This is a genomic window from Flavobacterium sp. MR2016-29 (genome assembly GCF_015350695.1).
Taxonomy (GTDB): Bacteria; Bacteroidota; Bacteroidia; order Flavobacteriales; family Flavobacteriaceae; genus Flavobacterium.
Window position 1 is genome coordinate 1 of sequence record NZ_JADKPU010000011.1, and the last position, 57671, is coordinate 57671.

The 57671-nt window shown below is 33.7% G+C and carries 53 protein-coding genes and 2 tRNA genes (1 of these 55 running past the window's edge); 23 read left to right on the forward strand and 32 right to left on the reverse strand.

Annotation, left to right across the window (positions count from 1 at the left end; all coding sequences use genetic code 11):
• Window positions 1-148 precede the first annotated feature (148 nt).
• Window positions 149-523 carry a hypothetical protein gene (locus tag IR010_RS18535; RefSeq protein ID WP_029273219.1) on the forward strand — a complete coding sequence of 125 codons (375 nt, stop codon included), beginning with the start codon at window positions 149-151 and terminating at the stop codon, window positions 521-523.
• A 179-nt stretch (window positions 524-702) separates the two neighbouring features.
• Here IR010_RS18535 and IR010_RS18540 read toward each other — a convergent pair whose 3' ends face one another.
• Window positions 703-915, reverse strand: a complete 213-nt coding sequence (locus tag IR010_RS18540) for a hypothetical protein (protein ID WP_029273221.1) — start codon at window positions 913-915, stop codon at window positions 703-705.
• Between the two features lie 340 nt (window positions 916-1255).
• On the reverse strand, window positions 1256-2497 hold the full coding sequence (locus IR010_RS18545; RefSeq protein ID WP_194570535.1) for a 3-deoxy-D-manno-octulosonic acid transferase: 1242 nt from the start codon (window positions 2495-2497) through the stop codon (window positions 1256-1258).
• Window positions 2498-2633: 136 nt separating this feature from the next.
• Here IR010_RS18545 and IR010_RS18550 point away from each other — a divergent pair, with 136 nt between their 5' ends.
• The 3 genes from IR010_RS18550 (at window position 2634) to IR010_RS18560 (ending at window position 5395) form a co-directional block, all read left to right on the forward strand.
• Window positions 2634-3764, forward strand: coding sequence for a DegT/DnrJ/EryC1/StrS family aminotransferase (locus IR010_RS18550; RefSeq protein WP_194570534.1), 1131 nt, complete (start codon window positions 2634-2636; stop codon window positions 3762-3764).
• Window positions 3765-3877: 113 nt separating this feature from the next.
• Entirely contained in the window at window positions 3878-4891 is a 1014-nt protein-coding gene (gene galE / locus IR010_RS18555) for a UDP-glucose 4-epimerase GalE (protein ID WP_194605876.1), read from the forward strand.
• A 306-nt stretch (window positions 4892-5197) separates the two neighbouring features.
• Complete coding sequence (locus tag IR010_RS18560) at window positions 5198-5395, forward strand: hypothetical protein (protein WP_194605877.1); 198 nt, start codon at window positions 5198-5200, stop codon at window positions 5393-5395.
• 137 nt (window positions 5396-5532) lie between these two features.
• Here the strand turns inward: IR010_RS18560 and IR010_RS18565 are convergent, their stop codons facing one another.
• From IR010_RS18565 to IR010_RS18575, 3 genes are all read right to left on the reverse strand, one after another.
• A complete protein-coding gene (locus tag IR010_RS18565; protein WP_194605880.1) occupies window positions 5533-5811 on the reverse strand; it encodes a hypothetical protein in 279 nt (92 codons plus the stop codon).
• 109 nt (window positions 5812-5920) lie between these two features.
• Window positions 5921-6796 (reverse strand): ACP S-malonyltransferase, encoded by an 876-nt coding sequence (gene fabD, locus IR010_RS18570; RefSeq protein WP_194605882.1) that lies wholly within the window; start codon window positions 6794-6796, stop codon window positions 5921-5923.
• Window positions 6797-6870: 74 nt separating this feature from the next.
• On the reverse strand, window positions 6871-7233 hold the full coding sequence (locus tag IR010_RS18575; protein WP_194605884.1) for a DUF983 domain-containing protein: 363 nt from the start codon (window positions 7231-7233) through the stop codon (window positions 6871-6873).
• 142 nt (window positions 7234-7375) lie between these two features.
• Between IR010_RS18575 and IR010_RS18580 the strand changes: the two genes are divergently transcribed.
• Window positions 7376-8236 carry a helix-turn-helix domain-containing protein gene (locus tag IR010_RS18580; protein WP_194605886.1) on the forward strand — a complete coding sequence of 287 codons (861 nt, stop codon included), beginning with the start codon at window positions 7376-7378 and terminating at the stop codon, window positions 8234-8236.
• Window positions 8237-8319: 83 nt separating this feature from the next.
• On the opposite strand, the gene IR010_RS18585 is transcribed toward IR010_RS18580, so the two are convergent.
• The 4 genes from IR010_RS18585 to IR010_RS18600 all read right to left on the reverse strand — a co-directional run bounded on the left by IR010_RS18585 (window position 8320) and on the right by IR010_RS18600 (window position 11945).
• Window positions 8320-8853, reverse strand: coding sequence for a YceI family protein (locus tag IR010_RS18585; RefSeq protein ID WP_029273228.1), 534 nt, complete (start codon window positions 8851-8853; stop codon window positions 8320-8322).
• Between the two features lie 150 nt (window positions 8854-9003).
• Window positions 9004-9720: a pirin family protein gene (locus IR010_RS18590; protein ID WP_194605888.1), complete on the reverse strand. Its 717-nt coding sequence runs from the start codon at window positions 9718-9720 to the stop codon at window positions 9004-9006.
• Window positions 9721-10097: 377 nt separating this feature from the next.
• Complete coding sequence (locus IR010_RS18595) at window positions 10098-10457, reverse strand: hypothetical protein (protein WP_194605891.1); 360 nt, start codon at window positions 10455-10457, stop codon at window positions 10098-10100.
• 6 nt (window positions 10458-10463) lie between these two features.
• The gene (locus IR010_RS18600) at window positions 10464-11945 is read right to left on the reverse strand and encodes a helix-turn-helix domain-containing protein (protein WP_194605999.1); all 1482 of its coding nucleotides are present in this window, start codon (window positions 11943-11945) and stop codon (window positions 10464-10466) included.
• 208 nt (window positions 11946-12153) lie between these two features.
• On the opposite strand from IR010_RS18600, the gene aceB reads away from it, so the two are divergent.
• On the forward strand, window positions 12154-13755 hold the full coding sequence (aceB, locus tag IR010_RS18605; RefSeq protein WP_194605893.1) for a malate synthase A: 1602 nt from the start codon (window positions 12154-12156) through the stop codon (window positions 13753-13755).
• Between the two features lie 225 nt (window positions 13756-13980).
• A complete protein-coding gene (gene aceA, locus IR010_RS18610) occupies window positions 13981-15261 on the forward strand; it encodes an isocitrate lyase (protein WP_194605895.1) in 1281 nt (426 codons plus the stop codon).
• A gap of 142 nt (window positions 15262-15403) precedes the next feature.
• Here the strand turns inward: aceA and IR010_RS18615 are convergent, their stop codons facing one another.
• The 8 genes from IR010_RS18615 to IR010_RS18650 all read right to left on the reverse strand — a co-directional run bounded on the left by IR010_RS18615 (window position 15404) and on the right by IR010_RS18650 (window position 23771).
• Complete coding sequence (locus IR010_RS18615; RefSeq protein WP_194570525.1) at window positions 15404-15979, reverse strand: Crp/Fnr family transcriptional regulator; 576 nt, start codon at window positions 15977-15979, stop codon at window positions 15404-15406.
• Window positions 15979-16296 (reverse strand): DUF6370 family protein, encoded by a 318-nt coding sequence (locus tag IR010_RS18620; protein WP_194570524.1) that lies wholly within the window; start codon window positions 16294-16296, stop codon window positions 15979-15981. The genes IR010_RS18615 and IR010_RS18620 overlap by 1 nt, the downstream gene beginning before the upstream one ends.
• A gap of 2 nt (window positions 16297-16298) precedes the next feature.
• A complete protein-coding gene (purT, locus tag IR010_RS18625; protein ID WP_194605896.1) occupies window positions 16299-17459 on the reverse strand; it encodes a formate-dependent phosphoribosylglycinamide formyltransferase in 1161 nt (386 codons plus the stop codon).
• Window positions 17460-17875: 416 nt separating this feature from the next.
• Window positions 17876-19750, reverse strand: a complete 1875-nt coding sequence (locus tag IR010_RS18630) for a peptidase U32 family protein (protein ID WP_194605898.1) — start codon at window positions 19748-19750, stop codon at window positions 17876-17878.
• 161 nt (window positions 19751-19911) lie between these two features.
• Window positions 19912-20490 (reverse strand): hypothetical protein, encoded by a 579-nt coding sequence (locus IR010_RS18635; RefSeq protein ID WP_194605900.1) that lies wholly within the window; start codon window positions 20488-20490, stop codon window positions 19912-19914.
• A gap of 117 nt (window positions 20491-20607) precedes the next feature.
• Complete coding sequence (locus IR010_RS18640; RefSeq protein ID WP_029273239.1) at window positions 20608-21066, reverse strand: ferritin-like domain-containing protein; 459 nt, start codon at window positions 21064-21066, stop codon at window positions 20608-20610.
• A 348-nt stretch (window positions 21067-21414) separates the two neighbouring features.
• Entirely contained in the window at window positions 21415-22605 is a 1191-nt protein-coding gene (locus IR010_RS18645) for a pyridoxal phosphate-dependent aminotransferase (protein ID WP_029273240.1), read from the reverse strand.
• Window positions 22606-22676: 71 nt separating this feature from the next.
• A complete protein-coding gene (locus tag IR010_RS18650) occupies window positions 22677-23771 on the reverse strand; it encodes a fatty acid desaturase family protein (protein ID WP_194570519.1) in 1095 nt (364 codons plus the stop codon).
• 107 nt (window positions 23772-23878) lie between these two features.
• Here IR010_RS18650 and rsmG point away from each other — a divergent pair, with 107 nt between their 5' ends.
• A complete protein-coding gene (gene rsmG, locus IR010_RS18655; protein ID WP_194570518.1) occupies window positions 23879-24508 on the forward strand; it encodes a 16S rRNA (guanine(527)-N(7))-methyltransferase RsmG in 630 nt (209 codons plus the stop codon).
• A gap of 84 nt (window positions 24509-24592) precedes the next feature.
• Here rsmG and IR010_RS18660 read toward each other — a convergent pair whose 3' ends face one another.
• On the reverse strand, window positions 24593-25324 hold the full coding sequence (locus tag IR010_RS18660) for a hypothetical protein (protein ID WP_194605902.1): 732 nt from the start codon (window positions 25322-25324) through the stop codon (window positions 24593-24595).
• 282 nt (window positions 25325-25606) lie between these two features.
• Window positions 25607-27232, reverse strand: a complete 1626-nt coding sequence (gene pruA / locus IR010_RS18665; protein WP_029273244.1) for an L-glutamate gamma-semialdehyde dehydrogenase — start codon at window positions 27230-27232, stop codon at window positions 25607-25609.
• 200 nt (window positions 27233-27432) lie between these two features.
• On the opposite strand from pruA, the gene IR010_RS18670 reads away from it, so the two are divergent.
• The 4 genes from IR010_RS18670 to pdeM all read left to right on the forward strand — a co-directional run bounded on the left by IR010_RS18670 (window position 27433) and on the right by pdeM (window position 33314).
• On the forward strand, window positions 27433-28497 hold the full coding sequence (locus IR010_RS18670) for a ligase-associated DNA damage response exonuclease (protein WP_194570516.1): 1065 nt from the start codon (window positions 27433-27435) through the stop codon (window positions 28495-28497).
• Window positions 28497-30098 (forward strand): ATP-dependent DNA ligase, encoded by a 1602-nt coding sequence (locus tag IR010_RS18675; protein ID WP_029273246.1) that lies wholly within the window; start codon window positions 28497-28499, stop codon window positions 30096-30098. Before IR010_RS18670 ends, IR010_RS18675 begins: the two co-directional genes overlap by 1 nt.
• A gap of 87 nt (window positions 30099-30185) precedes the next feature.
• The gene (locus tag IR010_RS18680) at window positions 30186-32645 is read left to right on the forward strand and encodes a ligase-associated DNA damage response DEXH box helicase (RefSeq protein ID WP_194570515.1); all 2460 of its coding nucleotides are present in this window, start codon (window positions 30186-30188) and stop codon (window positions 32643-32645) included.
• 33 nt (window positions 32646-32678) lie between these two features.
• On the forward strand, window positions 32679-33314 hold the full coding sequence (gene pdeM, locus IR010_RS18685; RefSeq protein ID WP_194570514.1) for a ligase-associated DNA damage response endonuclease PdeM: 636 nt from the start codon (window positions 32679-32681) through the stop codon (window positions 33312-33314).
• Here the strand turns inward: pdeM and apaG are convergent.
• The 6 genes from apaG to map form a co-directional block, all read right to left on the reverse strand.
• A complete protein-coding gene (gene apaG / locus IR010_RS18690; protein WP_029273249.1) occupies window positions 33307-33693 on the reverse strand; it encodes a Co2+/Mg2+ efflux protein ApaG in 387 nt (128 codons plus the stop codon). The two genes, pdeM and apaG, sit on opposite strands and share 8 nt — an antisense overlap.
• A gap of 79 nt (window positions 33694-33772) precedes the next feature.
• Window positions 33773-35032 carry a DUF5103 domain-containing protein gene (locus tag IR010_RS18695; RefSeq protein WP_194570513.1) on the reverse strand — a complete coding sequence of 420 codons (1260 nt, stop codon included), beginning with the start codon at window positions 35030-35032 and terminating at the stop codon, window positions 33773-33775.
• A gap of 80 nt (window positions 35033-35112) precedes the next feature.
• The gene (locus tag IR010_RS18700) at window positions 35113-38016 is read right to left on the reverse strand and encodes a DEAD/DEAH box helicase (RefSeq protein WP_194605904.1); all 2904 of its coding nucleotides are present in this window, start codon (window positions 38014-38016) and stop codon (window positions 35113-35115) included.
• 115 nt (window positions 38017-38131) lie between these two features.
• Window positions 38132-38905, reverse strand: a complete 774-nt coding sequence (locus tag IR010_RS18705; protein ID WP_029273252.1) for a class I SAM-dependent methyltransferase — start codon at window positions 38903-38905, stop codon at window positions 38132-38134.
• A gap of 41 nt (window positions 38906-38946) precedes the next feature.
• Entirely contained in the window at window positions 38947-39351 is a 405-nt protein-coding gene (locus IR010_RS18710; protein ID WP_194605906.1) for a GxxExxY protein, read from the reverse strand.
• A gap of 69 nt (window positions 39352-39420) precedes the next feature.
• Window positions 39421-40239, reverse strand: a complete 819-nt coding sequence (gene map, locus IR010_RS18715) for a type I methionyl aminopeptidase (protein ID WP_194570511.1) — start codon at window positions 40237-40239, stop codon at window positions 39421-39423.
• Window positions 40240-40493: 254 nt separating this feature from the next.
• On the opposite strand from map, the gene IR010_RS18720 reads away from it, so the two are divergent.
• Window positions 40494-41747 carry a DUF445 domain-containing protein gene (locus IR010_RS18720; protein WP_194570510.1) on the forward strand — a complete coding sequence of 418 codons (1254 nt, stop codon included), beginning with the start codon at window positions 40494-40496 and terminating at the stop codon, window positions 41745-41747.
• 126 nt (window positions 41748-41873) lie between these two features.
• Here IR010_RS18720 and gpmI read toward each other — a convergent pair whose 3' ends face one another.
• Both gpmI and IR010_RS18730 read right to left on the reverse strand, forming a co-directional pair.
• Window positions 41874-43391 (reverse strand): 2,3-bisphosphoglycerate-independent phosphoglycerate mutase, encoded by a 1518-nt coding sequence (gene gpmI, locus IR010_RS18725; protein ID WP_194605908.1) that lies wholly within the window; start codon window positions 43389-43391, stop codon window positions 41874-41876.
• 141 nt (window positions 43392-43532) lie between these two features.
• The gene (locus tag IR010_RS18730) at window positions 43533-45962 is read right to left on the reverse strand and encodes a DUF5916 domain-containing protein (RefSeq protein ID WP_194605910.1); all 2430 of its coding nucleotides are present in this window, start codon (window positions 45960-45962) and stop codon (window positions 43533-43535) included.
• Between the two features lie 300 nt (window positions 45963-46262).
• On the opposite strand from IR010_RS18730, the gene IR010_RS18735 reads away from it, so the two are divergent.
• Window positions 46263-46985 carry a murein L,D-transpeptidase catalytic domain family protein gene (locus IR010_RS18735; protein WP_029273258.1) on the forward strand — a complete coding sequence of 241 codons (723 nt, stop codon included), beginning with the start codon at window positions 46263-46265 and terminating at the stop codon, window positions 46983-46985.
• On the opposite strand, the gene IR010_RS18740 is transcribed toward IR010_RS18735, so the two are convergent.
• Both IR010_RS18740 and IR010_RS18745 read right to left on the reverse strand, forming a co-directional pair.
• Window positions 46974-48557: a murein L,D-transpeptidase gene (locus IR010_RS18740; RefSeq protein WP_194605912.1), complete on the reverse strand. Its 1584-nt coding sequence runs from the start codon at window positions 48555-48557 to the stop codon at window positions 46974-46976. The genes IR010_RS18735 and IR010_RS18740 overlap by 12 nt on opposite strands.
• Before the next feature lies 1 nt (window position 48558).
• A complete protein-coding gene (locus tag IR010_RS18745; RefSeq protein WP_194570506.1) occupies window positions 48559-48996 on the reverse strand; it encodes a GNAT family N-acetyltransferase in 438 nt (145 codons plus the stop codon).
• A gap of 134 nt (window positions 48997-49130) precedes the next feature.
• Here IR010_RS18745 and IR010_RS18750 point away from each other — a divergent pair.
• A tRNA-Gly gene (locus IR010_RS18750) sits at window positions 49131-49203 on the forward strand.
• A 105-nt stretch (window positions 49204-49308) separates the two neighbouring features.
• Window positions 49309-49381: transfer RNA gene (locus tag IR010_RS18755), tRNA-Gly, on the forward strand.
• A gap of 140 nt (window positions 49382-49521) precedes the next feature.
• Here IR010_RS18755 and pepE read toward each other — a convergent pair.
• On the reverse strand, window positions 49522-50229 hold the full coding sequence (pepE, locus tag IR010_RS18760; RefSeq protein WP_194605914.1) for a dipeptidase PepE: 708 nt from the start codon (window positions 50227-50229) through the stop codon (window positions 49522-49524).
• A gap of 164 nt (window positions 50230-50393) precedes the next feature.
• Here pepE and IR010_RS18765 point away from each other — a divergent pair, with 164 nt between their 5' ends.
• The 7 genes from IR010_RS18765 to IR010_RS18795 all read left to right on the forward strand — a co-directional run bounded on the left by IR010_RS18765 (window position 50394) and on the right by IR010_RS18795 (window position 56479).
• Window positions 50394-51161 carry a carboxypeptidase-like regulatory domain-containing protein gene (locus tag IR010_RS18765; RefSeq protein WP_194605916.1) on the forward strand — a complete coding sequence of 256 codons (768 nt, stop codon included), beginning with the start codon at window positions 50394-50396 and terminating at the stop codon, window positions 51159-51161.
• On the forward strand, window positions 51148-51876 hold the full coding sequence (locus IR010_RS18770) for a carboxypeptidase-like regulatory domain-containing protein (RefSeq protein WP_029273264.1): 729 nt from the start codon (window positions 51148-51150) through the stop codon (window positions 51874-51876). Before IR010_RS18765 ends, IR010_RS18770 begins: the two co-directional genes overlap by 14 nt.
• Window positions 51866-52621 carry a hypothetical protein gene (locus IR010_RS18775; protein ID WP_194570503.1) on the forward strand — a complete coding sequence of 252 codons (756 nt, stop codon included), beginning with the start codon at window positions 51866-51868 and terminating at the stop codon, window positions 52619-52621. The genes IR010_RS18770 and IR010_RS18775 overlap by 11 nt, the downstream gene beginning before the upstream one ends.
• A complete protein-coding gene (locus tag IR010_RS18780; RefSeq protein WP_194570502.1) occupies window positions 52618-53124 on the forward strand; it encodes a DUF6702 family protein in 507 nt (168 codons plus the stop codon). The genes IR010_RS18775 and IR010_RS18780 overlap by 4 nt, the downstream gene beginning before the upstream one ends.
• Window positions 53125-53190: 66 nt before the next feature.
• Window positions 53191-55437 carry a M1 family metallopeptidase gene (locus IR010_RS18785; protein WP_194605918.1) on the forward strand — a complete coding sequence of 749 codons (2247 nt, stop codon included), beginning with the start codon at window positions 53191-53193 and terminating at the stop codon, window positions 55435-55437.
• 117 nt (window positions 55438-55554) lie between these two features.
• A complete protein-coding gene (locus IR010_RS18790; protein WP_194570500.1) occupies window positions 55555-55914 on the forward strand; it encodes a twin-arginine translocase TatA/TatE family subunit in 360 nt (119 codons plus the stop codon).
• Between the two features lies 1 nt (window position 55915).
• Window positions 55916-56479: a phosphatase PAP2 family protein gene (locus tag IR010_RS18795; protein ID WP_194570499.1), complete on the forward strand. Its 564-nt coding sequence runs from the start codon at window positions 55916-55918 to the stop codon at window positions 56477-56479.
• A 96-nt stretch (window positions 56480-56575) separates the two neighbouring features.
• Here IR010_RS18795 and IR010_RS18800 read toward each other — a convergent pair whose 3' ends face one another.
• A complete protein-coding gene (locus tag IR010_RS18800) occupies window positions 56576-57217 on the reverse strand; it encodes an O-methyltransferase (RefSeq protein WP_194605920.1) in 642 nt (213 codons plus the stop codon).
• A gap of 107 nt (window positions 57218-57324) precedes the next feature.
• Window positions 57325-57671, reverse strand: the 3' portion of a protein-coding gene (locus IR010_RS18805) for a hypothetical protein (protein WP_029273271.1). The gene runs 19 nt beyond the window's last position; only the last 347 of its 366 coding nucleotides appear in the window; its start codon lies beyond the right edge, outside the window; it ends in the stop codon at window positions 57325-57327.

Genomic DNA, 57671 nt, shown 5'->3' on the forward strand with positions numbered 1-57671 from the left:
AATCTAAGAATCTAAGAATCTAAGAATCTAAGAATCTAAGAATCTAAGAATCTAAGAATCCAAGAATCTAAGAATCCAAGAATCCAAGAATCCAAGAATCCAAGAATCCAAGAATCTGAAATCTCCAATCTAAAATCTAAAATTGTAAATGGGTGCCTTTGTAATTAGTAAGCGATTTAATGATGAATATAAATTTGTGTTTACTTCCAGAAAAGGGAAGGTGATATTTACGAGTTTGAGTTATGAATTGAAATTTGAGTGCGAGGAAGATATAGAGAAGTTTAAATTAAATGTCGAGCTTGCTAGGTTTTTAAAATTTAAAGGTTCTGGCGGAAAATACTTTTTTAAACTGATGCTTGGCGAGGTTCACTTCGCGACAAGTCGAAAATACACCACAGAATTGCTTTTACAGAAAGGAATTAAAGAAATAGTGACGTATTCTTCAAGAGCGGAAATTTTAGACTTCTCATCAAGTGATTCGATTTTTGAAGATGAGGAGGTTGTTGAGGATGAAATGGAGTGATTGGAAAAAAAATAAATTCAAACAAAAAGAAATCCCGAATTCCAATATTTTCAATATTGGAATTCGGGATTTCTTTTTGTTTTTCTTTTTGGCTTCAAATTCTTGGAATTTTCAAAAATATAAGCACAAAAAAAACCATCTCAAGGATGGTTTTAAAATCTTTAGAACTTAGGTTCTAATTATTTTTTTACTTCTTCTACTTTAGCAGCAGCAGAGTCAACTTTTGCAGCAGCAGAGTCAACAGTTGCAGCAGCAGAATCAACTACAGCAGCAGCAGAATCAACAGTTACAGCAGTAGAATCTACAGTAGTTTCAGCTGCAGCGTCAGCTTTTTTACAAGATACAACAGTTAAAACAGCAACAACAGCTAAACTTAAAAATACTTTTTTCATCTTACTTTATTATAAAAGGTTAATTATTAATTCGTGGCAAAGATATAAATTTTTTAATATGTAAAATATTTTTTCACTTTTTTTTTAAAATATTTTCCCTGCTCACGTTTATCTTATTCATCAAAGAATATGCCAAAATAGTAAAAAAATATTATATTATTGTATTTTTTGTGTAATTTATTTTTCGTTGAATATTCAATAAAAAAAATAGCAGTTTGTATTCTATAAGCTGCAGTTTATTTTGCTTTTAATTGAATATTCTGCATCGTTTAAAACGCAAAATAAGCTTGTTTAAGCGCTTTTTATTCAAAATACGATGCAGAAATAGGGTTTTCTGATTTTAAATCGTTTCTGAGACGATTTTCATTATCGTATTTGTAGCTCCTCTATTATCTTGAATATAATCTTTGCAGATTAGACTTTTTTCTTTCAAAAAGTTTGTATCAGAAAGTAAGTGATCAAATTTTTCTTTTAATTCTTCTTTATTAGAGATTACAGCGCATCCTCCAATTTTTACTAATTCTACTCCTTCTGCAAAATTTGAATAATTTGGACCAATTATAATGGGAATCCCAAAAGTTGCCGGTTCTAAAACATTGTGAATTCCAGGATTTCCAAAACCGCCACCAACGTAAGCAATTGTACCGTAGCTGTAAATTTTGGTCAGTAACCCAACTGTGTCAATAATAAAAACACTATAATTTGATAAATCGGAAACGGTATCTTTTTCTGAAAATAAAACAGTTGATTTTGTAATCTGTGATTTTAGAGCTGCAATCTGATCTTGTTTAATATTATGAGGAGCAATGATGAATTTTATGTTCTCAGGAGCTTGATTTATATAATCAGCTATCAAAGCTTCGTCTTTTGGCCAAGAACTTCCTATAACTATTGTCTGATTGTTGTTTTTGAATTTTTCAATAAAATCTACTGAATTGTCTCTTTCTAAAATTGCATTAACACGATCAAAACGAGTGTCTCCAGAAACAATAACATTATGATATCCAAGAGCTTCAATTTTTTCTTTAGATTTTTCATTCTGCACAAAAAAATAAGTAAAGGCATTTAGTGCTTTTCTGTAAAAACCTCCATACCATTTAAAAAACATTTGATTGTCTCTGAAGATTCCGGAAATCAAATAGGTTGGTGTTTTGCTGGTTTCTAATTCCTTTAAATAATTCAGCCAGAATTCATATTTAATAAAAAAAGCCAATTCAGGATGTGCTAGTTTTAAGAACTTCTCTGCATTTCTTTTTGTATCTAAAGGCAGGTACACAGTAACGTCAGCGACATTGTTGTTTTTTCTTACTTCGTAACCTGAAGGAGAGAAAAAAGTAACAATAATTTTGTGCGAAGGATATTTTTCTTTGATTTTTTCAATTACAGGCAAGCCTTGTTCGTATTCGCCAAGCGAAGCAGAATGAAACCAGATCGTTTTATCAGAAGGTTTGATTTTTTCTTCTAAAATGGAAAAAACATTTTTTCGGCCATTTACAAAAAGCTTAATTTTCGGACTAAAAAGCGCTATAATTTTCAGAAAAAACCCCGCAATAGAAACAACTAAATTATATAGAAAAAGCATCTGTTTATTTTTGTGGCTAAATTACATTTCTTTCGGTTATTTTCATTGGTTTGAAGGTATTAAATAACTATTTTTGTTCCTCCTTTTAGAGATTCTGGTTTACAAGCTGATCTCTGATTTTAAAAATATATTGAAAATGAAAAAAATTCAAATGGTTGACTTAAAAAGTCAATATGAAAAAATAAAAACTGCCGTTGATGCTTCAATTCAAGAGGTTTTAGATACAAATACTTATATAAACGGGCCATTAGTTCAGCAATTTCAAAAAAATCTAGAAGATTATTTGGGTGCAAAACATGTGATTCCGTGTGCAAATGGTACAGATGCTTTGCAGATTGCCATGATGGGATTAGATTTAAAACCAGGCGATGAGGTTATTACTGCTGATTTTACTTTTGCAGCGACTGTTGAAGTTATTGCATTATTGCAGTTAACTCCAGTTTTAGTTGATGTTGATGTTAATAATATGAATATTGATATCGAGGCGATTAAAAAAGCGATAACACCAAAAACAAAAGCCATTGTTCCGGTACATTTATTTGGCCGTGCTGCCAATATGGATGCTATCATGGAAATTGCAGCTGAACATAATTTATATGTAATCGAAGATAATGCTCAAGCAATTGGAGCTGATTATATTTCAAAATCTGGAACAAAAAGCAAAGTTGGGGTTATTGGTCATGTTGCGGCAACTTCATTTTTTCCATCTAAAAACTTAGGATGTTATGGAGATGGTGGAGCAATTTTTACAAATGATGATAAATTGGCACACATTATCCGTGGAATTGTAAATCACGGAATGTATGAGCGTTACCATCACGATGTTGTGGGCGTGAATTCACGTTTGGATAGTATTCAGGCTGGAGTTTTAAATGCAAAATTACCTTTTTTAAATGAATATAATACTGCTCGCCGTTTAGCAGCTGCAAAATATAATGTGGCTTTCGCTGGAAATGCGCACATCATTACACCAGAATTTGATGCAAATGAAAATGATCACGTTTTTCATCAATATGTATTGAGAATTATAGATGCAGACAGAAATGCCTTGATGCAGCATTTGTTGGATAAAGGAATTCCGTGTGCAATTTATTATCCAATTCCGTTACACTCACAAAAAGCGTATGTGGATACACGTTATAAAGAAGAGCAATTTCCAGTTACAAATCAGTTGGTAAAAGAAGTTATTGCTTTGCCAATGCATACTGAGCTTGATGACGAACAAATTAAATTTATTACAGATTCTGTTTTAGAATTTTTGAAATAAGAAATTAGAAGAAAGAGTATAGACTAAGAGAATAGAAATTAAAAAGATAATAGAAAAGATATTATAGAATTTAAATCTATATTCTTTACTCTATTTTTATAAGCTAAAAAAACATGAAAGTATTAGTAACAGGAGGATTAGGTTTTATTGGTTCTCACACCGTAGTCGAATTGCAAAATGAAGGCTTTGAAGTAGTGATAATTGATAATCTTTCGAATTCTTCAGAAGATGTTTTGAAAGGAATTGCTTCCATAACAGGAAAAACGCCTTTATTCGAAAAAATTGATTTAAGAGAAAAAAGTGCAGTTCATGATTTCTTTAAAAAACATAACGATGTTACTGGAGTTATTCATTTTGCAGCTTCTAAAGCAGTTGGAGAAAGTGTTGAAAATCCACTTTTATACTACGAAAACAACATTAGCAGCTTAGTATATCTTTTACAGGAATTAAAGGAAAAACCTGAAGCAAGTTTTATATTCAGTTCGTCTTGTACAGTTTACGGGCAAGCCGAAAAAATGCCAATTACAGAAGATGCTCCTGTGCAGGCAGCAATGTCTCCTTATGGAAACACGAAACAAATTGGAGAAGAGATTATTACAGATACTGCAAAAGTGACTAATATCAGCGCGATTTTATTGCGTTATTTTAATCCGATTGGAGCACATTCGAGTACTGAAATTGGAGAATTGCCTTTAGGAGTTCCTCAAAATCTAGTTCCGTTTATAACACAAACCGGAATGGGATTGCGTCAGGAATTATCAGTTTTTGGAAATGATTATCCAACTCCAGACGGAACTGCTGTTCGTGATTATATTCATGTTGTAGATTTAGCAAAGGCGCATGTAATCGCATTACAGCGTTTGTTCAATAAAAAGAATTTGCAAAAAGTTGAAACGTTTAATTTAGGAACAGGAAAAGGTAGTTCGGTTCTAGAAGTAATTCATAGCTTTGAAAAAGTTAGCGATAAAAAATTGCCGTACGTAATTAAACCGCGCCGCGAAGGTGATATTACCGAAGCTTACGCAAATACAGATAAAGCAAACAATATTTTAGGCTGGAAAGCAGAACTAAGCTTAGACGAAGCAATGGCTAGCGCTTGGAAATGGGAACAGAAAGTTCGTTCTTAGTTTTCGGTCTTAGTCTCAGTTTTCAGTTTAAAAACTAAATATAAAAAAATCCCAAATGATTATCATTTTGGGATTTTTTATTTAAATTGAATTTATTTTGTAATTTTCTAAGAGTAAAATGTAAAAATTATGGGTTCGGAAAAAGAAAATAAAAAAATATAAGGTTGAAGAACCCAGAGTTGAATACGAAGTTCACAAACCTACGTTTAAAGGAATAAATCGAGAAACTTTTGATTTTGATGCCGAATTTGCAAAAGGATTTACACCGGAAGAGACAAAAGCGGAATTAATTAGAAGAATCAGAGAATGGTGGGGAAAATAGAAGTTATTTATAATTCAAATGTCATTCATTATCTTGATGATTTAGTTGTCAGTCTGTATAAAAAAGAATATTTTGGTTTTATTCAATCTGCTGAAGAGTATGTTTCACACATTTATGATGCAATTCCTGAGCGAATAAAAAAATCTTCACATAAGAAAGCTCCAAATCACTTCAGTATTTAGGTTTGAATTATATTTTCTACAAAGCTAATACATGAACAACTTGATGTATGTTTTTTGAAAAAAGAAATCAAAATTATTTGGTAACAGGGGCTATAAATAATTAATGCGAAGAAGCATAGGGCGTTTAATTTTGGGTTTTAATTGCTGATATCAAGGAAAAAATATAAAAGAATTAAAATAATTATTTCTAAGATATTTACAATTTTAAGATTAATTTTTTCGACCAAAACTCTATCTATTGACATAAAAATAAGAGAAATTATTACAAGGCCAAATGAGAATAAGGCACCCAGCATTGCTCCCCCATTCAATGTCAAGGCGTAGAGGGTAAATGGAATTCCTGAAATTATTGCTAACATTCCTAAAATTGAAAAGACAGTAGGTCTTTGAATAATTTCGTTAAAAAAATATTTCATAAAATAATTTTGTTTGTAAATATATAAAATCCTCATAAACATTCTGTTCATGAGGATTTTCTTTATCTAGATAGTAACTGAAAAACTGCGATCGAAAACGGAATACTAATTAAGCATTCGCAGTAACCGCTTCTTTATCAATTTTATTAATCAAACCAGCTAATACTTTTCCTGGACCAACTTCAGTAAACAAAGTAGCGCCGTCAGCGATCATTTGTTGTACAGATTGAGTCCATTTTACAGGAGCAGTCAATTGAATAATTAAGTTCTTTTTAATTTCGTTTGCATCAGAAACAGCATTTGCAGTCACGTTTTGGTAAACTGGGCAAATAGGAGTAGAGAATGTAGTTGCTTCAATTGCAGCGGCTAATTCTTCTCTTGCTGGTTCCATCATTGGCGAGTGAAAAGCTCCTCCAACAGGTAAGATTAAAGCACGTTTTGCTCCCGCAGCTTTCATCGCTTCACAAGCTTTTTCTACTGCTGAAGTTTCACCAGAAATTACCAATTGCCCTGGGCAGTTATAATTTGCGGCAACAACAACTCCGTCGATAGAAGCGCAAACTTCTTCCACAATATTATCAGCTAATCCTAAAACAGCAGCCATTGTAGATGGAGTGATTTCGCAGGCTTTTTGCATAGCAAGCGCACGTTGAGAAACTAATTTCAAACCATCTTCAAAAGATAAAGTTCCGTTGGCAACCAAAGCTGAAAATTCTCCTAAAGAATGTCCTGCAACCATTTCAGGTTTAAAATCTTCGCCTAAAGTTTTAGCTAAAATAACAGAGTGTAAAAATACCGCTGGCTGTGTAACTTTAGTTTCTTTTAATTGTTCGGCAGTGCCTTCGAACATAATATCAGTAATTCTAAAACCTAAAATTTCGTTAGCTTTTTCGAATAATTCTTTGGCTAAAGCCGAGTTTTCATATAAGTCTTTGCCCATTCCTGTAAACTGTGCGCCTTGACCTGGAAATACGTATGCTTTCATTTGTCTAATTTAATTTTTACTTTTTTTTTAAAATTGAAAATTAGTTTCAATTGGAAGGCAAAAATAGTATTTTTTTAGCTCGTATAATCTTTAAACATATAAATCCACGCTAATCTTGAAAATCGAAGGTTGAAGGAAGTAAGCAAAGTAATAACAATTGCAATGATCGGAATGATTCTTAAATCGAAATTTCTCTCAAAGAAAAACTGTGCAACACAATAGGTTGCAATACCTTGAGCGACTGTTAATCCATAGTTTACATACATAGCGCCAAAGAAATACCCAGGTTCTTTTTGGAATTTATAATGGCAGTGACTGCAGTATTCATTCATTTTTGGAAGTCCAAAAGTCAAAAATATATTTTTGTCTGTAAACACTTTTCCTTTATGACAAACAGGACATTCGTTACTTAAAATATGAGTTAATGCATTTGACATGATCTTGTTGTTTTTTATTTATACAAAGGTAATATAGAGCAGGATAAAAGTCTTTTTTATATCTTCGCTACTTATAGCACAATAAAGACATTTTGTTTGAGTTTTCAAATTCCAAAATCTACAATCTAAAATTTAATATCGCATGAAAAAATATCCAATTTATAGTGTTCAGAATTTTAGCTGCAATGATGTTCACCGAGATTTTTATGTGAATACTTTTAAAGAGCATTTAAAAAGTCACAGTTTTGTCGAAGAACCGCACCGTCACGATTCCTATTTAATGGTGTTTTTTACGAAAGGTTCAGGATTGCACGAGATCGATTTTGATCAATTTGAAATCAAAAGAGGAAGTCTTTTTGTGTTGCAGCCAGGACAAATGCATCATTGGAGTTTATCTGAAGATATTGAAGGTTTTGTGATTATCTTTTCGCAGGAATTGTACAATTTATACTTCAGACAGAAAAATATAAACGAATATAATTTTTATCATTCTATTCATAATCGACCAGAAATGGTTTTTGAAGAAAATGAAATTCCGAAAATCCAGCCTTATTTTGATCTGCTGATACAGGAAAATAATGAGAATTTAAAGTATCAGCTCGACAAAATGTTGAATTTGTTGGATTCGATTCATATCGAAATTGCCCGTAAATACAATGAAACGTACTCGCACCAAACACATTCGTATAATATTAAAATCAATAAATTCGAATCGCTTTTAGAGAAATATTTCAGAACGGAAAAACTGCCATCTTTTTATGCAGAAAAACTAAATATCACCCTGAAACATTTAAATAGAATCTGTAATGAAATCCTTCAAAAAACCGCCACAGAAGTAATTACAGACCGCGTAATTTTGGAAATAAAAAGAATGCTGATCGATAAACAACTAGCCGTAAACGAAGTTGCCTTTAAAGTAGGTTACGAAGATTATTCATATTTCTCCAGATTCTTCAAAAAACAAACGGGAATGTCGCCAACGGAATTTAGAAATATAAAATGAAGTCGAAGTTCCTAAAAAAAATCCTGCACTTCCTAAAAAGTGCAGGATTTTTAACCAACCAAATTAAAACCTATTATAAAGTATTAAGCTTGTTTTACAAATTGTAATTCAATGTTTAAACGAACTTCTTCACCTACTAAAACGCCTCCAGTTTCAAGAGCTGAGTTCCAGTTTAAACCCCAATCTTTACGATTAATTTTTCCTTCTATGCTTAAACCTACTTTTGTATTTCCCCAAGGATCAGTCATGATACCGCTAAATTCAACAGGGAATTTTACTTCTTTAGAAACACCTTTGATTGTCAAATCTCCAACTATTTCGTAATCTCCATCATCGATTTTTTTGAATGATGAAGCTTTGAAAGTTAATTTTGGATTGCTTTCTGCATCAAAAAAGTCTGCACTTCTTAAGTGTCCGTCTCTGTCTGCATTTGCAGTGTCTACAGAAGCAATATCAGCAGAAAATTCGATTGCTGCGTTTTCAAAATCATTTCCTTCTGTAGTAATTGTAGCGTCATATGTTCCAAATTTTCCTGAAACATTTGTAAACATCATGTGTTTAACTTTAAATCCAATTTCTGAGTGAGTTGGGTCAATTGACCATTTTGTAGTTGCCATAATTTTTATTTTTAAATAATTAATTTCATTTTGATAGGACAAAGTTACTTCGACTGTCTTCATTTGGCACTTAACCTAGATTAAGAAATGAAATAACTTTTAATTGTCCGTTTTGTTTATTTTGTTTTTGTTTGAAAAATTGCTGTCGAATTAATAGTTCATTGGAATATCCATTAATAAAAATTCAGCATCTGTATTGGCTTGAATTTTTAAAATGTCAGTTCCAGAAATTCCAACAGCATCACGAGTGTTTAATTCCTGACCGTTGATGGTTAAGTTTCCTTTTAAAACAAAAGCGTAAACGCCGTTTCCTTCCTTTTTAATTGTATATTCTGTAGATACACCTGAGTCAAAATTACCCATATTGAACCAAGCGTCCTGGTGAATCCAAACTCCTTCATCATCTGCATTGGGAGATAAAATCTGAGAAAGTTTATTATGTCTGTCCGCAACGTCTAAAGTTATTTGTTGGTAACGCGGAGCAACGTTTCTTTTATTCGGAAACAACCAGATTTGCAACAATTTAGTCTGCTGATCTGCATTTGGATTAAACTCACTGTGCTGTACCCCAGTTCCGGCACTCATCACCTGAATATCACCATTTTTGATGATTTCAGTATTTCCCATGCTGTCTTTGTGTGCTAAATCTCCTTCTAGCGGAATCGTAATAATTTCCATATTATCGTGAGGATGTGTTCCAAAGCCCATGCCGCCTGCAATTGTATCATCGTTCAAAACGCGAAGTGCTCCAAACTGAATTCTATCCGGATTGTACCAGCTTGCAAAACTAAAACTATGATAAGCATTAAGCCATCCGTGATTTGCGTTTCCTCTTGTTTCTGCTTTATGTAATACTATATTTTCCATGACCTATGTGTTTTGTTATTTTTATAGTACAAAGATACCGCCAAGGTCAACGAAAAGCACTTAATCTAGATTAAGAAAGGTTTTTGGGGTTTTGAGGTTTTTAGATTTTAGGTGCAAAGGCTCAAAGTTGCAGAGGTTCAAAGGTTTTAAGGTAGAGACGCACAGTAGTGCGTCTAACACACAGTTTGTCATCTCGACGAAGGAGAGATCACACAAGTGGCTCGACAAAGATTTAAGATTACAGGATTGGAGTCTTGTGTGATCTCTCCTTCGTCGAGATGACAAGATTGTGAGAAGATATGTTAGTTAATTATATTCAAAGTGAAATAAAACTTTGCGACTTCGCGTCTTTGCGAGATTTTTTAAAAAAACTCCTATTACTTTATCCTAATCAATTTCCCTTTCCCAACCACTTCATCCAGATAATTCGCAGCTGAACTTTTCTTATCATGCATGAAAAATTCAATAGTATCTTTTTTAATTTGATCTTTTGGGATGCTTATAATTAAATCAGTATTGATAAAATTGTCTAATAATATTGTATTGCCATAAGAAATTTTCCCTTTTGGCATAAACTTGTTATCAAAGACAAAAACACTATCCTTAAAAGTAATTTTATCTTTTTGGATATAGACATTGTCGTTTTCAATTAAATAATTATAACGGCCAGTAAGTTTTTCTGTTTCCTGATTGAAGTTTATAAAAAACAGCATTATTAGTAAGGCAAAATATTTCATAACGTTTTAACTATATTGATTAATAAACTGCTGTACAACAAAATCTGTGTTGTCATGGCGTTTTTTCATTTCCAGGGCAATCGGCGGAGCAGCTCTTTCGAGACAGTTTTTGACATCACAAGTTTCACACGTAACGCCGACAATTCGCTTAATAAGTGGTTTTCCTTCAATGAATTTGAATTTCTTTTTCATTGTCGGATTAATTAAAATTCCAACCGAAATACTTCTAATATTATTTTCTACAAAAGGATCTTTTGTTGCCGATGAAAAAACTAAATATTCGTTCCCGCTATGTACATAACTCGAAATTTGAGCATCAAAAAAATGCGGTTTATTTTGTCTGATCGCTTCATTTATAGTTTTTACCGAAACCCATCTTCTGCAATAATGCTCATTGGTTTCGTTAGCGTGAGGTTCTTGCTGATTTGTAATATGTAATTCTTTTTTTATCTGATAAACATCTGAACCAATAGGATGTGACATTCTTAAAAAGAATAAATTTTTCAGCTGAAAATCTTTCGGTAATAAATTCGTTAAGCGCTGATAAAACGATTCCGGCGAAACTTCAAAGCTTTCAATTAACGAAACAAATTCTTCTGGATTTGGCTTTTCATTATTTAGGAAATTATTGATTTTGTCCACAACCAATTTTCTCGGCAATAATAAAGCGCCTGCAAAATAAGAAGCATAAAAATTGTTCAAAACCTGATCGAAATTTTCAAATTTAATCCAGCTGAAAGTCAGTAATCGATCTGAAATTTTTAGGTAATTATAAGCAATTTCTTTAGCTAAAATAAAAGCTTTCTGCGGAGCGTCGAGTTCTGTTGAAAGTAATAAAGTTTTGCTTTTCGGAACATAAATCGAACGCAAATCGCCCAAAGCTTCCTGATCGGTAAAAGCGATTTCTTTTATAGTATATTCGTATTCTTCTTTTAAAATCGCTTCTAATTCTTCAATAGTAATTTTAGAATCTAAATTAATCTGAAATGACTTCGAAAACCCAATTACCTTCTCTTCTAAATCTTCAAAATAATTACTGTGCGCTTCCTGATAAGATCGCAAAGCGGCTAAAAAGAAACTTTCACGGCTTAAATTATAATGCTGTGCAATTTCTATAATGGTACTAATAAACGCATTGACTTTGGCTGGAGCATTAGCAATAATATCTATTAAATCGGCTTCCTGAATTCCGAAAAGATCAAGGGGAATCTCTTTTAGAATTCCAGATTTTAGAATTTCGCCAATAGGAGCCAAGTTATTATCTAGTTTTAAAGACACCATTTGGTCGTAAGTCACGTCCAAATGTTTACATAAAAGCAAAATTTTGTCTGCTTTTGGATATTTTTTTCCCTTTTCAATTTCGTTTAAATACGATTTTGAAAGATTCGTCAATTTGGCTAAGCCAAAAAGAGAAAGATTTTTTTGAGTTCTGACTTGCTTGAGTTTGAGCCCAAATATCAGCTTTATATAGTCTTTTTCGATATCCATAATATCAAATGTAACTGATTTACAAATAATCGCCAAAAAAATATTTTTAAATTTTAGCGAACGTTCGCTATTTTTATAAAAAACTTTTTGTAACATTGTAGTGTAAAACTTATTAGCTATGACATCGCTAATTAAAATATTGTCTTTTGGAAGGCAAAATAGACTAAGCGATTGCATAGCTGACCAATTAAAATAAAAATCAGCAGCTATGAAAAACCAAATTGAAACTACCGAAACGGCAATGGAATTTTTAGCCGAAAAGAAGCTTCGTTATCCAAAGATCTGGACAGAAGAAGCGATTGCTTTTATAACTGAACTGCATAGAAAATTCGAATCACAGCGAAAACTATTGCTTTTGCAGCGCGATCAAAAACAAGTCACTTTTGATCAGGGAATCATGCCGGTTTTTATTCCAGAAACCAAAAGTATCAGAGAAGGTAATTGGACAGCAGGCGAAATTCCGAAAGATTTATTAGACCGAAGAGTAGAAATTACTGGACCCGTTGATCGCAAAATGATTATCAACGCTTTGAATTCGGGAGCAAAAACTTTTATGGCCGATTTTGAAGACAGCACTTCGCCAACCTGGCAAAATCTGATGGACGGACAGGTAAATTTAATTGACGCAGTAAATAAAACAATCACGTTTACTGATTTGGTGAAACAGAAATCGTATCATTTAAATGAAAAAACGGCAACACTAATTGTGCGTCCAAGAGGTTTGCATCTGCCAGAAAAACATCTTTTAATTGAAGGGAAAGAAGTTTCGGGTTCGTTGGTAGATTTTGGTTTGTATGTTTTTCATAATCATAAACGACTTTTAGAAAATCATTCTGGACCTTATTTCTACATTCCGAAATTAGAGCACTATCTGGAAGCGCGCTGGTGGAACAATGTAATTGATTTTACCGAGGATTACTTGAAGCTGAAAAGAGGAACGATAAAAGTAACAGTTCTAATTGAAACCATTACAGCAAGTTTTCAGCTCGATGAAATTATTTACGAATTAAAAGAACATATCGTGGGTTTAAACTGCGGACGCTGGGATTATATTTTTTCTTACATCAAAAAGTTTAGAAAAAATCCAAAATTCATCGTTCCGGACCGAGATCAGGTAAATATGACTTCACCTTTTATGAATGCGTATTCCAATTTGGTTATTCAAAGATGTCATAAAAGAGGCATTCACGCCATCGGCGGAATGGCCGCGCAGATTCCGATTCGAAATAATGAAGAAGCTAATTCCATCGCTTTCGCGAAAGTGAAAACCGATAAAGAACGCGAAGTTCGAAATGGTCACGACGGAACCTGGGTTGCACATCCGGATTTGGTTTCGCTGGCAAAAGAAATCTTTGATAAAGGAATGCCAACTCCAAACCAGATTCATATTAAAAGAGAACATCGCAAAATTACAGAAGCAGATTTGATTGAACCACCAATCGGAATAATCACTGAAAACGGCGTTCGAAAAAATATCAATGTTGGAGTTTTGTATTTAGCTTCATGGCTTAACGGTCAAGGCGCGGCAGCATTGCATAATTTAATGGAAGATGCTGCAACAGCAGAAATTTCGAGATCGCAATTGTGGCAATGGCTGCAGAATAAAGTGGTTTTAGATAATGGACGAAAATTAGATTTGGCTTATTATCACGAATTGGCTTTAGATGAATTCAGAAAAATAAAAGAGGAATTAGGCGAAGAAAATCACGAAAAACAACAATTTCCACTGGCTGAAAAAGTACTGGAAAGATTAGTCGTAAGTACAGATTTCGTTGATTTCTTAACGATTCCGTGTTACAAATATTTATAAAAAAATCTGCTAAATCTGCGAGATCTGCGGGCGAATAATTTTCTCACGCAGATTTGGCAGATCAGGCAGATCGAATGTGAATGAAAAGATCTGCGCAGATCTTCCGAATACTATTTATTTAAGTCAAGTTAAAACTGATTACTGATTACTGATTACTGATTACTGATTACTGATAACTGAGACTGAAAACTATAAACTTTACTAACCACTTTAACTAAACTATTTATGAAAACAACAGAAGACAGAATTCAGGAATTGATTAACGATTGGATTACGAACCCGAGATGGAAAGGTGTTGAACGTCCTTATACTGCTGCAGAAGTAGTTACGCTTCAAGGTTCGTATCAAATTGAGCATTCTATTGCCAAAATGGGAGCCCAAAAATTATGGAGAAAGTTAAAAAGTCAGGATTATGTTGCGGGGTTGGGAGCATTAACCGGGAATCAGGCGATTCAGGAAGTCGATGCGGGTTTAGAAGCGATTTATTTGAGCGGCTGGCAGGTTGCCGCTGATGCAAATCTGGCGGGAGAAATGTACCCAGACCAGTCGCTTTATCCCGTAAACAGCGTTCCGATGGTGGTTAAAAAGATCAATAATGCTTTACTGCGCGCTGACCAGATTCAGACTGTAAATAATATTGAAGATAAAAAAGACTATTTGGTTCCGATTGTGGCTGATGCCGAAGCAGGATTTGGAGGAAATCTTAATGCTTTCGAATTAATGAAATCGATGATTGAAGCTGGAGCTTCTGGAGTTCATTTTGAAGATCAGCTGAGTTCTGCTAAAAAGTGCGGGCACTTGGGCGGAAAAGTTTTAGTGCCAACGCAGGAAGCGATCAATAAATTAATTGCAGCACGTTTGGCTTCAGATGTTATGGGCGTTTCAACTTTAATCGTTGCCAGAACCGATGCTGATGCAGCCAATTTATTAACGAGCGATGCAGACCCAAGAGACAGAAAATTTTTAACAGGCGAAAAAACCGCTGAAGGTTTCTTCTATGTTAAAAACGGAATCGAGCAGGGAATTGCAAGAGGCTTGAGCTACGCACCTTACGCTGATTTAATTTGGATGGAAACCAGCAATCCAGATTTAGATTATGCGAGAAAGTTTGCAACGGCTATGAAAAAACAATTTCCAAATAAAATGCTGGCTTACAATTGTTCTCCGTCTTTCAATTGGGCAGCAAAATTAACGGTTGCCGAAATGGAAACGTTTAGAGAAGATTTGGCTGCAATGGGTTATAAATTCCAATTTATTACTTTGGCGGGATTTCATGCTTTGAACACCAGTATGTTTGAATTGTCAAAAGCTTATAAAGAACGAGGAATGGCAGGATATTCTGAGTTACAGGAACGTGAATTTGCTTTACAGAAAAACGGATTCCGAGCGGTAAAACACCAAGCGTTTGTGGGAACGTCTTATTTTGATGCGGTTCAAAATACCGTAATGATAGGAAAATCAACCATAACAGCGATGAAACATTCTACAGAGGTTGAGCAATTTTAATTCAAAAGAAAAACCAGTTCAACATTGAACTGGTTTTTTATTTTTCACTATTAAGATATTAAGGGAGTTAAGTGTTGGTGTTATGAAGAAGATTAAGCCTTTCTCTTAATGAAACTTAATGTCTTAATGGTGAAATTATTTTTTATTTCTTCAAAAGCCTCGCTTTCATTTTACTGAAAAATTCTGGCGTCACTCCAATAAAAGACGCAATTTGTTTTTGAGGAACTTTGTGAATTAAGGTTCCGTATTTTTTACTGAATTTTTCGAAACGTTCTTCCGCAGGTAAACTTAAATTGTCCATTAATCTTTGCTGATTCGCAACTAATGAATTTTCAATTAAAATTCTAAAAAAGCGTTCCAGTTTTGGAATCTCCAAATACAATTGTTCCTGATTTTCTTTAGATAAAGAAACCACTTCTGCGTCTTCTAAAACTTCAATAAAAAGCTGTCCAGGTTTTTGCGAAAAAAAACTGTACATGTCGCTCATCCACCAGCCTTCGCAGGCAAATGATAAAACATGCTCAACGATATTATCATTAATATTAAAACTTCTTAAAATTCCGGAGTTAACGAAATAAGAGTGTCTGCAAACTTCTCCCGCACTTAATAAAATAGTTTTGGTTTTGTATGTGTTAGTTTCGAGTTTAGATAAAAAAAGCGCCTGCTCTTCAGGGGTTAGCGAAACGTGTTTGGCTATATTTTCAAGAATTAACTCCATTATTTTTGTTTTATCAAAGTGAATGAAGTAGCCTTAAAACGATTGTTTTCTATTTTTCCAGTAACCGAAGCTTTGCGGATTGCATTGCAAAAACCATCTTTTGCATGTGCGTCGCCATGTTCATCAATTGTTGTTCCGTCAACGAAATAAGGTTTTCCGTCAATGCGAACCGCTAAATCACAGCCATTTCCTTTCATTCCAAATTGGCATTCGCCACAAGCGGTTTCTACAATTTGCGGTTTTTCGACTGTTTTTTTATCCTGAGCTTGGGTTGCGATTCCGATAAATAGGAATACTATAAATAGTGCTTTTTTCATTTTTAAGAATTTACGGTTATTAATTTGGAGGTTTCTTTGGCACGTTCTATCACTTCTTCAATTGGAGTAATTAATGAATCGTGACTTAAAACAACTCCCATTCTTCGATAGGGTCTTGAAGTTGGTTTTCCAAAAATCCTGAAATCAGTTTTTGGTAAAGCGGCGACTTTTTCGATTCCGGTAAAAGTTGGATTTGTTGAATCTTCTGATGCTAAAATCACCGCACTTGCTCCCGCTTTTTCTAAAGTAATCTCGAAAATTGGAAGACTTAAAATTGCACGTAAATGCAATTCAAATTCGTTAAAATTCTGCGTTCCGGCCAAAGTTACCATTCCCGTATCATGCGGACGCGGAGAAAGTTCAGAGAAATAAACACCTTCATTAGTCAGGAAAAATTCAACTCCAAAAAGTCCCGCACCGCCAAGCGCTTCGGTAATTTTTTCGGCCATATCCTGTGCTTCGTACAAATCAGCTTCAGAAACTTGTGCCGGTTGCCAGCTTTCCTGATAATCGCCGCGTTCTTGTCGGTGTCCAATTGGTGCGCAAAATAAAGTTGGATTTCCATTTTGAGTAATCGTCAAAAGTGTAATTTCTGAATGGAAATCTACAAAAGCTTCAACAATTACTTCAATAACATCGCCACGCGAACCTGCAACAGCATATTGCCATGCTTTCTCGATATCGCTTTCTGTTTTTATAGTCGATTGTCCTTTTCCTGATGAAGACATCAAAGGTTTTACCACACACGGAATTCCAACTTCCTGAACTGCTTTTTGTAATTCTACTGCAGATGTTGCGTATTGATATTTGGCTGTTTTTAAACCTAATTCTTTTGCAGCTAAATCACGGATTGCTTTACGGTTCATGGTAAAGTTTGCCGCTTTCGCTGAAGGAACAACAGTAATTCCCTGTTTTTCGTAATCGTAAAAACGTTCTGTGCGAATGGCTTCTATTTCTGGAACTATAAAATCGGGTTTATGTTTGGCTACGATTCGGTCTAAAGCTTCGCCGTCAAGCATATTGATGACTTCAAAACCGTGTGCAACTTGCATCGCCGGAGCATTTTCGTAACTGTCAACAGCTATTATGGTTTGTCCGATTCGTTGTGCGGCAATGACAAATTCTTTGCCTAATTCGCCTGAACCTAGGAGTAGTATTTTCATTTTGGAGTGTTGTATTGTTTGAGTAGTAAAAGTACAGAAAAATGCTTTTAACCGCAAAGTTCGCAAAGAATTACGCGAAGAACGCAAAGTTTTTGTTTTTAAGTGAAAGAAAGATTGCAAAAAGTTTCTCGCAGATTTTGCAGATTCGGCAGATTTTATTTTAGGGTTAATTTTTCCATCACCTAACCACACAGTTTGTCATTTCGAGGAACGAGAAATCGCACTAGAAACTCGACAAAAATTGGTGCTTTACTTTACGGAATCTCGTGTGCGATTTCTCCTTGCGTCGAAATGACAAGATTGGCGTAAATAGCAACATAAAAAAAAGATTCGCAAAGATTAAATATAAAATCTTTGCGAACCTTTGCGTAATCCTCTGCGCTCTTTGCGGTAAAAACCGTTGCGGTTAAATAATATTAATGAAAATGATCTTCTTCAATTTCAAATTCAGCATCTTTTTCCCAGATTTCCATTTCACAAGGTTTGCAGTTGAATTTTAGTTTGTATTCTAACTCACCTTGCTTTAATACCAATGGTTCTTTTACTTTAACGCCCACGATATCTTTTTGATGTATCGGACATTTTTTTAATTCGTATTTGATGCAATATTTGGTTGTCATTACACGAGATTTTCCTGGATCCCATTGTAATTCAAATGCTTTTTCAATTTCGGTAACACCGTGACGTTCATAGAATTTACGAGCGGTTTTGTTTGAAACATTGTACATGAAATCTAATTTGGTTTCAGGATACGGATGTGACGTTTTTACCAATTGGTGTTCTTCACGTTTGTAGTTCGCTAAACGAATTTCGGTTAACTGATCGTAAACGGTTCTTCGCATTTCGTTGATTTTTGAAATAGGAAGGAACCAGTTTTGAGAAAACATAATATTGATTTCATCAGCAGTGTAAGGCGTAAAACCTGTTTTGGCCAATTGTGTCTTGATATTTTCTTCAATTGATTCGCCTGTTTTGGTCTGCTCTTTTACGTGTTCTAAATTTACGACGCTCACATTTCCGTCTTCATCGGTTGCGATTAACTCGAAGCCAGTTTCTGTTTCTGTAAGTAATAAAGTGGTACTTAATTTACGAACGGCACTGTCTTCTCTTTCTACAATTTTGATAAAAGCGGCGTCATTATTTCTATAGATGAAAGTTCCGTCTTTTACTTCTTTTAAAACGTTTGGATATATTTTACCGTTTTCGGCTTTGTTTACATAGATTCCGTCGGCTTCATTGTTTTCGTTGATAAAACAAAGTCCGTCACCATTGTTGAGTAATTCGCCGTTTTCGATTTCGTATGCATTTCCAACAGTTCTGATCAATTTACCAATATACTGCCCTTTTGATTTTGGACTTTCCCAAGAACCAATCGAGCTGTGTCTGTCGTTTACGAAATAATCAGTATACCCACGGTTGAAAGTTCTGCTTAGAGAAGAATCAAAAGTATAGGTACAAGTTCCAGAAGAAGCTTTCATGTATTTTTCGCTTCCTGCTCCTTCTAAATAACTGTCTAGTTTTTGACGTAAATAAGAAACGTTATTTTTAACATAAACAACATCTTTTAATCGTCCTTCAATTTTAAAAGAAACAATTCCGGCTTCAATCAAATTCGGAATTTGTTCTGAAATATCTAAATCTTTTATCGAAAGTAAGTGACTGTTTCTGATTAAAGTTTCTCCGTTTCCGTCGATTAAGTTATACGGTAAACGACAGTTTTGCGCGCAAGAACCACGGTTGGCGCTGCGTTCTCCATTAGCCACACTCATATAGCAATTTCCGCTAAAAGAAACACATAAAGCTCCGGTTACGAAAAATTCTAACTCAACATCAGCTTCGTCGTAAATTGTTTTAATTTGATGAAGGTTTAATTCACGCGCTAAAACCACACGTTTGATTCCGGCATCTTTAAGGAATTTAATTTTATCGGCATCCCGATTATTGGCTTGTGTGCTGGCGTGAAGTACGATAGGAGGTAAGTCCATTTCCATAATCGCCATATCCTGAATAATCAGGGCATCAACACCAATATCATATAATTCCCAAATCATTGAGCGACACGTTTCCAGTTCGTTATCGTACAAAATGGTATTCATTACCACAAAAACCTGAGCATTAAATAAATGCGCATATTGTACTAAAGCGGCAACATCTTCAATAGAATTGTTGGCGTTAGAACGCGCACCAAACTGCGGTGCACCAATATAAACTGCATCGGCGCCACTGTTTATGGCGGCCATTCCTCCAATTAAATCTTTAGCAGGAGCTAATATTTCAATTTTCTTCTTCATTTTTAGAACTTTAGGCTTTTGTGGTATTCACGGAAAAAAGTTTGCAAAGTTCTTATAAATATTTCGAGTTTGCTAATGATGAAGGGATTTTTTTGAAATAGTTAACTAATATGGAATTGTTGTATTTAAAAAAAGATTTTCTTTTCTAATATTTAAAAAAATTAACCTATAGGAAAAGAATACCCTACTGCTACAGCGCCACAAAACTGATCGACAGAGGATTGATAGTAATAAGTGAAGGCTGCTTCAATATTGTGTTTAGGCCCTAAAGCTAGTCCAAAACTTAAAGGGACATGCGTTACTATGCCGCTTTTTTTGATATTGGTAGATGGAGTATAAGTTTCAAATGAACCGATGGAAGCTCCAAAACCTGTTTCAATGAACGGTGCAATCCAAGGAATTGGTGCACAAATACGAGCTTTTCCTCCCAATAAAAATGCTTTTGTTGATATTTTATAATCGGGTTGATCTGTATTAGTATTTTTAGCAGGAGATGTGAAAATAACTCCAGCATAAGGTCGTAATCCAAACCATTTGGTTATTCCCCATACATATTCGCCCTGTGCATAAAAGCCACTTCCATCTAATTCAACGTTATCTTCTTCATAATCAGAGGCCGTAATTCCTAAACCAGCTGTGATATTAATAAACTTGCCTTTTCTTGGTTGAGCGTTTGTGGAGTTAGAAAAAAAGAATGTGGAGATAAGAACTAAAATGAGATTGCGTAAAGTTGATGTCATAAATTTATTTTTGGTTCGGAAACGAAAATAATATTTATTTTTCAGATTTTATAAAATAAAAAAACTACCCAGTTTAAAACCAGGTAGTTTCGCTTCTCAAAAAAATAGTGTCAAATATTATGACAATTTTTTCGCTTTGATTTTAGTCAAAGTATTTTCGATACTGTTTAATTGTTTTGAAACAATAGCTACTTGACTAGCTTCAAGTTCGTTTTTTTCTAAAGCCATTTTGTATTTTTCAATAGCAGCTTCTTCTCCAGTAATACAAGCATTAATGATTGCTTCTGTATCTCCTCCGGTAAATGACGATTTAATATCAATCCAAGTACGGTGTAAAGCTCCTAATGGACCTCCGCCTGATGTATCAGTTGATTTTCCTAATTTGTTGATTTCGTCTTGTATTTCTACAATAAATAGAGCACGCTCACGTGCATAATCTAAGAAATCAGTTTTAATAGCTGGACTGTCTACATGTTCTGCAGCATTTGTATATCCTAGTTTTCCGTCTTCAAGAATTGAAATTAATCCTTCTAATGTACTAACTGCTTCTTTTGTGGTTTCATCTGTATGTATCATGACTATAATTTTTTAATTAATTTATATTACAAAGATGAGAACTTATTAAAGCTTTTGTTTTACAGGATTATACTTGTGATTTATAATATTGTGGAATGGGAATTTTGAAACTCATCATTTAAGTTTATAGGGGTTAAGCACCTTAAGGCAGATTTTCTTTGAAAAACGGAATATCTGGTAGCTTTGGAAAGCAGTGCAAAGCCCAAAGCCAGAAGAAGGGAGCGAAGACTTGCAGCAATCCCTAAATTTTGGGACTGCTCGGAGGACACGCCCATAAAAAAAACAGCTTAAAGTATAAAAGTGATGAAACTTTTAACCTTAAGCCGTTTTAATAAACTTATAATGATATTATGCAGTCAAAGCTTCTTTGATTCTGCGCAATGCTTCTTTTAAAATATCGTTGCTTGTTGCGTAAGAGAAACGAATACAATTCGGGTTTCCGAAAGCGTCTCCAGTTACTGTTGCAACATTTGCCTCCGCTAAAAGGTACATCGAAACGTCGTTTGCATCTTTGATTTCAGTTCCTCTTAATGTTTTTCCGAAGAAAGAAGAAACGTCTGGAAAAACGTAAAATGCTCCTTCAGGAACGTTAATTTTTACTCCAGGAATTTCTTTTAATAATCCAACAACTAAATCTCTGCGTTCGTGGAAAGCCTGAACCATATGATTTAATACACTTGGGTCAGCATCAACAGCAGTAATTGTAGCACGCTGTGCTACAGAATTTGCTCCAGAAGTTACTTGCCCTTGAATTTTTGTACATGCTTTTGCAATAAATTCAGGAGCTCCAATATAACCAATTCTGTATCCTGTCATTGCAAACGCTTTTGCAACTCCGTTTACAGTAATTGTTCTTTCGAACATTCCAGGAATTGAACCAATACTGCAGAACGTTCCTGAAAAATTAATGTGCTCATAAATCTCATCAGCAACTACATATATATTTGGGTATTTTTCTAACACTTTTGCAAGAGCTGTTAACTCTTCTCTGCTGTAAACAGAACCTGAAGGATTACAAGGAGAACTGAACCACATCATTTTTGTTTTTGGTGTGATAGCAGCTTCTAATTGTTCTGGAGTAATTTTAAAATCAGTTTCTACAGACGTTGGAACCTCAACAGGAACTCCGCCAGAAAGTTTTACAATTTCGAAATAAGAAACCCAGTAAGGCGCTGGCAAGATAACCTCATCGCCATCATTTAACATTACTTGTGCAATGTTGTATAAAGATTGTTTTGCTCCTGTAGAAACAACAATTTGAGTTGGTTTGTAATCTAAATCATTATCTCTTTTGAATTTTCTGCAAATTGCTTCTCTCAACTCTAAATAACCTTCTACTGGAGAATATGTGCTGTAATTTTCATCCACTGCTTTTTTAACAGCTTCTTTAATAAAATCTGGTGTATTAAAATCTGGTTCACCTAAACTTAAGCTGATAATGTCTTTTCCTTGTGCTTTTAATTCACGAGCTAAAGCTGCCATTGCTAAAGTCTGTGATGTTGCTAAGTTGTTGATTCTGTCCGAAAGAATATGATTCATTATAAAATTTTTGAATGTCCTTAATTTCAACTTTAATTAAGGATGGTTATTATTAATAGATTTTTTTGTTTTTAAGCTAGTTCCGGTTTCATTCCAAGCTCTTTCAAATGCTTGTAATGCGCTACAACTGCACCTCTCATAGTTCTGAATTCATGATAAGGCAAGTTGCATTCTTTTGCGGTTTGTTTTACAATTTCAGCAATTTTTCCGTAGTGGACGTGGCTGATATTTGGAAAAATGTGGTGTTCAATTTGATGATTTAATCCTCCTGTAAACCAGTTGATTATCTTGTTTTTTGGAGCGAAATTAGCTGTTGTGTACAATTGGTGAATTGCCCATGTATTTTCGATTTCTCCTTCTTCATTCGGAACTGGATTAGAAGTCTCTTCTACTACGTGTGCCAATTGAAAAACAATACTCAAGATTAATCCAGCTGTATAATGCATTACAAAAAATCCAATAACAACTTTCCACCATGTTACACCTAAAATCATCGGCAAGGCCATCCAGATTAGAACGTAGATTATTTTTGTAATTACTAGAACCGTCCATAATTTTGCAGGACTTTGAGGTGCTCCGTAAGATAGTTTTCTTCTTAAATAGTTTTTCATCTGCTTAAAATCGGTTGTTAAAGCCCAATTAAAAGTCAAAAGTCCGTATAAGAAGAATGAATAGTAATGTTGAAATTTATGAAAACGGTGCCATTCTGCGTTTTGTGTAAAACGAATGATTCTTCCTGCATCAAGATCTTCATCATGACCGTGGATGTTTGTATAGGTATGATGCAATACATTATGTTGTACTTGCCAGTTATGTACATTTCCGGCTAAAACATAAATGCTTCCTCCCATAATTTTATTAATCCATGATTTAGAAGAATAAGATCCGTGGTTGCCATCGTGCATCACGTTCATTCCAATTCCGGCCATCCCAACTCCCATAAGAATGTTTAATAACAATTGTGCCCAAAAAGGCATGTCAAGAGTCAAGATTAAAAAATAAGGCGTTAGAAAAACTGCAAAAAGAATAACGGCTTTTAGGTGCAGCTTCCAGTTTCCAGTTTTCTGAATGTTGTTCTCCTTGAAGTAATTGTTTACTCGTGAGTTAAGTGTTCTGAAAAACTTCAGATTGTCTTGTTTAGCAAATGTAGGCGCAGTGTTATTCATAATTAATTTAAATAGTTTTCAAAGGTAATTATTATAAATTTTCAATTTGCAAAATTGAGTTAAATATTTCAATCGTAAAGTAGTACTTTTGTTAAAAAATTAGAGCAATGGATGAGATATTGAAATATTTTCCAGATTTGACCGATCTTCAAATCGAACAATTTCAAAAATTAGACTTTTTATATCACGATTGGAATGAAAAAATAAATGTCATTTCACGTAAAGATATCGACGCCTTATATACAAAACATATTTTGCACTCGCTTGGAATTGCAAAAATCATGAAGTTTGAACCTGGAGCAACTGTTTTAGATGTAGGAACTGGAGGAGGATTTCCTGGAATTCCGTTAGCGATTCTTTTTCCAGAAACACGTTTCTATCTTATTGATGTTATAGCCAAAAAAATAAAAGTGGTTCAGGGCGTTGTTGATGCATTAGAATTAAAAAATGTAAAAGCTGAACAAAAACGCGCGGAATTGGTAAAAGGTGATTTTGACTTTATTGTAAGCCGTGCCGTAACCAATATGCCAGATTTTGTTTCTTGGATAAAAGATAAAATCAAGAAACAGCATAAACACACTTTAAGAAACGGAATCTTATATCTTAAAGGTGGTGATCTAGCCGAAGAATTAAAAGATTTTCCAAAAGCGACTTTATACGATTTGTCGACTGTTTTTGAAGATGAATTTTTCGAAACAAAAAAAGTCGTGCATTTGCCTTTGAAGTTTACAGTATAAGTGCTCAAATAAAATAAGAACCCGACAATGATTACTTGCTGAAGTATTCTTGTCGGGTTTTTGCATTCTAAAGGTGAATTATAATTAAGATGCTTTTCTTGTTAAGTTTAAAAATGGATTTGCTTTATGATTTAAATTGCCTATAAAATTGTTTAACGCTTCCTCAGATGCCGCTGGAGTATATTTAAATTTTGAATCAAAGAAAAATTCGCGAGACAGCAAAGGTTCAGCAGAAGAATCATAAACTCCTTCATCGCTTTCATCTAGATTATCTTGGCTGTATTTACATGGAAATTTAAGTGTTAGCTGTAGGATCATTTCGCCAAGCCAGTTATCAAAAAACTTTTTCTTTGGCGTAATATAACGTGCCAGCAAAATTAACCCTAGTAGTTCACTTTGAAGGAAATAAGATCCTTTTCTGTATTTTACATCAATCATTCGAACATTCATGAGTGCTACCCATAATGGTCCGTTTACAGATCCAGAATCTGATATGTCAAGATTTGGATCAAAAACTAAAGGATTTGTTTCGTCTATATTATGAATAGAACACCAAAGTGCCTCAATACGTTTTTGGACATCGTTTGCTGCTGTCGAATATCCTGTAAAACGCCATGATACCCATTCTAGTAATGAAGCAGTAAGACCAATACAAGCTTTATGTCCAATATTAGACAATGCACATTCAAGGTCTTCATTTCCTTCTAATGGATCCATAAATTTATCCATCTTTTTATTATTCCATTTAAAATCAATTGGATGGCCAACACTTTTTGATTTTAGAATTATTTCAGGTACGTTGTTTAAGTTTTTCATAAATCTGTCTTTTCTTTAATTGTATTTCTGAGGACAAATTTATTGAGGCACTCTTTTTTTAAATGGCACAATAAGTTTTTAAACTATTAAAATAAGATTTTATGAAGATCTATAGTATTGAAAAACAATATAGTAAGAAAATGATTACAAATTATTTTATTTGTTTGCAAAACATTTTAATAAGGATATTAATTTAAAATTTACGCTTGCAAACAAAAGAAAAGTAAAAGCCACAAATTTCATTTGAAATTTGTGGCTTTTACTTGATAAGGAAACTACGAATTAACCCAAAAACGGATATCTATAATCCTCAGGAGTTACAAAAGTTTCTTTGATAGTTCTTGGAGAAGCCCAACGCAATAAGTTCAATGCAGAACCCGCTTTATCGTTAGTTCCAGAAGCTCTAGCACCTCCAAAAGGCTGCATTCCAACAACTGCTCCAGTTGGTTTGTCATTAATATAGAAGTTACCTGCAGCATTTTGCAATTTCGTAGTTGCTACTTCAATAGCATAACGATCTTGGCTAAATACAGCTCCGGTTAAAGCATACTCAGAAGTAGTATCAACTAATTCTAAGGTCTCTTCCCATTTAGCATCTTCATAAACATATATAGTAATTACTGGTCCGAATAATTCGGTTTCCATTGTCGTATATTTTGGATTTGTAGTTACAATTACAGTTGGTTCAATAAAATATCCAACTGATTTATCGTAATTTCCGCCAACGATGATTTCAGCATCAGCATCTTTTTTAGCTTGATCAATAAAACCTGCCAATTTATCAAAAGAACCTTCGTGAATAACTGCTGTAATAAAGTTTCCGAAATCTTCAGGAGAACCCATTTTAAAAGATTTTACATCAGCAATTAATTGCTCTTTTACAGCTGGCCATAAACTTTGCGGGATATAAGCTCTTGAAGCTGCAGAACATTTTTGTCCTTGAAATTCAAATGCACCACGAGTAATTCCTGTAGCAACTTGTTTTACGTTAGCGCTTGGATGTGCAATGATAAAATCTTTACCGCCAGTTTCTCCAACAATTCTTGGGTATGTTTTGTAATTGTGAATGTTTGCACCAATTTTAGCCCATATATCTTTAAATACGTGAGTTGAACCTGTAAAGTGAATTCCAGCGAAATCACGGCTTGCTAAAACAGTATCTGTAATCATCAAAGCATCTCCAAAAACAACGTTAATAACGCCATCAGGAACTCCAGCTTCTTTGAAAACTTCGATAATAATTTTTGCAGAAAATACTTGGCTGTCACTTGGTTTCCAAACTACAACGTTACCCATCATAGCAGCACTTGCAGGAAGATTTGCAGCAATAGCAGTAAAGTTAAAAGGAGTAATTGCGTAAACAAAACCTTCTAGAGGTCTGTATTCTAGACGATTCCAAACAGTAGAATCTGATTTTGGCTGATCGTTGTAAATTTGAGTCATGAATTCTACGTTGTAACGTAAAAAGTCAATTAATTCACAAGAAGCATCAATTTCTGCCTGATGAATATTTTTAGACTGACCAATCATAGTTGCTGCGTTAATGCGTGCTCTGTAAGGACCTGCGATTAATTCAGCGGCTTTTAAGAAAATAGCAGCACGTTGTTCCCATGCCATATTTGCCCATGCAGTTCTTGATTCAAGTGCATTAGCAATTGCCTTTTCGATATGTTGTTTTTCAGCTAAATGATACGTTCCTACAATATGTTTGTGATCGTGAGGAGCTGAAATTGTTTTTGTGTTTCCAGTTTTGATTTCTTCACTACCAATGTATAATGGTACATCAATTTTAGAGTTCCACATTGAAGTGTATGCTGCCTGAACAGCTGCTTTTTCTGGTGAGTTCGGTGCGTAACCTTTTACTGGCTCGTTTACCGCTTTTGGTACATGAAAGAATCCTTTTAACATGGGATAAATTATTTTAAAATTACGATTTATTTAATTTTTTACAAAAGTACAAATGATAATTTGATTAAATCACAATACAATATTAAAAAGTTGTAATTAAATAAACTAATCGTGTGAATTTATAAAACAGCTGAATTTTTAAATAGTTAAATTTGTTAGAAATCTGCCCAAGATTTTTACAATTTCTAAATCGTAATAATATGAAAATACCACTTTTAGCATTTAACGATAAAGGCATTTATTGTCAGCAGGCAGATGTATATTTAGATCCTTGGCGTCCGGTAAAAAATGCAATTATTACCCACGGGCATGCCGACCATTCACGCTGGGGACATCAAAACTATATTACACATCATACCAATATTCCGATAATTCGACATCGCTTAGGCGAAATAAATGTTACCGGAAAAGAATGGGGAGAAACCTTTGTGATAAACAATGTAAAATTCTCGCTTCATCCTGCCGGACATATTATAGGAAGTTCTCAAATACGTGTTGAACATAAAGGTGAAGTCTGGGTTTTTACTGGAGATTATAAAACAGAAGATGACGGTATTTCAACTCCATACGAAGTTGTAAAATGCGACACTTTTATAACCGAATGTACTTTCGGATTACCCGCTTTTAACTGGACACCACAAGCTGAGGTAATTTCAGAAATCAATAATTGGTGGGCAGAAAATAAAGCCGAAGGGAAAACATCTATTCTTTTTGGATATTCTCTAGGAAAAGCACAAAGACTTTTAAAATACCTGGATACTGATATTGGAAAAATATACACACATGGAGCAATCGAAAATATGACTAATGTTTTGCGTCCGATGGTCGATTTCCCGCCCACAACTTTAGTAACGCGCGAAACTAAAAAAGAAGATTTTGCAGGAAATATTGTGCTCGCTCCGCCAAGTGCGCACGGAAGTATTTGGATCAGAAAAATGACGCCTTTTGTTACAGGCGCTGCAAGCGGTTGGATGGCTTTTCGTGGCGCAAGACGCAGACGCGCAATTGATAAAGGTTTTGTTTTAAGCGATCACTGCGATTGGTATTCTTTGCTCGACAGTATAAAAGCTACCGGCGCAGAAAAAATAATCTGTACGCACGGTTACACCGATATTTTCTCTAAATATTTAAGAGAATTAGGTTACGATGCAAGAACAGAAAAAACGCAGTATGAAGGGGAGTCGGCAGAAATGGAAAAAGATGAAAAAGAAGCTGCAATAGACCAAAATGAAACTTCGACTATTCTTGAAAATAATGAATTATAATGAAGAATTTCGCCCAACTTATAAAAACTCTCGATAGTTCGAATAAAACGAACGTAAAAGTCGATGCGCTGACGACGTATTTTAAAAATGCATCGCCAGAAGATAAAGTATGGACCATTGCGATTCTTTCGCATCGTCGTCCTCCGAGACCGGTTAATACTACTTTGCTAAGGATTTGGGCAAATGAACTGGCTAATATCCCGCTTTGGCTTTTTGAGGAAAGTTATCATATTGTGGGTGATTTGGCCGAAACTATTGCGCTAATAATTCCGACAACAAAAGAACATTCAGATAAAAGTTTAACCGAATATCTTCAGGAAATTATTGCTTTAAAAAAGAAATCAGATTCTGATAAAAAAGAATATTTACATCAAAATTGGCTTGCACTGAATTATTACGAACGCTTTGTTTTTACCAAATTAATTACCGGAAGCTTAAGAATCGGCGTAAGCCAAAAATTAATGACACGTGCCTTGTCTAAAGCTGAAGATGTTGATGAAGATGCTTTGGCTTATAAATTAATGGGAAATTGGGATCCGAACACAATCACTTTTCAAGAATTGATCTTAGATGAAAAAAGCAGTGATTATTTATCAAAACCGTATCCGTTTTACCTTGCATATCCTATTGAAGGCGAAGTTGATAATCTTGGAAATCCTGAAGACTGGTCTGTCGAGCATAAATGGGACGGAATTAGGTCACAGACGATTTTTCGTGAAAACGAAATTTATGTTTGGTCAAGAGGAGAAGAATTGGTAACGGATAAATATCCGGAATTTAAATCTTTTGTTGGAATTATTCCAGACGGAACTGTTATCGACGCAGAAATTCTAGCTTTTACAGAAGGAGAAATCGGAACTTTTAACGACTTACAGGCCAGAATCGGGCGTAAGACAATATCTGCATCTTTACTTGAAAAAGTGCCAGTTATATTAAAAGCGTATGATATTTTAGAATGGGAAGGACAAGACATTCGAAATTTACCTTATTCAGAACGACGCCTTTTATTGGAGCAATTATATGATTCGATAAAAGATAAAACGCCTAATTTTCAATTATCAGAAAGAGTTTTACTCCATTCTTGGGAAGATGTAACCAATGAAAGAATGCGTGCCCGAGAAATGAAAAGCGAAGGTTTGATGTTAAAACGGAATGACTCGCTGTATCAGGTTGGAAGAAAAAAAGGGGACTGGTGGAAATGGAAAATTGAACCTTTGGTAATTGATGCCGTTTTAACTTATGCCATGCGTGGTCACGGGCGACGGTCGAATTTATTTACAGATTATACTTTTGCGCTTTGGCAAAATAATGATAAAGGCGAACGTGAATTAGTCACATTTGCAAAAGCATACTCTGGTTTAACCGACTCCGAATTTAGAAAAGTGGATGATTTTATAAAGAAAAATACTTTAGAACGATTTGGTCCTGTTCGAAGCGTTACGCCTCAACTGGTTTTCGAAATTGGTTTTGAAGGAATTGCACTTTCAAAAAGGCATAAAAGTGGTATTGCAACCCGATTTCCAAGAATTTTGAGATGGCGGCATGACAAAAAAATTGATGAAGCGAATTCAATTGAAGATTTAAAAAGTATGATTTTGTAAAAAGGGGGCAAAGATAAAAAGCAACAGAGTTTTAAAGAAAAACTTTGTGCCTTTGTGCCTTTGTAGCTTTGAACCTTAATAAGAAGAATGAATAGAAACGATTTATACGTATTAGCCGAAAACTGGTTTCATAAGCAAGGCTGGAAAGCATTTCCTTTTCAAACCCAAACGTGGACTGCTTTTCTGCAAGGAAAAAACGGTTTATTGAACGCTCCAACCGGAAGCGGAAAAACGTATGCCTTGTGGTTTCCTATAGTTCTCGATTACATCAAAAAAAATCCCGATTATAAAACCAAACATAAACCTGGATTAAAAGCGATTTGGATAACGCCTTTGCGGGCTCTTTCGGTCGAAATAAAACAAGCGGCAGACAGAATTGTTCAAGATTTAGATACTCAAATGACCGTTGGAATTCGTTCTGGAGATACTTCGCAAAGCGAAAGAGCCAAGCAAAGCAAAAAAATGCCTGACTTGCTTATTACAACTCCTGAAAGTTTGCAACTGCTTTTAGCATCAAAAGATTTTGCGAAAACTTTTGCTAATTGTTCTGCGATTGTTGTTGACGAATGGCACGAATTATTAGGTACAAAACGAGGTGTTCAAATGGAATTGGGTTTGTCCCGATTAAAAACCGTTGCGCCAAAAATGCGCATTTGGGGAATTTCAGCAACTATTGGAAATCTCGAATTGGCACAGCAAGTTTTGTTAGGAATAAATTCTGAAGCCTATCAAAATTCGATTTTAATTAAAGCGAACATCAATAAAAAAATAAAAGTGCTCTCGATATTACCCGATAAAATGGAAAGTTATCCGTGGCGAGGTCATATGGGGTTGCACTTAATTGATGAGGTTGCCAAAATTATCCGAAAAAGTAAAACTACTTTAATATTTACAAATGTTCGTTCTGCCTGCGAAATGTGGTTTCAGGCCATTCTTGAAAAATATCCTGAGTTCGCTGGAGATATGGCAATGCATCACGGGAGTATCAGCAGGGAAACACGTTTGTGGGTTGAAAATGCTATTAGGAATGAAGAACTAAAAGTAGTAGTTTGTACTTCGAGTCTAGATTTGGGTGTCGATTTTGCTCCTGTTGAAACGATTATTCAAATTGGAGGACCTAAAGGTGTGGCACGTTTTCTGCAAAGGGCAGGGCGAAGCGGTCATCAGCCTGGAAAAGAAAGCGTTATTTATTTTCTTGCAACGCATGCAATCGAATTGATTGAAGCTTCAGCACTTAAAAAAGCAGTGGACAGAACTATCGTTGAAGACAGAATTCCGTATCTCAACAGTTGGGATGTTTTGGTGCAATATCTTAACACTTTGGCAGTTTCTGACGGATTTTTTCCAGATGAAATTTATAAAGAAGTAAAAAACACATTCTGTTATCAAAATATTACAAAAGAAAACTGGAACTGGATTCTGAATTTTATCACAAATGGAAGCCAGAGCCTGCAAGCGTATGACGAGTTTAAAAAAGTAGAAATCGAAGAAGACGGACGTTTTAAAATCAACAGCCGAATGATTGCCATGCATCACAGAATGCAAATTGGTACTATTGTTGGTGATGCAGCTCTGAATGTTAAGTTTTTAAGTGGAGGTTATATCGGATCAATTGAAGAATGGTTTGCTTCAAAACTGCAGCCTGGAGATGTTTTTACTTTTGCTGGAAAAAGATTAGAATTATATCGAGTTAAAAATATGCAGGTTTTAGTAAAGAAAGCAGATCCTAAAAAAAACTCCAGAACTGTAAGCTGGATGGGAGGGCGTATGGCTTTATCAGTGCAAATGAGTGAATTGTTGCGAGAAGAATTATATGCAGCAAATACAGATAATCTGACGCCAGAATTAAAAGCATTAAAACCTATTTTTGATCGGCAGCGAAAAGAAAGTATTGTACCGAGTGACGATGAATTTTTAATAGAAACATTTAAAACGAGAGAAGGTTTTCATGCTGTTTTTTATCCTTTTGAAGGGCGATTTGTGCATGAAGCTTTAGCAAGTATTTTATCGTATCGAATAAGTTTGTTGTCGCCAATCACTTTTTCTCTCGCTTATAACGATTACGGATTTGAGTTGCTGTCTGATCAGGAAATTGATATGCAGGCCGTTTTTGATAATAATTTGTTTTCTACAGAATATGTACATCATGATTTGCAGAAAAGTCTTAACTCAACAGAAATGGCGAGAAGAAAATTTAGAGACATTGCCGTAATTGCAGGATTGGTTTTCACCGGAATGCCAGGGAAACCAGTAAAAACAAAACATTTGCAAAGTGGATCGCAATTGCTTTTTGAAGTTTTTAGAGATTACGAACCTGATAATCTTTTGCTGCAGCAAGCCTTTATAGAAACATTCGAGCATCAGCTGGAAGAAGGACGTTTGATTCAGGCGATGGAAAGAATTAACAGGCAAACTATTGTTTGGAAACAATGTTTAAAGCCTACTCCTTTTAGTTTTCCTATTATCACAGACAGATTAAGGGAAAAATTATCAAGCGAGACATTACAGGAAAGAATCAAAAAAATGACAGCGAGTTACATGAGATAATTCAAAATTTTGATTCAATAGAAATTATTAAATATGAAGATTACAATAAACGGTCAAAATTTTATTTTGCATCAATCTGGTGCTGTATTTTGGGAAGAACAAAATATGATTTTAATTTCTGATGTGCATTTAGGAAAGGTGGCGCATTTTAGAAAACACGGAATAGGGATTCCTAAAGATGCAATTTTCGAAAATTTCATTCGCCTTGATGCTGTGCTGCAGTTGTTCAATCCAAATAAAATTATTTTTTTAGGAGATTTATTTCACAGCAAAATCAATAACGAATGGGATTTTTTTGTTGAATGGACAAAGAAGCATTCACAAAAAATAATTTTAGTTGAGGGAAATCACGATATTATTTCAAAACAATATTATGACGATTTGAATATCGAAATTTATAGTGAATTAGTAATTGATGATTTTTCGCTCACACATCATCCAATAGAAAAAGAAGGATTTTTTAATTTCTGCGGGCATCTTCATCCTGGTATAAAACTAAAAGGTTTGGGCAGGCAGTTTTTAAGTTTGTCTTGTTTTTTCAGAAAACCCAATCAATTGATTTTTCCGGCTTTTGGAGAGTTTACAGGAAATTCTTATTTGGTGCCTACTGAAAATGATAAGGCTTACGCTATTACAAAAGAAGGAATAATTGAGATTGCCATTAATTAATTGCAAAAGGAGCACACATTCTAAAAGTAGGAACAATAACTTTGAATGTTTTTGTGGTAGTAAAATTAATCATATTAAAATGACCTTTCATCGCTCCATAAGGAGATGATAGCAAACAGCCCGAGCTATAAGTATGATTTTCTCCAGGTTTTAGAACTGGTTTTTTACCGATAACACCTTCTCCGTCTACAACTTCTAAATCATTCAAAGAATCGAATATCTCCCAGTGACGAGATGTCAATTGAACTGAGTCTTTACTGTGATTTTCGATTGTAACTACGTAACTAAAGGCAAAGTGAATCTTGTAGTTCTTGAAGTAAGTACCTTCAAAACTAGTCAAAACAGATATTTTTATGCCTCGTGTTATCTGAGAAACCATACTAAAGTAGTATATATGTGTGCGTTATACTTGCAAATCTACGAAAAAAAATCATTCAACTGAAAACCTTAACAATGTTTTAATTTACTATGTTTATTGAGTTCGCGTTGCCTTTTCCTATGATTCTCTGGTATCGATCAGAACTTTCTTTATAATACACTAATATTGTATATTCATTTTCAGTTTGATAAAAATTTCCGTCAATAGCATTTTCATAATCAATCACACCTTTTTTATCTGCAATTGTATATTGAAAATTAACAAAACCTTGTTTGAGCATAACTGCTTTTTCAAAAACACCCTTATCTGAATTATAATCCATTTTATATTCTGGCGACAGACTGTAGTTGTTGAACATCCCCGTAATATAAATGTCTTTGTTTGCTCTGAAAGTTGGTGCCGAAAGAGTAAAATAAACCCAAGCATAATCAGCTTCAATTTCGTTATTAGAGCCATTAATGTTCTTTACAACAAAATTACCATTTACGTCCTGATAATTAGTATAAATTTGGTTTGCTCTTGCAGCGTTTGTATACAAATAAGCGTTGTAAATATCATTATTAGAGCCCACTCTGCCAACATTGTTATTGGCTGCGCGAATGTCTTTATTTTCAAAATATAAAAATTCATTTCCGCCCCAAAATTGAGTTTCAGTGTCATATTTATACACCATCTGATTTCCTATGGTATATTGAGGTGCAATATTTTTAATTGCAGTATTAAAATTACCATTTTGCAATAAAAGAATTTTTAGGTTTTGCAGCGGAGTCTGAAAAACGATGTCGTTTGACAATACTGCAAAATCAAGGTTTTGCTTGTAATCAATATTGCTGATGTTACGGCTTCTTTTTACCTGCGCCGAAACTGTAGAATGATTTTCATATAAAATAAATTTTCTCGAGAAAACAACTTCCTTGTCTTCATTTAGAATTTTCAGCATATAATTTCCGGAAATTCGAAGCTGGGTCGTAAACTGATTTGGAAAAGCAAGTCTATAATGCGAATATACCTGAAGCGTATTAAATGAATTCGAATAATCGGTAATTCTTTGATTGTCAAAACCTCGTAAATAATCTGTTTTAGGAATATCAGTAGGTTTCCAGTTGTAATCACAATGCACAACTTCAAAATAATAGTTGGCTTCATTGCCAAATAAATCATCAAATTGAAATTCAAATGTATCACCTAATTCAAATATCGGAACTACATTATTACCGTTCTGAATAAATGAAACTGTTTTAATATTATATGGTGGAATTACTTCAGTTTGGATTTCTTGGGCTTTCGCCGAAGTAAAAATAAAAAGCAGAATAAAGATTCTATATAAAAATTTTGGCATCTTATTAGGTTGTAAGATTGTAAATATAACAATTTATATAACGAAAAACAGGACACTTTATTGGTTTTAAAAACAATTTATTAAGAACCTAAAATGTATTCTAAGTTCACTTCAATTTCGTCGTTGATATAGCTTTCTTCTAAAAGTGAATCAGATAAAAGCTTTTTGTTTTCCTGCAGTTTGATTATTTTTTCTTCAACCGTATTTTTCGAAATAAATCGGACAACATTTACCTTATTCAATTGTCCAATTCGGTGCGCTCTTCCAACGCCTTGTTTTTCAGCAAAAGGATTCCACCACGGATCTAAGAATAAAACATAAGAAGCTTTTGTAATATTCAAACCAACACCTCCGGCTTTAAGCGAAATGAAAAACAATAACGGATTTTCGTTTTCTTGAAATAGTTTTACCTGCTGTTCTCTTTTATTGGCAAGTGTTTCGCCTGTAATTTCACAATATTCTACTTTGTTTTCCTTGCACCAAGAAGTGTAAAAATTCAAATTTGTAACAAACGAACTGAAAATAATAACCTTCTGTTTTGCTTTTACTAAATTTTCCAAATAATTAGTGACAGCAATATATTTTCCAGAATCAATTTCTGACTCCTGATCTACCATTTTTGGGTGGTTGCTCAATTGTCTCAACTTCATCAGCGTGTTGATTATGCTGATTTTATCAGGGCTTGATCCATCAGTTTTCAATAAAAAATTACGAGCTTTTGATTTTTCCTGTTCGTATAATTTTTCCTGTTCAGGATCCATGTCGCAATAATAAATCTGCTCTGTTAATTCAGGTAGATCTTTCAAAACCTGTTCTTTGGTTCGTCGCAAAATATAAGGCTGAATAAGATTTTTTAATTCAGATAAGCTATTTTGATCCTGCTTTTTCTCAATCGGAATTTTAAAATTTTCTGCGAAAAAATTATAACTGCCTAAAATATTAGGATTTATAAATTGCATTTGCGACCATAAATCGTCGAGTGAGTTTTCAATAGGTGTTCCGCTCAGCGCAATTTTGTGAGCAGTATTTATTTTATTTATAGCTTTAAAAATCTTAGAATTCTTATTTTTAATGTATTGGCTTTCGTCTAAAATTAAATAACGGAAATCATATTTTTCTAAAATCGAAACATCGCGATGAACGATGCTGTAGCTGGTAAAAATTAAATCGGTTGATTCTAATCTATGTGCTAATAATTTTCTGTCGTTACCTACGTATTGCATTTTCGAAAAATGCGGTGTGAATTTTCCAGCTTCATTAAACCAGTTAAAAACCAATGAAGATGGTAAAACAATCAAGGTTTTTAGTGGTTCTCTTTCTATCGTAGTTTCATTCGCAAACAAATCAAAATTTGTTGTTTTAGTTTTAAACCCCAATTGTTCTTGCACTGCAACGAGAACGGCTAAAGTCTGTAATGTTTTTCCAAGTCCCATATCATCGGCCAGACAAGCTCCTAAATTAGAGTTAAAGTGACCCAAAAGCCATTTTACACCCTCAATTTGATAAGGTCTTAAAGTTGCTTTCAACAAATCAGATGCTGTATATGCTGCTTGATGAATTACATCATTTTTGATTTCCGCAATCGAATCTAAAGCAGTGAAATTACTTTTACGCAAAAGCAGTTTTCCGTTTTCTGTATTGGCTAATTTTGCCAGTGAAATGTATTTGCTGAGCCATTCTAACGGAATCAAAAAATAGTTTCCGTCAGGCAGTAAAAACAGCCTTTCCTTGCTTTTTATATTTGGGATAATCTCACTAAAATTAATAGTAAAATCTCCAATTGTAATGATTATTTTAATGTCAAACCAATCTTCTTTTGTGTCGTCTTTAGAAGCTGAAATAGTATGATTTCCGGTAATAATTTCTTTGCTTTCAAGTTTTAAATTTTGGATAGAAAACCCTAAACTTTCCAAGTTTTGTTTATGATCAATAACGAATTGAATATTGACATATGGATCATGAATTTCTGCATCAGAATTCAATCCAAATAATTCATTTTTGATTTTTATTAAACCAATTTCAAGCAATTTCTGTGTATATATTTCTTCGTCAGCACTTCTTTTAAACTGAATTATTTTAGGTTCATTAACAATGCTGAAATCAACAAAAGAATGTATTTTTTTCGTTTTGCTGGCATCAAATAAATAACCGTTATAGTCAAAATAAAGATTAAGATAATAACAGTTTTTAAAGAAATCGTAAACAGGCTGTATAGTGCTGGAAACAATTTTATCACGAAGCTCTATTTCAAAACCAGTTGCTTCAATATCAATTTTTTTAGCGATTTCAGGAATAAAATTTTTAAAATAATTATCGACTAATTTTGAAGGTATTTCGATTGATTTTTTCTTTAAAAAAGGCTGTAGTTTTTTAGTATTAAGGTCTTTTAGCTGTCCTAATTTTTTATCGACAATCAACCAGCCCGGCTCATCTAAAAGAATTTCAACACTCTTGTTCATTGGCAAAAATGAAGTTTCATTTTCTTTTAAGGAAAGCGTATAAGTAATACCTTCGACATGTTTGTCAAACTGAATTTGAGGTTCAAAATAAAACGGATTGGTATTCACTCTCGAACGATAAAAATCTTTTTCAGGTCCGATGTTGAGCGAAAGCGGAAATTGCTCCTGTACGATTAAAGTATAAAAGGAACTTAGGTTTAGCTGCAAATGCTGGCGAATGGCAAAATCAATTTTAGAATCTTTTTGCAGATCAGCAATTGTTTTTGCCGATTTGATTTTAGCACTGAATTTTTTGAAAATAAAGTCAAGCTTTAAAGATTCGCAGGCACTAAGTATTTTTTTTGTATTGGAATCTAAATTTTCAAAAGAAATTCCAAAACTTTCAAGCACGTTTGTACTAGCTTTTTTATCTAAATATTTAATTTCAGTAGTATTCTCAACTATATAAGCTGTTGGAATATAAGTATTCAGGTTTTTTTCAAAACTGATGTCAAAACAAAATTGAAATGATTTTGAAGGTTCCAAGATTTGAGATTTGGTTGGTATGATTTTGATTAGGCTTATAAACATAAAAAGTTTTCAAAATTGGGCTATTCTGAAAACTTTTTAAATGAACTTATATTACTTATATGGTGGAAAACTAATTTTCTGGTTTAAAGCAAAGGGGGATAATTTCGCCTTTTGCCAAGCAGTATTTTTCAACCAATTCTGGTGTCATTTTATTAGTATAATCTTCTTCAATAACAATAAAGCCTATGCTTCTTAATTTATCGAAATAATCACGGCCGTAAATGCGAACGTGATCGTATTGTCCGAATATTTTAGCACGTTCTTTTTGATCTGTAATCGAATCGTCTGCAAATGTAATTTCACGCGATAAATCCTGTGGAATTTGAAGAATAGCCATTCCGCCTGGTTTTAATACGCGAAATAATTCCTGCATTGCTTTCGTGTCATCCGGAATATGTTCTAAAACGTGATTGCATAAAATCACATCATATTCATTGTCTTTAAAAGGCAAATTACAGATATCTGCTTTTACATCTGCAAGGGGCGAAAACAAATCGGTTGTGGTATAATCCAGATTTTTCTGTTTGCGGAATAGTTTGTAAAAAGCTTGTTCTGGAGCAAAATGAAGCACTTTTTTTGGCGCTGTAAAAAAATCAGTCTGATCGTTTAAATACAACCAAAGCAAACGATGTCTTTCTAACGAAAGTGTACTTGGCGAAAGTACGTTATTACGTTGTTTTCCGTATCCGTAAGGCAAAAACGATCTGAAACTTTTCCCGTCAATAGGATCTGTAAATTTATCTCCTTTTAATGATAAGGCTAAAATTGGACGCGCCACATAACTCAAACGAATTAATAATGGGCGGGGAATTGTATTAAGTACTAATTTGAATAGTTTCTTCATGGGGGCTATTTCGCAAAGTTACACAAAGTTGGCACAGAGCTTCACAAAGTGTTTATAAATCTTTTTATGTTATTTTTTAATATTTTTGAATCAAAGTTAATGAGTAATCCTAAAGGGTAGTTTCCCAGTTTAAGATAAGTTAATATTTGTGCAAAATGTACATTTGTAAAGGCCTCAACAGTTTTTAATTCAATCACAATTGCATTCTCAATGAGTAAATCGATTCTATATCCATGATCAAGCTGTATGTCTTTATAAACTATTGGTAAGACTTTTTGTTTTTCAACACTCAACCCTGAATTTACAATTTCATAAAATAAACATTCCTGATAAGCTGATTCTAATAAACCAGGCCCAAGTAGTTTATGAACTTCAATTGCAAGTCCGATAATTTTATATGTAATTGCATCTAATCTATTACGAGATTCATTGTTCTCTTCAAACATTTTTAAGGCTTGTAAATAAATATTTTTTGTGAATCTTGGCGTACATTTTTGCGAATCTCTGTGGAATAATTACAATACCAACGGCACTTGTCTAAATTCATCTTCTTCATTGCTTTCGATTCCTAAAGCTTTGTAGATATATTGAAAAGTCGATAATAATTCTGGTTTGCCATTAATTAGAGCCACATCATGTTCAAAATGCGCACTTGGTTTTCCGTCAGCGGTTAAAATTGTCCAGCCGTCTTTTAATTGTTTGATGTTTCTTGTTCCCATGTTGATCATAGGTTCAATAGCTACAACCATTCCTTCTACAAAAAGTTTTCCGCGCCCGCGTTTTCCGTAATTTGGCATTTCTGGTTCTTCGTGCATTTTTTGCCCTAAACCGTGTCCAACCAATTCACGAACTACTCCATAACCATGAGATTCAGTATATTTTTGAATTGCGTTTCCAACATCTTCTACGCGATTTCCAGCTTTAAATTCTCTAATTCCAACATACAAAGATTCTTTTGTAACCTTCAAAAGTTGTTTCACTTCTGGAGCAACTTCTCCAATTTCAAAACTGTAAGCATGATCGCCGTGGTATCCGTTTTTAAATGCACCACAGTCTACTGAGATAACATCTCCACTTTTCAAAGGCGTATTATTTGGGATTCCGTGAACAACTTGAGCATTTGGACTCATGCAAAGCGAATTCGGGAAATCATACAATCCTAAAAAGCTAGGAACTGCACCGTGATCACGAATAAATTCTTCGGCTAATTTGTCAAGATATAATGTGGTAACTCCTTCTTTAATTTCAGAAGCAATCATTCCTAATGTTTTAGATACGATCAAAGCACTTTCGCGCATTAATTCGATTTCCTCTCTATTTTTTGGGATAATCATATTTTTCAGATTTTCAGTTCGCAAAAGTACGATTTTAATATTATTTTTTGTCTAATTTTTTTGGGTGACATAAGGTTATTTTCACCACAAATTCACGAAGTATCGCAATGCAAAATTTTCAAAATTAATTTTGTAGCATTTAGTTATGCGTAAAGTTTTGGAGAAAATTCGTGAATTCACGGCTATTTAAACAGCCGTCACAACCCAATATCTCGTAAAAAAGCCCTAAATTAGTAGTAAAAATATTTATAATCATGGAAATTTCTACAGATCAAGATATAGCTAAAATAAAAGCTTTACGAAAAATGAAGCAAAATGCTCTGGCACTTTTGGGCGTTGCTGTGCTTCTGTTTATAATTGCAATTTACTTTAAAATTCCAATGCTTCAGGCTTTTAGCGAAGCTGCAATGGTTGGCGGTATTGCGGATTGGTTTGCTGTCGTTGCCTTGTTTCGTCATCCTTTGGGAATTCCGATTTGGCATACGGCTATTATTCCAACTAAGAAAAATGAGATTGGAGAAAATCTTGGAAGTTTTGTTTCAGAGGAATTTCTGAATCGCGAGAAATTAGAAATTAAATTAGACGAATTCAATTTTGCAACAAAAGCTTCAGATTGGCTTTCGCAGGAAGAAAATGCCAATAAAATTGCCAATTCAATTGCGCTGAATATTATCCCGGGAATTTTAAAAACCATAAAGGATGAAGATATTAAAAGATTCATTCAAGTTCAATTTAAAGAAAAATTAGAAGCTATAAATTTTGGAGATTGGATTGCATTGGCTTTAGAACCTTTACATAAAGGAAATGTGAAAGATCAGCTGCTGACAAATGTTCTCGAAGTAATGAGTTCTGAATTAACAAACAATAAAGATTTGATTCGGAAAAAAGTAAAAGAATCAACACCTTTTTTAAGTTTTGGCTTAGCCGATAAAAGCATTTCAGAAGGAATTTTTAATGGATTGCAAGAGTTTTTGGATGAAGCAAAAAATCCAGAAAGCGAAATCAGAATTAAAATTGACGAATATGTTCATGATTTTCTGGATAAAGTAAAAAACTCCGAAGAAATGAGAATCAAGATTAACAATATGATTTTGGGTTTTGCCGGCAAAAAAGAAGTTCAGGATTACATTAATGGAATTTGGGATGAAATTAAATTGTCAATTTCGAATGATTTAGAGAAAGGCGATGAATCTTCTATTAAAAATAATATAGCCAATTTAATTCAAGGCTTCGGAAGTGGTATAAAAGAAGATGCTGTAATGATTGAAAAAATCAACAATTTCATCAAAAATGATTTGTTGTCTGTTCTTTTAAACAATAAAAAAGTTATTGGAGATTTAATCTCGTCAACCGTAAAAAGCTGGGACGGAAAAGAAGTTTCTGAAAAACTAGAGTTAGAAATAGGCAAAGATCTTCAATACATCAGAATCAACGGAACATTGGTTGGAGGTTTAATAGGACTTGTTATTTACGGCGTCGAATGGACTTATCATTATTTTATTGTTTAAATAGTAATTTATATAAGTAAATATAATAGGTCTGTAAAAAAAATAAACCATATAAGGAATGTAAGTTTGATTTAATAAATTTTAAATAACTTACATTCCTTATGGTTTAGTATAAAAAATGGTTTCCTATAAAAGAGAATGACAAGTCATTGCATTTGGCTGCTGTACGCCCATCAATTCTAAAATAGTTGGTGCAATATCACCTAAAACACCGTTTTGAATGTTTTTTAATTGTTTGTCAACTAAAATAATCGGCACTGGGTTTGTGGTGTGTGCTGTATTCGGGCTTCCGTCAGGATTAATCATCGTTTCGCAATTTCCGTGGTCGGCGATTACAATTGTAGTATAATCGTTAGCAAGAGCTGCTTCGATAACTTGCTTTACACAAGCGTCAACAGCTTCACAAGCTAAAATTGCAGCGCTCATAATTCCTGTATGGCCTACCATGTCTCCATTAGCAAAATTCAGACATACGAAATCAACTTCGCCTTTGTTTAATTCAGGAACAAGTGCAGCTGTAAGTTCATAAGCACTCATTTCTGGCTGTAAATCGTAAGTTGCAACTTTAGGAGAATTTCTTAAAATACGAGATTCGCCTTCAAAAGGAGTTTCTCTTCCTCCAGAGAAGAAAAACGTTACGTGTGGATATTTCTCAGTTTCAGCAATACGAATTTGTTTTTTGCCCGCTTTTTCTAAAACCTCACCAAGGGTTTCAGTAATGTTATCTTTATTGTAAACTACTTTTACGTTTTGATACGTTTCATCGTAGTTTGTAAGGGTTACGTAATACAAATTTAATTTGTGCATGTTTTGCTCATGGAAGTCGTGCTGAGAAAGTGCTTCTGTAAGTTCACGGCCCCTATCGGTTCTGAAATTAAAGAAAATCACAACATCGCCTTCAACAATTGTTGCTAATGGTTTTTGCTCTTCATCGACCATAACTATTGGTGCAATAAACTCATCCGTAACATCGTGTGCATAACTGTCAAGAACGCTTGCAACAGCATTTTTTGAAGGAGTCCCGATGGCATTTACCACTAAATCGTAAGCTAATTTTACGCGATCCCAACGTTTGTCGCGATCCATTGCGTAATAACGTCCAATAATAGAGGCAATTTTTACAGGAGTATCTTTAATATACTCTTCTAAATCATGAATGTATTTTGCTCCAGATTTCGGGTCAACATCACGTCCGTCAGTAAAAGCATGAACATAAACTTGGTCTAAACCATATTCTTGAGAAGCATCGATCAATCCACGTAAGTGTGATGTATGCGAGTGAACTCCACCGTCAGAAACTAATCCTAAAAAGTGTACTTTTTTATTGTTTTCTTTAGCATAAGTAAAGGCATCAACAAGAACTTGTTCTTTGGCAAGTGTTTGATGTGCTACGGCTAAATTTATTTTGGCTAAATCTTGATATACAATTCTTCCGGCACCAAGGTTCATGTGTCCAACCTCGCTGTTTCCCATTTGTCCTTCTGGCAAACCAACGTTTAATCCGTCAGTACGAAGCTGTGCACTTGGGTAATTTTTGTAAAGACTGTTTATAAAAGGAACATTTGCATTGTCTATTGCAGATACTTTAGGGTCAGGAGATTTTCCCCAACCATCTAAAATCATAAGGATAACTTTTTTGTTCATTACTTTTTTGTTTTCTACAAAGATAAGTCATTTCTAAAATTTGCAGGAAAGCATAATGATATTTTATGTTTAATAAAATGAAGCGTAATAAAAAATATTAATTTAATTATAGAAGTCTTTATTTTTTAAAATTAATTCACACTAAGCTCTTTTTCTGAGCTTATTTTTGACAGCATTATAATCAATAAAATATTTTACACTGATTGAAAAAATGTGTTTTAAGGCATCATTGTTTAGTAATCCTGTTACATTGTCTTTGAATTGCTTGTCAATAACGCGTTCAAAATTAGCAGCGCTATTTCGATAAAGAACAGAAACTTGGCTTCCGGGCGCGAACCACCACGAATAAGACAAATCAGCGTTCCAGGAATAGAAACTAGAATTTTTATTGTCAGTGTATTGTGGATAAGGAGTCAAAGTTCCGTTTTGCTGTAATTCGAGAATGTCTTTATTTTCGGCATAAGACCAATATTGACGAACAGCTAAATTGATTGTCATTGCACTGTTAATGGCATATTTTCCACCCAAAGTGTTAGAATACGTTATTACATTTCGATTTGCAAAAACAATAGTTTCGGGAGTGCTTTCATTATCGTCAGCATCAACACTGTCAATATATCCCTTATTATTGTTTTTTCTAAAATAACTAAAAGTATAAGTCAATAAAAGTTTGTCGCTAAAACGGTATCTCGGACCAATGTCAGCTCCATAAGCCATTCTTCCGGATTGATCAGCAATAGATATAGACGGATTTAAATCTATAGCAAATTTATGATTGTAATTGGTCGAAACACTGGCCCATGCCTCAAATTTTCTCGGAATAATGACATAGCGATTTTCAGCTCTTGGTTCGTAATAATCATTAGATTCAAGAGGAAAGAAGGTAAATCCCAAGCCGTAATAATTATTTTTAACCGTAGTTAGGTTTAGATTTGCATTAATGCTGTTGTCCTGAACCTTTCCAGATTCTTTATTAAACTCGGCGTACATGTTATAATTGATTCTAAAACTATTAAAAAGCTTAGTTGGATTTAGAATTCTATAATTGGCATTTCCGTAAAAGTTGTAATAATTAGTGTAAAAATTAATTCCTAAATCATTCGGATCAAAATCTTTGGTAACAAAATCGCCACCTACACTGTAACGGTATTTTCCGCTTGTTTCTGCAAAACCAACAGTAGCAAAAGTTCCGTTTTTATCTTCAGTATCATTAATAATACTATGTTTTATATTTCCAGATAAATTATAAGTATTTGCCTTTGTATTTAAATCCCATGCTAAACCTGTAACGTTAGCATCTCTAAACTCACCATTTCGAGTAACATTAGTATTGATGAAAGTTACAGACGAATTTTTTCGAAACCGCTGATCTAAAACCAATACATTATAATTAGTCAACGGTTCTACAATAACTTTTCGGGTTTCTCCTGAGATAGTATCTTTTATGGTTGCAAATGTTTTTTCAGTAATAGCATTTAGCACTCCAATTCCTAAACCGTTTTTTGTTCTTCCAGAAACTTTTAAGGCATTAATTAAGTTGACATTCTGAACGTTATCAATAATTTCTTCATTATCATTTAGATCGGGATCTACAGACGGTTTTCCTCCAATCCTCCTGGAATAAAACATGTTTCCTTTATTAAATAAGTCAGTCCCTTCAGTAAAAAAAGCTCTATTTTCGTTAAATTGCTGTTCAAACGGACCCAAATTCAAAATTTGTTCATCGTATTTTGTTTGTCCAAAATCTGGAATTAAAATAGCGTCAAGCGTGAAAGCATCAGTAATACCGTATTTAATATCCATTCCGCCTTTAAGTGTTCCATACGTTTTTTGGCCATCAGCAGCATTTAAATAGTAAGATGCGTAAGGCATAAAAAACAATCGGGTAGGAGGTTTGATGTTTTCTATTCCAACTAAATCTCCATTTTGTTGTGTAAATGTTCCAATTTTGGTATCAATTAAAGACCAAGTATATTTTTTGCGTTCACGTTTTACTTCTCGAAAAAAATTAATTCCCCAAGTTTGCTTATTTTCTCCAGAGAAACGCAAAGCGGCGTACGGAATTTTAATTTCGACAATCCAGCCTTTATCGGTTAATTTAGCTTTACTGATCCAAACAGCATCCCACGAATAATCTTCGCCGATTGCATCAGTCATAATACAGTCGCCTTGAACATCTGCGGCAGAAACGAAAAATTCAAAATTTTGCTGGCCATCATTAAAACCATTTATAAAAACGCCAAAAATATCAGCGGTTCCAAAATTATCGCGCTGGGATATTTCTTTTAAAATTTTATTTGGTTCATCATCATACATCATCGCGCCAATATAAATCGCATCATTATTATATAAGACCTTTATTTCTGTTTTTTTTCCTTCTGTAATTGGTTTTCCATTATCAGGTTCAAACATGATAAAATCAGTCGCAATTGGTGCATTTTCCCAAGCGGTTTCATCAAGCTTTCCGTCTATCGTTATATATTGAGAAATAGGCTGTGCCTGCAAAACTTTTTTCTGGCTGTAACTCCAGAAGCTTGATAAAATAAGTATTATGAAAACTGCTTTCTTCATGCTAATTGTAAGAAAATGTAATAATAGGGTTTCTTTATTTACGAACAATAGACTGCATTTTGTTGTATTTGTTACAGTTTAAGTTTCAAAATTACCACTTATTTCTATATTTTTTAAGAAAAAAGCTATAAACGTTAAGGTTTTATGCATAAGTAATTCTCTTACAGAAATAGCATATTTGTGTTAATAATGTTAAAATTTAAACAAAAAGTGCCTGATTTCCAGAGTTGTATTTTGTAGGCTATGAAAAATGTATAATTTTGCCATACCCAAATTTATTGTTTAACCTAAAGAATTTCAATGATTTACAAAATTTATCCATTGCTAGTGTTTTTGTTATTGTCTTTTGGTAAAGATTCAAAAAGCACTCCCGAAGTTAAAAATGAAACAAGTAAAAGCATTGCTAAAGTTGAAAAACTTACAGTTGATGCTAAAATTGAAAGTGTGTACAATACATTAAATTCAAACCATTTTCAATTGCCTGAACTTAGAACTTTTTCTGAAGCCTTAAAAGGGTTTTATCTTCTAAAAGAAAAAGGAGTTATTCAAAAAGATATTTTGACCTTAATTGATTTTAGTTTGTCTTCAAATATGAAACGTTTATGGGTTATAGATTTGTCGACAAATACTATTTTGTTCCAATCTTTAGTAGCACACGGAAGAAATACAGGTGAAGAATTTGCATCTGCTTTTTCTAACACAAACTCATCTTTTAAAAGCAGTCTTGGCTTTTATGCTACAGGCGAAATTTATCAAGGTAAACACGGAGCTTCATTACGTTTAGACGGTTTGGAGAGAGGTTTTAATGATAATGCCCGCGAAAGAGGCGTTGTAATGCATGGAGCAGATTACGTTTCAGAATCGTTCATCAGAGATCATAAAAGATTAGGAAGAAGCCAAGGCTGTCCTGCTTTGCCAGTTGAATTGACTGATGAAATAATTCAAACAATAAAAGAAAAATCGTGTTTGTATATCTACCATCCATCAAGAGGTTTTGCGATGGAACAAAAGCTAATTTCTTAATTTAGCATACAAATCCGAATCTAGATTATAAATATCAGCTCTGAAAATGAGCTGATTTTTTTCGTTCCAAGCGGTCCAATACCATTGATATAAAGCATACTTTTTAACTATTTTGAAACTCATCGTTTTCTTAGATGCAATAATTGTGTCAATTTTTTCTTTAGAGAATCGCAGAGAATCATTCAAAATATGCTCTGCTAATTCTAGCGGGTTTTCGACACGAACACAGCCTGAACTTAAAGAACGATTGCTTCTCCCAAAATAATTTCGATGGTTTGTATCGTGCAGGTATACGCTGTGATGATTTGGAAATAAAATTTTCATTAATCCTAATGAATTGTTATATCCAGGGCTTTGTACATAACGATAGTTGTTCGGTTTGTTTTCATTCCAGGCATTTGGTTCTACCACATTTCCTGAAGTATCATATATTGTAATGTTTTTCTTTGCCAAATAGTTTCGATTACGTTTCATGGCTGGTACAACATCTTCTTTTAAAATAGTTGGTGGAACTGTCCAAGTCGGATTAAAAACAACTGTTTTTAATGCTGAAGTTATAATAGGTGTTTTTCTTTTACTAGTTCCCACTACAACATTTCTTACTAATGTTGTGTCTTGGTTTTCAACAACATTCAAACTGTAATTTGGAATATTAATTATAAAGTAGTTTTCAGCTAAATCAGTTGTATACCACCTCCAGCGTTCTAAATTTGCTATAATTTGCTGCTTTCTTTTTTCTTTAGAATAATTCAAAGCACTAATTGTGCCTTGACCAATAACACCATCAGACGCTAAACCATGTCTTTCTTGAAATTTCTTGATTGACTCAAATGTTTTTTTGTCGTAAATTCTAGTAAGACTGTCTTTGCCAGACATATCATTCCAATACAAGAGTCTTTTTTTGATGTTTATTAGGGCAGAATTAGTGTCGTTTAAAGTTATTTTATCCTTCGCTTCAATAGTTTTAATATTATCCTCTGGGAAAGTATCAATAATTTCAAGCGCTTTTAATAACTGCTTGTATGTTTGTGACTTTGGCTGAACTGCATCAACAATACTGTCTAGTTTGTTTTTGTTAAAAGCTTTTATTAAAACACTGTTGACGTCAAATGTCTTTTCTTCTAAATCCCAATCTGTATATAGTTTTTTAGGATCTAATTTTCCTTTATATAGGTGATTGAGGTATTTTTCAAAATTATAAGTCAATAAAATGTCATAGGTCGCTAAATCTTTGTCGCTTAGAGAACTGATTCTGTCCTCAAATTTTTTCAGTTGAGTTGCTTTATAATCTTCTGGTTCTAAGCCAAGTTTGTCTGATTTGCTTAGTTGAGATAAAACGTATGCTCTTTTTTTAAGATTTCCCCAAACGGTTTTATTTTCAGATGAATTATAAAACTGCTGAAGTGTTTCGCTTTTATAAGCGTTTATTGTAGCAGTATCAATTTGAACTGTTCTTTCATCAGTAAGTATGATGGCTGGTGCCTTTTTTTTGGCAACAGGAATAGATTTGGGCGTGTCTTTTTTACACGCAATAAAAATGCATATTACTAATAAAAAGTAAAGTTTCTTCATTCTATAATTTTTTATACATCAAATAATGTTCGCCGACATCTTTAATATCAAATGGTTCACCTAGGGGTTGGTAGTCCATTTTTTTGTAAAAGCCAACAGCAGCAGTTCTGGCATTAAACCAAATCAAATCAACTTTGTTTTCATTGCAGTAGGTTTCACAATGTTTAACTAAAGCTTCGCCAAATCCTTTTTTTTGATGCGTTTCTAAAACAGCCATCCCTCGAATTTGAGCTTGATTTTGCTCGGCAAATATAGTATTGATTTTATTGAATAACGAAATAATTCCTATTAATTTTTCATTATTAAACAAACCAAAGTGATGCGTAGTGTTTAAATCGTCTCCTTCAAAGATACAGCTTTCTATGGGTTTTCCTTTTCTGAGAACAGGCTGTCTTACACTATAAGTTTCTTTTGAGGTGATTTCTTTAATAATATTCATGATTTTTGAAAAATATTTAATTCTATAACTTTTTAGTTTTAAATGAATTATAGAAAAATGTTGTTTTTAATTAATTTTTTTTGAAAAAAAGCTTGTTTTGAACTTAACTTATTTTTTATATTTGCACCAGTAATGCGAAAGTAGCTCAGTTGGTAGAGCTCCAGCCTTCCAAGCTGGTTGTCGCGAGTTCGAGCCTCGTCTTTCGCTCTAAGAACCGAAACTTAATTGTTTCGGTTTTTTTATCAAAGCTAAATAATTTTTGATTTTTATTTTTTTAAACCATTTAATTATTTATATTTGCACCCTGTTAATGCGAAAGTAGCTCAGTTGGTAGAGCTCCAGCCTTCCAAGCTGGTTGTCGCGAGTTCGAGCCTCGTCTTTCGCTCTTCAAAAGCCTCAAACAATGTTTGAGGCTTTTTTGTTTTTAGGCAATTACGTAAATTCGAATATTTTAAATTTCAAATTCCAGATATTTAGCATTTGCTTTTTTTAAACTTAGAATTTGAAATTTAAAATATTCGAATTTTATTTTAAGTTGCTCAAATCGCTTTCGGTTTCCAGCTCTGTCGGAATTTCATTTTGTTTGAATAAACGTGCAGTCAAACTTCCTTTTAAAGTAATTTTTTCGCCTTTTACTTCAAGCCAGCTTCCTTCTCTTAAACCTAAAACCGGAATTGCATTAAAGGCATGAAATTCTTTAATTCTGGTCTCGCGCGTTTCTCCCATATGTTTTGACTGTAAATCTGGATCTAAGTAATGCGGGTTTAAGTTAAAAGGAATTAATCCTAAAGTCTGAAAACTTGGAGGATAAATTATCGGCATATCATTCGTAGTCTGCATCGATAAACCGCAAATATTACTTCCGGCACTTGTTCCTAAATAAGGTGTTCCGTTTTTTACAGTTTCAGCAAGTAGCTGTATGATATTATGTTTGTATAATTGCGTAACTAATAAAAAAGTATTTCCTCCACCTGTAAAAATGCCTTCAGCATTTTTTATGGCATTTGCAGGGTCTTCAAATTCATGAATTCCTTTTACTGCAATATTAATTGCAAAAAAAGCTTGGGCAACTTTTTGAGTATAATCATCATGCGAAATTCCGCCTGGTCGCGCATAAGGAATAAATAAAATGCTTTTGCAGTTTTTAAAATGAGACTGTAAAGTGGGTAATAAATACTCTAAATAACTGCCTTCGTGAAGGGTAGAAGTACTGGCAATAATAATGCTTTTCATATGATTTTGGACTCGAATTATTTAGGTTAAAGATATTAAAACTGTCTTTTTGATAGTGATAAATCAGGTTTAATTAACATATTTTTACCAAGTCATTAATACTAAATTTGCAATACATTAAGATATTTTTACATCTTTAAGAATAATTCTAATTTTTTATCATTTTGATTAACAAAGTTGCCTGTTTTTTACTCGTTGTTTTCAGTCAGAGTGTTTCTTCTCAAACGCAGGAACGTACTACTATTAGTGGAAAAATTTCAGCTAACACTTCTGATTTGGAGGGAGTTTACGTTGTAAATGCTCAAACAGAAACAATGACGACAACAGATGCTTCAGGAGCTTTTTCGATTTTGGCTAATCCGGGAGAAACACTAGTCTTTTCATCTATACAATTTAAGGAATGTAAAGTTGTGCTGACCGCAGAAAATTTTTCTGATATCAATTTTATCGTAAAATTAAGTATGGTAATGCATCAATTGCAGGAAGTTATTATTAAAAGCTATGATAATATAAATGCAGTTTCTTTAGGAATTGTTCCGTCAGGACAAAAAACGTATACAGAAGCAGAAAGAAAACTGCATACGGCTACAGCTTTAAATCCGCAGGCAAGTGTGAGTGGGATGGTTGGTGCGTCAGTATCTGCAGATCCGTTATTCAATTTGTTGTCTGGACGGACAGCAATGCTGAAAAAGGAATTAGCTGTTGAGAAAAAAGAAGCTTTTATGAAGCTTTTGGAGCGTATGTTTAGTTGGGATCATTTTGTAAATCAACTGCAGATTCCGTCAGAATACGTAAAAGGATTTGAATATTATGCCATAGAGAATGATAAATTTACCGTGATTTTAAACTCTAAAAACAAGACTTCTACAGAGTTTTTACTAGCCGAATTAGCGGTTAAATATAAAGAAATAATTGCAAGTGAAATTAAATAATACTTTACATATAATCCTTTTACTGTTCTTCGTTCAACTTGGTTTTTCGCAAAATACGGCTTCAAAAGAAATTTTGGGTCAAATTTTCGAGCAATCTACTTCTGTTGATGGTGTTAATATAATAAATAATAATACTCAGGTTACTGCTATTTCTGATGCAAACGGAATGTTTTCGATTGTGGTCAGAGAAGGTGATGTTTTGGTTTTTTCTTCAGTAAATCTAGAGCCTTTCAAACGGAGAATTACGGCTGATGACTTAAAGTTAAATAAGCTTGAAATCAAAATGACAGCTAAGGAAATAGAGTTAAAAGAAGTTGTAGTAAATGAAAATGCTAATATTACAACTGAAAATCTCGGAATTGTGCCACACGGCCAAAAAACATATACCCCTGCTGAACGAAAAGTTTATACTGCAACTTCTACTTCAATCGATAAGGTTTTGAATAAGATTTCTGGACGAACTGCAATGCTTAAAAAAGAAGTAAATGTAGAGAAGAAAGAAATGCTTTTTAAGAAAATGGAATACCTGTTTGATGGGAATTATTATACGGAAAGATTAAAGATTCCGGCAGATGATGTTAAAGGATTTCAATTATTTTGTATAGATGATTCTGAATTTGCCGTATCTTTGAATACTAAGAACAAAACAATGAGTATGTTTTTAATAACAGATTTAGCCCGAAAATATCTAATAATTCTCGAAAATGAAAAATAAACTTGGAATACTCGTTGTGTGCTTATTTTGCCAGATCGTACTGGGACAAAATAATTCAAGGAAGCCGTTGCATGGTCAAGTTGTAAATAATACTCTTGCCATAGAAAGCGGTTATGTAATGAATATCAATGCAAACGTTAGAACTTTTATTGGTTCTGGAGGCTTGTTTGATATTATGGCAAAACCCAAAGATACTTTACTGTTCACGGGCTTGGCATTTCAATCTAGAAAAATTGTTTTGACAGAGAAAGATTGTGCTGAAATACTTTTTTCAGTTCCTCTAGATTTAGTAAGCAATGAATTAAAAGAGGTTTTGGTTCATAAAGATTTAAAAGTAAAATCGCTGCAAGGCAGTTCACAGGCGATAGTAGATTTACAGTTAGAAGATGACAGGCAGTCTACAGCAAAAAATACGGTGATGTACTCTGATCAAACAATAAAGTATGGAACTGATTTTGTCCGAATTTTTAAAGACGTCAAAAAACTCTTGAAGAAAAATGACGAAGTTAAAGAAGAAGTAATAACAGATATTGCTTTTGTTGAATATGCTAAAGCTAATTTTACGCCCGATTTTTTTTCTAAAACATTAGGTTTAAAGCCAGATGAGGTTGATTTGTTTTTAATGTACTGCTCAAACGATCCAGAATCAAAAAAGCACGTAAAACCAGAAGAAAAATTTGAATTGATCGATTTTATGATCAATAAAAATAAAGAGTTTAAAAAAGTTGAGGTAAGTCAGAAATGAAAAAAAGATTAATTTATCCTTTAATAGGGGTATTGTTTTTGTCGCTTTCGGCCTTTGCGTTTCATAAATTTTATATGGGCGTTTTTCAGGTAAATTATGCTGCCGAAAAAAAAATGATTCAGATTACTTCCCGCATTTTCGTTGACGATTTGAATAGCGGAATGGAGAAAAAATACCACAAAAAAACCTTTGTAGGTACTGACAAAGAAACTCCGGAAGATGTTGAATTATTAAAAAAATATCTTGCTGAAAATTTTTTAATAAAAGTAAACGGCCAGTCAAAAGCAGTTTCCTTTTTATCTAAAGAAGTTGAGTCTGATGATGTTTTAGTATGTTATTCCAGAATAAAAGATATTGAGAAGTTTAAAACGCTAGAAATTTCAAACACTATTTTAGTTGATTGGAATTCAGAACAGCAAAACATTACACATATTTCAGCATTCGGCACAAAAAGGAGCGTGCTATTTACAGAATCTTCAAGGAAAGAATTGTTAAAGTATTAATTAATAGTTAAAATTATCATTTTAATTATTATTTTCACACCCTGACAAAATTACCATTAAATTTTTATGAAAAAACTTTCATTATTATTGCTTTTTCCAGCTATGCTTATGGCTCAGGAAAAAACACCAACTCCAGTTGTTCCAAAACAACAAGGTAAATACGACACAAACAAATTTAGCCAAATGTATGATTTGCTGGCAACTCCAAACATGTTTCGTACTGCTTCTGGAGCACCAGGTCCTGCATATTACCAACAACAGGCCGATTATAAAATTGATATTGAACTAGATGATAAAAATTCAAAATTAACAGGTTCTGAGGTAATTACATATTCAAATAATTCTCCAGACAGTTTAGAATATTTATGGATTCAGTTAGATCAAAATCAAGCGAGACCAAATACGCAGACTTCTTTAGCAGAAAGCGAAAAAATTAATCAGGTATTGCCTCTTGATGGTTTTTCTAGTAAATATTTGAAAAAAGATTTAGAGCGCGGTTTTAACATCGAACAAGTTAAAGATGCGAAGGGAAATCCAATGTCATATACGATTAATGAAACGATGATGCGTATTAATTTGACTTCTCCTTTAAAACCGGGTGAAAAAATTTCTTTAGCAATAAAATGGTGGTATAACATCAATAATTATAGAAAAGAAGGCGGCCGTTCAGGTTATGAATTGTTTGAAAAAGACGGAAATAAATTATATGTAATAGCACAGTTCTACCCAAGAATGGCAGTTTACAACGATGTTGAAGGATGGCAAAATATGCAGTTCTGGGGAAGTGGAGAGTTTGCTCTTCCTTTTGGAAACTTCGATGTAAACATTACAGTTCCTGCAGATCACGTAATTGATGCGACAGGCGAACTAACAAACAGAAGCGAAGTTTTTACAGCAGAACAAGTAAAACGTTACGAACAAGCTCAAAAATCATTTGACAAGCCTGTTGTAATTGTAACTCAAGCTGAAGCTGAAGCAGCAGAAAAAGGATTTTCTGAAAAGAAAAAAACATGGAAATTCAGTGCTAAAAATGTACGTGATTTCGGTATTGCTTCTTCAAGAAAATTCATTTATGATGCAATGGCAGTAAAATTGGGCGGTAAAATTGTTATGGCTGAATCAGTTTATCCAAAGGAAGCAAATCCGCTTTGGGGAGAAACTTCAACAATGGTTGTGGCACATACTTTAAAAAGTTATTCATCTCATACATTTGATTATCCTTATCCAAAAGCGGTATCAGTTTCTGCAGAAGATCAAGGTATGGAATATCCAATGATTTGCTGGAATTTTGGTCGTCCTGATGAAAATGGAGTGACAAGCAAAGAAGTTAAAAACGGAATGATTGGTGTTGTTATTCACGAAGTTGGACACACTTTTTTCCCGATGATTGTAAACTCTGATGAGCGTCAATGGACTTGGATGGACGAAGGTTTAAATTCGTTTTTAGAATATTTGGCTGAACAAGAATTAGATCCAACTTTCCCTTCAAGACGCGGACCTGCAAAAAATATTGTTCCGTACATGAGTGGAGATCAAAAGTTTTTAGAGCCAATTATGTCGAACTCTGAAACAATTGCTCAATTTGGAAATAACGCATACGGGAAACCAGCTACAGGTCTTAATATGTTAAGAGAAGTTGTAATGGGCAAAGAATTGTTTGATTACGCTTTTAGAACCTACGCAAACAGATGGAAGTTTAAACATCCAACTCCAGAAGATTTCTTTAGAACTATGGAAGATGCTTCTGCTGTAGATTTAGATTGGTTTTTCAGAGGATGGTTTTATTCAACTGATTTTGTAGATATCGGAATCAAAAATGTAAAACAATATTATGTTTCCGAAACGCCAACTGCAGATCTTAAAGACGTAAAAGTTAGAAAGGGACGTTTTGGTTTTGATAAAGGACCGTTTGTTTATTTAGTTGCTGGTGATAATGCAGGAGTTAATGCATCAAGCAAAAAAGCCCTAAAAGTGGATGATGTAAAGCCTTTGGCAGATTATGTAAATCAAACCTTTACAGCAGAAGAAAAAGCCAGCTTAAAATCGCCTAAATATTTCTACGAAGTTGAGTTTAATAAACCAGGAGGTATGATTATGCCAATTTTAGTTGAAATCACTTATGAAGACGGATCAAAAGATAATTACCAGTATCCAGCTCAAATCTGGAGAAAAAATAATGATACGGCTAAAAAAGTTTATGCCACTTCAAAAGCAATCAAAAGCATACAAATAGATCCAAAATTAATGACTGCTGATATTGATGTAACCAACAATGCTTGGCCAAAAGTAGAAGAGAAGTCAAAATTTGACTAAAATGCAATTAAAATAGAATTAAAGAAGACTCCAAAAAGAGTCTTCTTTTTTTTAAGTAAATTTTAAAACTCTAAGCTGCAAAATTTAATATCTTTGTGGCACACTAAAATAAAAGATATGTTTGGTATAGGAGGAGGAGAACTAGTTTTCATACTGTTTATAGTACTAATGCTTTTTGGCTCAGATAAAGTGCCTGAAATTGCTCGTACAATGGGTAAAGCGATGGCGCAGTTAAAAAATGCAACCAACGATATTAAAAGCGAAATTCAAAAAGGAGCAGAGGCTAACGGTCTCGATGCAAAAGCGCTGACTGATATTACGGGTAATATAAATGCTCAAATTAACGATGCAAAATCGAACTTATTAGGCGATACGACTAATTTGTCGAGTAATTTATTAGGAGAGACTGCAACGGAAATTGATAAAGTAAAAGAAGACATAGACTCAATCTCAGGACCTGTTAAACGCCAAATGTAATATGCTTGAAAAAATAAAAGAATTAGATATTAATTTACTGGTATATCTGAACGGTTTAGGCTCTGAAACATTTGATAAATTTTGGCTCATTATAACCAATCAGTTATATTGGACGCCATTTTTTTTATTTCTCTTTTTTCTTATTTATAAAAAAGTAGGAGGTAAGCAAACCTTGTATATATTGCTTTTTATAGCAATTCTAATAGCTTTTACAGATCAGACATGCAACCTGTTTAAACATACTTTCGAACGTTTGCGCCCATGCAATAATCCTGATTTAAAATCGATTATTCGAATTGTTCAAGTGCGAACTTCATACAGTTTTTTCTCTGGACACGCAGCAAATACAATGGCTGTTGCAACCTTTTTATATTTGATTCTAAAACGTTATTTCAAGTATTTAGGATTCTTATTTTTATGGCCGTTAATATTCGCTTATAGCCGAATTTACTTGGGATTGCATTATCCAGGAGACATTCTTGCAGGTTTTTTCTTCGGAGCTGTTTTTGGATTTTTACTTTCTTTGGTTTATAAGAAATTAAAACCACAGTATTTTCCGGGATAGTTTTAAAAGATTCTAATTTTCTAAGATGTTGCGTTTTTAAGTTTTTTAAAAGACTTTAGAACCTTAGTTCCTATGTATCTTAAGAACTTTAAAAAATTAAACAATCCTGCTCACCGTCAATCCATCACGAATTGGCAATAAAACAGTCTCCACTCGAGGATCATTTTTCAAAAGCAAATTATATTCTAAAAGTACTTTTGTGCTGACATCATTCGGGTGAACTGGCTCCAGAATTTTACCGCTCCATAAAACATTATCAGACAAGATAATACCGCCTTTATTCATTTTCGGAACAATCATTTCCCAATAATTCAGGTAATTTTCCTTATCGGCATCAATAAAAACCAAATCAAACTTCACGTCTAAAGTTGGAATAATATCAACGGCTTCTCCTAAATGCTGAAAAATTTGGTTTCCCCAAGGCGAGGCATCAAAATACTTTCTTTGAAAGTCTACAAGTTCTTCTTTTATATCAATCGTATGCAATTGTCCATTTTCCTGCATTCCTTCGCACAAACAAAGCGCAGCATAACCAGTGTACGTTCCGATTTCAAGGATATTTACTGGGCGAATCAATTTAGACAACATGCTTAAAACGCGCCCTTGAAAATGACCGCTCAACATTCTTGGTAAAAGAATTTTTTGGTAAGTTTCTTTATTAAGTTTTGCTAATAATTCTGGTTCGTTTTCAGAATGTTGTTCGATATAATCTTCTAAGTCTTGTGATATAAAATGCATGTTGTAGTCTTCTAATTTGAAAGCAAAAATACAAAAAATATCCGCTAACTTTTTTGCATAAAAAAACCATTCGTAATGAATGGTTTCAGTTTTGAATTCAAAAGAAATTATTCTTTCAAAGCTTTATTTACTTCTTTAGCAGTTTTTACAGTTCCGTCTTTGGCTGCTTTGGCTGCATTTTCTACTTTTTGTGCTCCTTTTTTAGTAGCATCTTTTACATCCTGAGCAGCTTTAGTTGTAGCGTCTTTTACATCTTGGGCAGCATTTTCAGAAGCTTCTTTAGCTTTAGCAGCAGCATTTTCTGCTTTAATCACTGCACTGTCTTTTGCTTGTTCAATATCTGTTGTTAAAGTGTCAACTTTGTTTCCAAGAGTTAAATTCTCTTCTTCCGGTTTTGGTTCTTTCTTCTCGCAAGATTGAACAGCAAATGCTAATAAAGCAACAACAGCTAAGC

Bases quoted from the DNA above. Each gene is read 5' to 3' on its own strand.
- IR010_RS18535 (WP_029273219.1), top strand. From the start codon at position 149: ATGGGTGCCTTTGTAATTAGTAAGCGATTTAATGATGAATATAAATTT.
- IR010_RS18540 (WP_029273221.1), bottom strand. From the start codon at position 915: ATGAAAAAAGTATTTTTAAGTTTAGCTGTTGTTGCTGTTTTAACTGTT.
- IR010_RS18545 (WP_194570535.1), bottom strand. From the start codon at position 2,497: ATGCTTTTTCTATATAATTTAGTTGTTTCTATTGCGGGGTTTTTTCTG.
- IR010_RS18550 (WP_194570534.1), top strand. From the start codon at position 2,634: ATGAAAAAAATTCAAATGGTTGACTTAAAAAGTCAATATGAAAAAATA.
- galE (WP_194605876.1), top strand. From the start codon at position 3,878: ATGAAAGTATTAGTAACAGGAGGATTAGGTTTTATTGGTTCTCACACC.
- IR010_RS18560 (WP_194605877.1), top strand. From the start codon at position 5,198: ATGGTGGGGAAAATAGAAGTTATTTATAATTCAAATGTCATTCATTAT.
- IR010_RS18565 (WP_194605880.1), bottom strand. From the start codon at position 5,811: ATGAAATATTTTTTTAACGAAATTATTCAAAGACCTACTGTCTTTTCA.
- fabD (WP_194605882.1), bottom strand. From the start codon at position 6,796: ATGAAAGCATACGTATTTCCAGGTCAAGGCGCACAGTTTACAGGAATG.
- IR010_RS18575 (WP_194605884.1), bottom strand. From the start codon at position 7,233: ATGTCAAATGCATTAACTCATATTTTAAGTAACGAATGTCCTGTTTGT.
- IR010_RS18580 (WP_194605886.1), top strand. From the start codon at position 7,376: ATGAAAAAATATCCAATTTATAGTGTTCAGAATTTTAGCTGCAATGAT.
- IR010_RS18585 (WP_029273228.1), bottom strand. From the start codon at position 8,853: ATGGCAACTACAAAATGGTCAATTGACCCAACTCACTCAGAAATTGGA.
- IR010_RS18590 (WP_194605888.1), bottom strand. From the start codon at position 9,720: ATGGAAAATATAGTATTACATAAAGCAGAAACAAGAGGAAACGCAAAT.
- IR010_RS18595 (WP_194605891.1), bottom strand. From the start codon at position 10,457: ATGAAATATTTTGCCTTACTAATAATGCTGTTTTTTATAAACTTCAAT.
- IR010_RS18600 (WP_194605999.1), bottom strand. From the start codon at position 11,945: ATGGATATCGAAAAAGACTATATAAAGCTGATATTTGGGCTCAAACTC.
- aceB (WP_194605893.1), top strand. From the start codon at position 12,154: ATGAAAAACCAAATTGAAACTACCGAAACGGCAATGGAATTTTTAGCC.
- aceA (WP_194605895.1), top strand. From the start codon at position 13,981: ATGAAAACAACAGAAGACAGAATTCAGGAATTGATTAACGATTGGATT.
- IR010_RS18615 (WP_194570525.1), bottom strand. From the start codon at position 15,979: ATGGAGTTAATTCTTGAAAATATAGCCAAACACGTTTCGCTAACCCCT.
- IR010_RS18620 (WP_194570524.1), bottom strand. From the start codon at position 16,296: ATGAAAAAAGCACTATTTATAGTATTCCTATTTATCGGAATCGCAACC.
- purT (WP_194605896.1), bottom strand. From the start codon at position 17,459: ATGAAAATACTACTCCTAGGTTCAGGCGAATTAGGCAAAGAATTTGTC.
- IR010_RS18630 (WP_194605898.1), bottom strand. From the start codon at position 19,750: ATGAAGAAGAAAATTGAAATATTAGCTCCTGCTAAAGATTTAATTGGA.
- IR010_RS18635 (WP_194605900.1), bottom strand. From the start codon at position 20,490: ATGACATCAACTTTACGCAATCTCATTTTAGTTCTTATCTCCACATTC.
- IR010_RS18640 (WP_029273239.1), bottom strand. From the start codon at position 21,066: ATGATACATACAGATGAAACCACAAAAGAAGCAGTTAGTACATTAGAA.
- IR010_RS18645 (WP_029273240.1), bottom strand. From the start codon at position 22,605: ATGAATCATATTCTTTCGGACAGAATCAACAACTTAGCAACATCACAG.
- IR010_RS18650 (WP_194570519.1), bottom strand. From the start codon at position 23,771: ATGAATAACACTGCGCCTACATTTGCTAAACAAGACAATCTGAAGTTT.
- rsmG (WP_194570518.1), top strand. From the start codon at position 23,879: ATGGATGAGATATTGAAATATTTTCCAGATTTGACCGATCTTCAAATC.
- IR010_RS18660 (WP_194605902.1), bottom strand. From the start codon at position 25,324: ATGAAAAACTTAAACAACGTACCTGAAATAATTCTAAAATCAAAAAGT.
- pruA (WP_029273244.1), bottom strand. From the start codon at position 27,232: ATGTTAAAAGGATTCTTTCATGTACCAAAAGCGGTAAACGAGCCAGTA.
- IR010_RS18670 (WP_194570516.1), top strand. From the start codon at position 27,433: ATGAAAATACCACTTTTAGCATTTAACGATAAAGGCATTTATTGTCAG.
- IR010_RS18675 (WP_029273246.1), top strand. From the start codon at position 28,497: ATGAAGAATTTCGCCCAACTTATAAAAACTCTCGATAGTTCGAATAAA.
- IR010_RS18680 (WP_194570515.1), top strand. From the start codon at position 30,186: ATGAATAGAAACGATTTATACGTATTAGCCGAAAACTGGTTTCATAAG.
- pdeM (WP_194570514.1), top strand. From the start codon at position 32,679: ATGAAGATTACAATAAACGGTCAAAATTTTATTTTGCATCAATCTGGT.
- apaG (WP_029273249.1), bottom strand. From the start codon at position 33,693: ATGGTTTCTCAGATAACACGAGGCATAAAAATATCTGTTTTGACTAGT.
- IR010_RS18695 (WP_194570513.1), bottom strand. From the start codon at position 35,032: ATGCCAAAATTTTTATATAGAATCTTTATTCTGCTTTTTATTTTTACT.
- IR010_RS18705 (WP_029273252.1), bottom strand. From the start codon at position 38,905: ATGAAGAAACTATTCAAATTAGTACTTAATACAATTCCCCGCCCATTA.
- IR010_RS18710 (WP_194605906.1), bottom strand. From the start codon at position 39,351: ATGTTTGAAGAGAACAATGAATCTCGTAATAGATTAGATGCAATTACA.
- map (WP_194570511.1), bottom strand. From the start codon at position 40,239: ATGATTATCCCAAAAAATAGAGAGGAAATCGAATTAATGCGCGAAAGT.
- IR010_RS18720 (WP_194570510.1), top strand. From the start codon at position 40,494: ATGGAAATTTCTACAGATCAAGATATAGCTAAAATAAAAGCTTTACGA.
- gpmI (WP_194605908.1), bottom strand. From the start codon at position 43,391: ATGAACAAAAAAGTTATCCTTATGATTTTAGATGGTTGGGGAAAATCT.
- IR010_RS18730 (WP_194605910.1), bottom strand. From the start codon at position 45,962: ATGAAGAAAGCAGTTTTCATAATACTTATTTTATCAAGCTTCTGGAGT.
- IR010_RS18735 (WP_029273258.1), top strand. From the start codon at position 46,263: ATGATTTACAAAATTTATCCATTGCTAGTGTTTTTGTTATTGTCTTTT.
- IR010_RS18740 (WP_194605912.1), bottom strand. From the start codon at position 48,557: ATGAAGAAACTTTACTTTTTATTAGTAATATGCATTTTTATTGCGTGT.
- IR010_RS18745 (WP_194570506.1), bottom strand. From the start codon at position 48,996: ATGAATATTATTAAAGAAATCACCTCAAAAGAAACTTATAGTGTAAGA.
- pepE (WP_194605914.1), bottom strand. From the start codon at position 50,229: ATGAAAAGCATTATTATTGCCAGTACTTCTACCCTTCACGAAGGCAGT.
- IR010_RS18775 (WP_194570503.1), top strand. From the start codon at position 51,866: ATGAAAAATAAACTTGGAATACTCGTTGTGTGCTTATTTTGCCAGATC.
- IR010_RS18780 (WP_194570502.1), top strand. From the start codon at position 52,618: ATGAAAAAAAGATTAATTTATCCTTTAATAGGGGTATTGTTTTTGTCG.
- IR010_RS18785 (WP_194605918.1), top strand. From the start codon at position 53,191: ATGAAAAAACTTTCATTATTATTGCTTTTTCCAGCTATGCTTATGGCT.
- IR010_RS18790 (WP_194570500.1), top strand. From the start codon at position 55,555: ATGTTTGGTATAGGAGGAGGAGAACTAGTTTTCATACTGTTTATAGTA.
- IR010_RS18795 (WP_194570499.1), top strand. From the start codon at position 55,916: ATGCTTGAAAAAATAAAAGAATTAGATATTAATTTACTGGTATATCTG.
- IR010_RS18800 (WP_194605920.1), bottom strand. From the start codon at position 57,217: ATGCATTTTATATCACAAGACTTAGAAGATTATATCGAACAACATTCT.